General features: G+C 74.4%; 49 protein-coding genes, 2 pseudogenes and 2 riboswitches (2 of these 53 running past the window's edge). Of the genes and pseudogenes, 22 read left to right on the top strand and 29 right to left on the bottom strand.

The window, feature by feature from the left end; genetic code table 11:
• The 7 genes in view from ACLQ20_RS07235 to ACLQ20_RS07205 are tightly spaced (at most 46 nt apart) and all read right to left on the bottom strand, a layout consistent with a single transcriptional unit that may run on beyond the window.
• Positions 1–2,090: the 5' portion of an AAA family ATPase gene (locus tag ACLQ20_RS07235; protein ID WP_425854628.1), read on the bottom strand. Its footprint begins 214 nt before the window's first position; 2,090 of the gene's 2,304 nt are visible here — the first part of the coding sequence; the start codon lies at positions 2,088–2,090; its stop codon lies off the left edge, out of view.
• A 22-nt stretch (positions 2,091–2,112) separates the two neighbouring features.
• Positions 2,113–2,661: a hypothetical protein gene (locus tag ACLQ20_RS07230; protein WP_327029781.1), complete on the bottom strand. Its 549-nt coding sequence runs from the start codon at positions 2,659–2,661 to the stop codon at positions 2,113–2,115.
• A 46-nt stretch (positions 2,662–2,707) separates the two neighbouring features.
• Positions 2,708–3,445 carry a GTP-binding protein gene (locus tag ACLQ20_RS07225; RefSeq protein WP_132239958.1) on the bottom strand — a complete coding sequence of 246 codons (738 nt, stop codon included), beginning with the start codon at positions 3,443–3,445 and terminating at the stop codon, positions 2,708–2,710.
• Positions 3,423–3,896 (bottom strand): DUF742 domain-containing protein, encoded by a 474-nt coding sequence (locus tag ACLQ20_RS07220; RefSeq protein WP_151456015.1) that lies wholly within the window; start codon positions 3,894–3,896, stop codon positions 3,423–3,425. The genes ACLQ20_RS07225 and ACLQ20_RS07220 overlap by 23 nt, the downstream gene beginning before the upstream one ends.
• On the bottom strand, positions 3,893–4,363 hold the full coding sequence (locus tag ACLQ20_RS07215; RefSeq protein ID WP_151456016.1) for a roadblock/LC7 domain-containing protein: 471 nt from the start codon (positions 4,361–4,363) through the stop codon (positions 3,893–3,895). The genes ACLQ20_RS07220 and ACLQ20_RS07215 overlap by 4 nt, the downstream gene beginning before the upstream one ends.
• Positions 4,360–6,882 (bottom strand): nitrate- and nitrite sensing domain-containing protein, encoded by a 2,523-nt coding sequence (locus tag ACLQ20_RS07210; protein ID WP_425854626.1) that lies wholly within the window; start codon positions 6,880–6,882, stop codon positions 4,360–4,362. Before ACLQ20_RS07210 ends, ACLQ20_RS07215 begins: the two co-directional genes overlap by 4 nt.
• On the bottom strand, positions 6,869–8,053 hold the full coding sequence (locus tag ACLQ20_RS07205) for a hypothetical protein (RefSeq protein WP_425854624.1): 1,185 nt from the start codon (positions 8,051–8,053) through the stop codon (positions 6,869–6,871). Before ACLQ20_RS07205 ends, ACLQ20_RS07210 begins: the two co-directional genes overlap by 14 nt.
• Before the next feature lie 362 nt (positions 8,054–8,415).
• Between ACLQ20_RS07205 and ACLQ20_RS07200 the strand changes: the two genes are divergently transcribed.
• Positions 8,416–11,280 (top strand): alpha/beta fold hydrolase, encoded by a 2,865-nt coding sequence (locus ACLQ20_RS07200; RefSeq protein ID WP_151456019.1) that lies wholly within the window; start codon positions 8,416–8,418, stop codon positions 11,278–11,280.
• Positions 11,277–12,152, top strand: coding sequence for an ABC transporter permease (locus tag ACLQ20_RS07195; RefSeq protein ID WP_151456020.1), 876 nt, complete (start codon positions 11,277–11,279; stop codon positions 12,150–12,152). The genes ACLQ20_RS07200 and ACLQ20_RS07195 overlap by 4 nt, the downstream gene beginning before the upstream one ends.
• A 13-nt stretch (positions 12,153–12,165) precedes the next feature.
• Here ACLQ20_RS07195 and ACLQ20_RS07190 read toward each other — a convergent pair whose 3' ends face one another.
• Positions 12,166–12,723 carry a DUF4232 domain-containing protein gene (locus tag ACLQ20_RS07190; RefSeq protein ID WP_225852348.1) on the bottom strand — a complete coding sequence of 186 codons (558 nt, stop codon included), beginning with the start codon at positions 12,721–12,723 and terminating at the stop codon, positions 12,166–12,168.
• Positions 12,724–13,419: 696 nt separating this feature from the next.
• Between ACLQ20_RS07190 and ACLQ20_RS07185 the strand changes: the two genes are divergently transcribed.
• Positions 13,420–14,343 (top strand): hypothetical protein, encoded by a 924-nt coding sequence (locus ACLQ20_RS07185; RefSeq protein ID WP_425854622.1) that lies wholly within the window; start codon positions 13,420–13,422, stop codon positions 14,341–14,343.
• A gap of 21 nt (positions 14,344–14,364) precedes the next feature.
• Here the strand turns inward: ACLQ20_RS07185 and ACLQ20_RS07180 are convergent, their stop codons facing one another.
• Positions 14,365–15,114, bottom strand: coding sequence for a hypothetical protein (locus tag ACLQ20_RS07180; RefSeq protein WP_425854621.1), 750 nt, complete (start codon positions 15,112–15,114; stop codon positions 14,365–14,367).
• A 173-nt stretch (positions 15,115–15,287) separates the two neighbouring features.
• Here ACLQ20_RS07180 and ACLQ20_RS07175 point away from each other — a divergent pair, with 173 nt between their 5' ends.
• On the top strand, positions 15,288–15,716 hold the full coding sequence (locus ACLQ20_RS07175) for a DoxX family protein (RefSeq protein ID WP_151456024.1): 429 nt from the start codon (positions 15,288–15,290) through the stop codon (positions 15,714–15,716).
• Between the two features lie 120 nt (positions 15,717–15,836).
• Positions 15,837–15,972: riboswitch (SAM riboswitch) on the top strand.
• Positions 15,973–15,982: 10 nt separating this feature from the next.
• Entirely contained in the window at positions 15,983–17,269 is a 1,287-nt protein-coding gene (gene thrC / locus ACLQ20_RS07170) for a threonine synthase (RefSeq protein WP_151456025.1), read from the top strand.
• Between the two features lie 523 nt (positions 17,270–17,792).
• Here the strand turns inward: thrC and ACLQ20_RS07165 are convergent.
• Both ACLQ20_RS07165 and ACLQ20_RS07160 read right to left on the bottom strand, forming a co-directional pair.
• Positions 17,793–18,299 (bottom strand): hypothetical protein, encoded by a 507-nt coding sequence (locus ACLQ20_RS07165; protein ID WP_151457550.1) that lies wholly within the window; start codon positions 18,297–18,299, stop codon positions 17,793–17,795.
• A gap of 2 nt (positions 18,300–18,301) precedes the next feature.
• Complete coding sequence (locus ACLQ20_RS07160; RefSeq protein WP_225852532.1) at positions 18,302–18,850, bottom strand: matrixin family metalloprotease; 549 nt, start codon at positions 18,848–18,850, stop codon at positions 18,302–18,304.
• A gap of 215 nt (positions 18,851–19,065) precedes the next feature.
• Here ACLQ20_RS07160 and paaN point away from each other — a divergent pair, with 215 nt between their 5' ends.
• Positions 19,066–20,739, top strand: a complete 1,674-nt coding sequence (gene paaN / locus ACLQ20_RS07155; RefSeq protein WP_425854618.1) for a phenylacetic acid degradation protein PaaN — start codon at positions 19,066–19,068, stop codon at positions 20,737–20,739.
• An 83-nt stretch (positions 20,740–20,822) separates the two neighbouring features.
• On the opposite strand, the gene ACLQ20_RS07150 is transcribed toward paaN, so the two are convergent.
• Positions 20,823–21,356, bottom strand: a complete 534-nt coding sequence (locus tag ACLQ20_RS07150) for a GNAT family N-acetyltransferase (protein ID WP_425854617.1) — start codon at positions 21,354–21,356, stop codon at positions 20,823–20,825.
• A gap of 210 nt (positions 21,357–21,566) precedes the next feature.
• Between ACLQ20_RS07150 and ACLQ20_RS07145 the strand changes: the two genes are divergently transcribed.
• From ACLQ20_RS07145 to groL, 3 genes are all read left to right on the top strand, one after another.
• Positions 21,567–21,770, top strand: a complete 204-nt coding sequence (locus ACLQ20_RS07145) for a cold-shock protein (protein WP_121400069.1) — start codon at positions 21,567–21,569, stop codon at positions 21,768–21,770.
• A 214-nt stretch (positions 21,771–21,984) separates the two neighbouring features.
• Positions 21,985–23,094 carry a hypothetical protein gene (locus tag ACLQ20_RS07140; protein ID WP_425854615.1) on the top strand — a complete coding sequence of 370 codons (1,110 nt, stop codon included), beginning with the start codon at positions 21,985–21,987 and terminating at the stop codon, positions 23,092–23,094.
• Between the two features lie 274 nt (positions 23,095–23,368).
• Positions 23,369–24,991, top strand: coding sequence for a chaperonin GroEL (gene groL, locus ACLQ20_RS07135; protein WP_151456693.1), 1,623 nt, complete (start codon positions 23,369–23,371; stop codon positions 24,989–24,991).
• 59 nt (positions 24,992–25,050) lie between these two features.
• Here groL and ACLQ20_RS07130 read toward each other — a convergent pair whose 3' ends face one another.
• The 3 genes from ACLQ20_RS07130 to ACLQ20_RS07120 form a co-directional block, all read right to left on the bottom strand.
• Positions 25,051–25,248 carry a hypothetical protein gene (locus ACLQ20_RS07130; RefSeq protein WP_088998151.1) on the bottom strand — a complete coding sequence of 66 codons (198 nt, stop codon included), beginning with the start codon at positions 25,246–25,248 and terminating at the stop codon, positions 25,051–25,053.
• Positions 25,249–25,339: 91 nt separating this feature from the next.
• Positions 25,340–26,269, bottom strand: coding sequence for a GNAT family N-acetyltransferase (locus tag ACLQ20_RS07125; RefSeq protein WP_425854614.1), 930 nt, complete (start codon positions 26,267–26,269; stop codon positions 25,340–25,342).
• Positions 26,270–26,444: 175 nt separating this feature from the next.
• Positions 26,445–27,059 carry a helix-turn-helix domain-containing protein gene (locus tag ACLQ20_RS07120; RefSeq protein WP_425854612.1) on the bottom strand — a complete coding sequence of 205 codons (615 nt, stop codon included), beginning with the start codon at positions 27,057–27,059 and terminating at the stop codon, positions 26,445–26,447.
• Positions 27,060–27,122: 63 nt separating this feature from the next.
• Here ACLQ20_RS07120 and ACLQ20_RS07115 point away from each other — a divergent pair, with 63 nt between their 5' ends.
• Positions 27,123–27,713 carry a dienelactone hydrolase family protein gene (locus ACLQ20_RS07115; RefSeq protein WP_425854611.1) on the top strand — a complete coding sequence of 197 codons (591 nt, stop codon included), beginning with the start codon at positions 27,123–27,125 and terminating at the stop codon, positions 27,711–27,713.
• Positions 27,714–27,734: 21 nt separating this feature from the next.
• Here ACLQ20_RS07115 and ACLQ20_RS07110 read toward each other — a convergent pair whose 3' ends face one another.
• Complete coding sequence (locus ACLQ20_RS07110) at positions 27,735–30,212, bottom strand: S8 family serine peptidase (RefSeq protein WP_425854610.1); 2,478 nt, start codon at positions 30,210–30,212, stop codon at positions 27,735–27,737.
• 78 nt (positions 30,213–30,290) lie between these two features.
• Between ACLQ20_RS07110 and ACLQ20_RS07105 the strand changes: the two genes are divergently transcribed.
• The gene (locus tag ACLQ20_RS07105; RefSeq protein ID WP_425854841.1) at positions 30,291–32,108 is read left to right on the top strand and encodes a glycerol-3-phosphate dehydrogenase/oxidase; all 1,818 of its coding nucleotides are present in this window, start codon (positions 30,291–30,293) and stop codon (positions 32,106–32,108) included.
• 89 nt (positions 32,109–32,197) lie between these two features.
• Positions 32,198–32,728 carry a hypothetical protein gene (locus ACLQ20_RS07100; protein WP_151457561.1) on the top strand — a complete coding sequence of 177 codons (531 nt, stop codon included), beginning with the start codon at positions 32,198–32,200 and terminating at the stop codon, positions 32,726–32,728.
• A gap of 85 nt (positions 32,729–32,813) precedes the next feature.
• On the opposite strand, the gene ACLQ20_RS07095 is transcribed toward ACLQ20_RS07100, so the two are convergent.
• Positions 32,814–34,214, bottom strand: a complete 1,401-nt coding sequence (locus tag ACLQ20_RS07095; RefSeq protein WP_151457560.1) for an FAD-binding oxidoreductase — start codon at positions 34,212–34,214, stop codon at positions 32,814–32,816.
• Positions 34,215–34,282: 68 nt separating this feature from the next.
• Between ACLQ20_RS07095 and ACLQ20_RS07090 the strand changes: the two genes are divergently transcribed.
• Positions 34,283–34,576, top strand: coding sequence for a DUF4031 domain-containing protein (locus tag ACLQ20_RS07090; protein WP_151457562.1), 294 nt, complete (start codon positions 34,283–34,285; stop codon positions 34,574–34,576).
• On the opposite strand, the gene ACLQ20_RS07085 is transcribed toward ACLQ20_RS07090, so the two are convergent.
• A complete protein-coding gene (locus ACLQ20_RS07085; protein WP_151457559.1) occupies positions 34,573–35,208 on the bottom strand; it encodes an HD domain-containing protein in 636 nt (211 codons plus the stop codon). The genes ACLQ20_RS07090 and ACLQ20_RS07085 overlap by 4 nt on opposite strands.
• Positions 35,209–35,282: 74 nt before the next feature.
• On the opposite strand from ACLQ20_RS07085, the gene ACLQ20_RS07080 reads away from it, so the two are divergent.
• Entirely contained in the window at positions 35,283–36,539 is a 1,257-nt protein-coding gene (locus ACLQ20_RS07080; RefSeq protein WP_358122784.1) for an FUSC family protein, read from the top strand.
• Between the two features lie 24 nt (positions 36,540–36,563).
• Here ACLQ20_RS07080 and ACLQ20_RS07075 read toward each other — a convergent pair whose 3' ends face one another.
• Positions 36,564–37,955: a PLP-dependent aminotransferase family protein gene (locus tag ACLQ20_RS07075; RefSeq protein ID WP_327029767.1), complete on the bottom strand. Its 1,392-nt coding sequence runs from the start codon at positions 37,953–37,955 to the stop codon at positions 36,564–36,566.
• Between ACLQ20_RS07075 and ACLQ20_RS07070 the strand changes: the two genes are divergently transcribed.
• The gene (locus ACLQ20_RS07070) at positions 37,954–38,892 is read left to right on the top strand and encodes a DMT family transporter (protein ID WP_425854608.1); all 939 of its coding nucleotides are present in this window, start codon (positions 37,954–37,956) and stop codon (positions 38,890–38,892) included. The two genes, ACLQ20_RS07075 and ACLQ20_RS07070, sit on opposite strands and share 2 nt — an antisense overlap.
• 133 nt (positions 38,893–39,025) lie before the next feature.
• On the opposite strand, the gene ACLQ20_RS07065 is transcribed toward ACLQ20_RS07070, so the two are convergent.
• Positions 39,026–40,306, bottom strand: coding sequence for an aminotransferase class V-fold PLP-dependent enzyme (locus tag ACLQ20_RS07065; protein WP_358122769.1), 1,281 nt, complete (start codon positions 40,304–40,306; stop codon positions 39,026–39,028).
• A 46-nt stretch (positions 40,307–40,352) separates the two neighbouring features.
• A riboswitch (SAM riboswitch) is annotated at positions 40,353–40,472 on the bottom strand.
• A gap of 22 nt (positions 40,473–40,494) precedes the next feature.
• Between ACLQ20_RS07065 and ACLQ20_RS07060 the strand changes: the two genes are divergently transcribed.
• Entirely contained in the window at positions 40,495–41,985 is a 1,491-nt protein-coding gene (locus tag ACLQ20_RS07060) for a PrsW family intramembrane metalloprotease (RefSeq protein ID WP_358122771.1), read from the top strand.
• Between the two features lie 9 nt (positions 41,986–41,994).
• Here ACLQ20_RS07060 and ACLQ20_RS07055 read toward each other — a convergent pair whose 3' ends face one another.
• Both ACLQ20_RS07055 and ACLQ20_RS07050 read right to left on the bottom strand, forming a co-directional pair.
• Positions 41,995–42,162 carry a hypothetical protein gene (locus tag ACLQ20_RS07055; protein WP_165947924.1) on the bottom strand — a complete coding sequence of 56 codons (168 nt, stop codon included), beginning with the start codon at positions 42,160–42,162 and terminating at the stop codon, positions 41,995–41,997.
• A 100-nt stretch (positions 42,163–42,262) separates the two neighbouring features.
• Positions 42,263–42,601, bottom strand: a complete 339-nt coding sequence (locus ACLQ20_RS07050) for a GroES family chaperonin (RefSeq protein ID WP_151457098.1) — start codon at positions 42,599–42,601, stop codon at positions 42,263–42,265.
• 88 nt (positions 42,602–42,689) lie between these two features.
• Here ACLQ20_RS07050 and ACLQ20_RS07045 point away from each other — a divergent pair, with 88 nt between their 5' ends.
• Positions 42,690–44,057: an AI-2E family transporter gene (locus ACLQ20_RS07045; RefSeq protein ID WP_151457099.1), complete on the top strand. Its 1,368-nt coding sequence runs from the start codon at positions 42,690–42,692 to the stop codon at positions 44,055–44,057.
• A 3-nt stretch (positions 44,058–44,060) separates the two neighbouring features.
• Here ACLQ20_RS07045 and ACLQ20_RS07040 read toward each other — a convergent pair.
• Positions 44,061–44,756, bottom strand: a pseudogene (locus ACLQ20_RS07040) (ATP-dependent DNA helicase); the annotation flags it as partial.
• Positions 44,757–44,876: 120 nt separating this feature from the next.
• Positions 44,877–46,297, bottom strand: a pseudogene (locus ACLQ20_RS07035) (ATP-dependent DNA helicase); the annotation flags it as partial.
• A 69-nt stretch (positions 46,298–46,366) separates the two neighbouring features.
• On the opposite strand from ACLQ20_RS07035, the gene ACLQ20_RS07030 reads away from it, so the two are divergent.
• Positions 46,367–46,873 (top strand): DUF402 domain-containing protein, encoded by a 507-nt coding sequence (locus tag ACLQ20_RS07030; RefSeq protein WP_151457101.1) that lies wholly within the window; start codon positions 46,367–46,369, stop codon positions 46,871–46,873.
• Between the two features lie 25 nt (positions 46,874–46,898).
• On the opposite strand, the gene sigJ is transcribed toward ACLQ20_RS07030, so the two are convergent.
• Positions 46,899–47,855: an RNA polymerase sigma factor SigJ gene (gene sigJ, locus ACLQ20_RS07025; protein ID WP_327029763.1), complete on the bottom strand. Its 957-nt coding sequence runs from the start codon at positions 47,853–47,855 to the stop codon at positions 46,899–46,901.
• A gap of 317 nt (positions 47,856–48,172) precedes the next feature.
• On the opposite strand from sigJ, the gene ACLQ20_RS07020 reads away from it, so the two are divergent.
• The 3 genes from ACLQ20_RS07020 (at position 48,173) to ACLQ20_RS07010 (ending at position 50,884) form a co-directional block, all read left to right on the top strand.
• Positions 48,173–49,105 (top strand): PPK2 family polyphosphate kinase, encoded by a 933-nt coding sequence (locus ACLQ20_RS07020; protein WP_327029762.1) that lies wholly within the window; start codon positions 48,173–48,175, stop codon positions 49,103–49,105.
• A gap of 143 nt (positions 49,106–49,248) precedes the next feature.
• The gene (locus ACLQ20_RS07015; protein WP_088998168.1) at positions 49,249–49,875 is read left to right on the top strand and encodes a DUF47 domain-containing protein; all 627 of its coding nucleotides are present in this window, start codon (positions 49,249–49,251) and stop codon (positions 49,873–49,875) included.
• Positions 49,876–49,879: 4 nt separating this feature from the next.
• Complete coding sequence (locus ACLQ20_RS07010) at positions 49,880–50,884, top strand: inorganic phosphate transporter (protein WP_132239992.1); 1,005 nt, start codon at positions 49,880–49,882, stop codon at positions 50,882–50,884.
• Between the two features lie 43 nt (positions 50,885–50,927).
• Here ACLQ20_RS07010 and ACLQ20_RS07005 read toward each other — a convergent pair whose 3' ends face one another.
• Entirely contained in the window at positions 50,928–51,896 is a 969-nt protein-coding gene (locus ACLQ20_RS07005) for a Gfo/Idh/MocA family protein (protein ID WP_425854607.1), read from the bottom strand.
• A 70-nt stretch (positions 51,897–51,966) separates the two neighbouring features.
• Between ACLQ20_RS07005 and ACLQ20_RS07000 the strand changes: the two genes are divergently transcribed.
• Complete coding sequence (locus ACLQ20_RS07000) at positions 51,967–52,800, top strand: NUDIX hydrolase (RefSeq protein WP_151452958.1); 834 nt, start codon at positions 51,967–51,969, stop codon at positions 52,798–52,800.
• A gap of 91 nt (positions 52,801–52,891) precedes the next feature.
• On the opposite strand, the gene ACLQ20_RS06995 is transcribed toward ACLQ20_RS07000, so the two are convergent.
• From ACLQ20_RS06995 to pstA, 3 genes are all read right to left on the bottom strand, one after another.
• The gene (locus ACLQ20_RS06995) at positions 52,892–53,305 is read right to left on the bottom strand and encodes a VOC family protein (RefSeq protein ID WP_358122781.1); all 414 of its coding nucleotides are present in this window, start codon (positions 53,303–53,305) and stop codon (positions 52,892–52,894) included.
• 142 nt (positions 53,306–53,447) lie between these two features.
• On the bottom strand, positions 53,448–54,224 hold the full coding sequence (gene pstB, locus ACLQ20_RS06990) for a phosphate ABC transporter ATP-binding protein PstB (protein ID WP_132230738.1): 777 nt from the start codon (positions 54,222–54,224) through the stop codon (positions 53,448–53,450).
• A gap of 20 nt (positions 54,225–54,244) precedes the next feature.
• Positions 54,245–55,278, bottom strand: the 3' portion of a protein-coding gene (gene pstA / locus ACLQ20_RS06985) for a phosphate ABC transporter permease PstA (RefSeq protein ID WP_311411776.1). Its footprint extends 55 nt past the window's final position; 1,034 of the gene's 1,089 nt are visible here — the last part of the coding sequence; its start codon lies off the right edge, out of view; it ends in the stop codon at positions 54,245–54,247.

The following is a 55,278-nucleotide window of genomic DNA, read 5'->3' as shown; positions in this document are numbered from 1 at the left end:
TCCACCTCGGGTGCCAGCGGCACGTTCCGGGCCGAGGCGCGCAGGATCTCCGCCCGCGCCGGCCCGTCCGGCGGCGGCACGTAGACCAGCCGTTCCAGCCGTCCCGGGCGCAGCAGCGCCGGGTCCACCAGGTCGGGGCGGTTCGTCGCGCCGACCACCACCACGTTGCGCAGCGTCTCCACGCCGTCCAGCTCGGTCAGCAGCGCGGCCACCACCCGGTCGGTGGTGCCGCCGTCGCTGGCCTGGCCGCGTACGGGGGCGAGCGCGTCCACCTCGTCCAGGAAGATCAGGGTGGGCGCGGCCTCCCGGGCCCGGCGGAACAGCTCGCGGACCGCGCGCTCGCTCTCACCGACCCACTTCGACAGCAGCTCCGCGCCCTTCACCGAGAGCACGTTCGCCCGCCCCGAGCCGGCCAGCGCCGTGACCAGGTAGGTCTTGCCGCAGCCCGGTGGGCCGTAGAGGAGCACCCCGCGCGGCGGCTGCACGCCGAGCCGGGCGAAGGTGTCCGGGTAGGTCAGCGGCCAGAGCACCGACTCGGTCAGCGTCTCCTTGACCTCCGTCAGGCCGCCCACGTCGTCCAGCGTCACCGAGGCCAGCTCCAGGGTGGAGGCGGCCATGGTGGTGGGGCGGACCACCTCCAGCGCGGCGGTGAAGTCGGCCATCGCCACCGTCGGCGTCTCGGCCGACTTCTGGCGCAGCGCCGCGCGCACCCCGGCCTCGCGGAGCAGCGCGGCCAGGTCGGCGGCGACGAAGCCGGGGGTACGCCCGGCGACCTCGTCGAGCCGCACGTCGTCGGCGAGGGGGACCTGCCGGGTCAGCACCGTCGACTGCTCCCGGCGCAGGGCCGCGTCCGGCAGCGGCACGCTGATCCGCAGCGAGAGCAGGTCCGGGGCACGCAGCGCGGGGTCGACGGCCTCGGGCCGGCCGGTGGTGCAGACGACCGCCGCCCCCGCCCGTACGGTCTCGGCGACCACCTGCCGGAACACGGTCGCCACCGGCCCCGGCCCGTCCGCCGGGGCGAGCGCCTCCACGTCGGTGACCAGCAGCACCCCGGGGCCGTCCGCGCGCGCCTCGGCGGCGGCGGCGCGCAGCCGGTCGGCGGCGGCCTGGTTGGTCAGCGCGGCCACCTCGGGAGCCCAGAGCGGGCTGACCCGGGCCCCGACCCGGGCGGCCACGGCCCGCACGAGCGCCGCCTTGCCGGAGCCGGCCGGCCCGGCGATCAGCACGCCCAGCGAGACGGTCGTGCCCAGCCGGCCGAGCACCTCCCGGTGGTGGAAGCCGAGGTCGAGCAGCTCGGTCAGCTCCTCGGCCTGCGACCGCAGCCCGGGCAGCTCGTCCACCGCGGGCGGCGCCTCGTCGACGCTTCCGGCGGTGTGTCCCGTGGCGTCCACGGCGCCCGGGAGGCGTACGCCCCCCGTGGCAGCCGCCCGGCTCGGGGCGGTCCCGTTGGGCGTCGGGCCCGCGTCGAGGCGGCGCCCCTGCGGGGCGGGTCCGGTGCCGGCGGAGCCGTGGGTCGCCTGGCCGTGCTCCCAGCCGACGACGGTGTCCATGGTGACCAGCGAGCCGGTGTCGGGCTCGGCGGCGACCACGGCGAGCAGAGTGCTGGTCCAGGCGTACCCGACGCTATTGGAGAGGCTGCGCCGGGCGGCCTCCACCAGGCTGCGCACCGAGGCGTCGGGCAGCACGTCCTGCGGTAGCAGCGACACGTCGTCCCCGGTCGTCACCACCTTGCCGAGCAGGGCCAGCCGGAGCATCTCGGGCGAGACCACGGCGGCGATCTGCGCCGGACCGGCGAGCAGCACCCGACGGGCCGGCGTGACCGGCAGACGGCTCACCGTCACCTGGGCGCCGTCGCGGATGCCGAGGTTGCCCAGCATGAGGTCGTCGGCGTAGAGCAGCGAGGTGCTGGCGGTCGGCTCGGCAGGCGCGACGATGCCGGCGCTCACCCGCCGGCCCGCCAGCCGCACCGGGTCGCCGGGTCGCAGCGCCAGCGCGGTGAGCACCTCCGGGTGCAGCCGGACGACGCCCCGTCGGGCGTCGAGGGCCGCCGGCCGCAGGCTCGCGGTCAGGGTCAGGTCGGGTTCCGCCACCGCCCGACCCTAGCCGCCGTGGTCACGCCCTGCCCCCTCCCGGGGCGTTCCGTGCTCCGCGAGGAGCGTCACCGTCCCCCAGCAGGGAGGAGTCGCGGCGGATCAGCTCGGCCAGCCGTGCCGCCGGGTCGGGGGTCAGCCCCTCCTGGGCCGGCGTCCAGGCCGGCACCGTCTTGACCGACATCGGCCACGCCGGCGGCGGCGCGGGGGCCTCCGCGTCGACCGTCACGCCCGCGTCGGTCCAGGCGACCCGCAGCGGGTACGCCTGCCCGTCGTGCTCGACCCGGATGCTGACCGCGGTGCCGGGGTGGCCGGCCACCACGCGACGGACCGCCTCGGCGACCTCCACCACGGGGTCGCGGTGTTCCGCGCCCCGCCGCGCGTCGACCCAGCCGGGCCCGGCGTTGCGCCCCTCGCCCCGGACGTCGGCGCGCCCCGGCTCGGATCCGCCCCGCGCCTCCGGCGCCCCGTCGGCCTCCCCGCCCGCCGGCTCCGCCTCGGCGGCCCGCCGCCGCAACGCCTCCTCGCGGCGCGCCATCCGGGCCAGTGTCTCGTCCAGTCCACCTCTCATCACGAACCACCCCTTCTCGTGAAACGGGTCGAACCGCCGCAGCGGTTCAGGACCTTCCCTCCCGGGTGGCCCGCTCGAGTGCGCGGTCGAGGACGACCAGCAGGGCGTCCCGCACCGAGAGCCGGTCCCGGGCGTCGAACTGCACCAGGGGCACGTGGTCGCCGACGGCCAGCGCCCACCGGATCGCGTCGAGGTCGTGTGCCAGCCGCCCGTCGAAGGCGTTCACGCCGACCACGAAGGGCAGGCCGGCCCGCTCGAAGAAGTCGATCGCCGGGTAGCAGTCGTCGAGCCGGGCGCTGTCCACCACGACGAGCGCGCCCAGTGCCCCCCGGGCCAGGTCGTCCCACATGAAACCGAACCGGGCCTGCCCCGGCGTGCCGAACAGGTACAGCTTCAGGCTGCGGTCGATGGTGACGCAGCCGAAGTCCATCGCCACCGTGGTGGTGGTCTTCGCGGAGCGTACGCCGGGGTCGTCGACGCCGATCCCGGCGGTGGTCATCTCCGCCTCGGTGGTCAGCGGGGCGATCTCGGAGATCGCGCCGACCGTGGTGGTCTTGCCGACCCCGAAGCCGCCGGCGATGAGGATCTTGACCGGGATCGGCGGTGCGGCGGCCGGCGTGGGCCGGGGCACCGCGGCAACACCGGTGGCCGGCGTCCGGTGCGGCGGCGGAGCGGACGCGGCGGGTTGCGGTCCCGTCGGGGAGCCGTACCGGGTGGCGGCGCTGTTGGCGGCGATCCCGCCCAGCGGGGCGACCGGCCATTCAGGAGATCGCACGGAGTCCATCCATCACTCGCAGGATGATGTCGGGGTCGAGGGCGTCGGCGCCGTCGTGCACGTCGAGGTGGCCCGCGGCGCGGAGGTCGCCGACCAGCACCCGGGTCACGCCGAAGTGCAACCGGGTACGGGCGGAGATCTCGGCGACCGAGATCGGCTCGTCGCAGAGCGAGACGATCGCCTGCAACTCGGGTGCCAGCCAGGTCAGCGACGCCGGCCGGTCGGTCGCCGGTCGGGCGGTCACCTGCGTCTCCAGCCCGATCGCCGGGTCGGCGCCGGCCACCCGCCCGGCGGTGAGCACGAACGGGCGCGGGCCGGCGGGCCCGTCCTCGGTCGCCGGCGCGGCCGGGGTCGCCGGCAGGCCGGGCCGCGCGTCGTGCGGGGACGACGCGCGCAGGTAGGGCCGGATCCGGACCGTGGGTTCCGGGTCCGGCCCCTCGCCGGCGACCTCGGGGGTCACTGCTGGGCGGCGTTCTTCAGTTCGGCGATCAGTCTCGGGGTGAGGGCGCCACCGGCCCGCCCGGCGAAGAGCGTCATCTCGTAGGCGACGGTGCCGAGGTTCGCCGAGCGGTCGGCGACCACCCCGAGCACGGAGCCGCTGCTGATCGCGCTGATCAGCAGGTAGCCCTCGGCCATGTCCACGACCACCCGGTTCAGCCCGCCGAGGGCGTACCAGCTCGCGGCGCCGCCGGCGAGGCTCGTCATGCCGGAGACCACCGCGGCGAGCCGTTCCGCGTTGGAGCGGTCCTTGATCGCCGACATGGCCATCAGCAGCCCGTCCGACGAGACGGCGATCGCCTCCAGCACGCCGGCCGTACTGGAGGTGAAGGAGTCCAGCAACCAGTTGAAGGTGCGCGCCTCCGGGCTCAGGTCCCCGGCGCCCGGGTTCTGGTGGTCGACGTTGTCGTGCGTGAAGGGGCTGGTCACCGTGATGTTCCCTCTTCGTAGCGGCGGTCTTGGCTGACTTCGTGCAGAGCGCGGGCGACGCCCGCCTCGAACTCGGTGAGGAGGTCGCGGACCTCGTCCGGGTTCTCCGGGGGGCTGTCGGGCTGACGGGCCGGGGTGGCGGTCAGGTTCGCCCCGGGCACCCGCCGGGTCAGCCCGGCCGGCGCGGTGCCGTCCGGGGTGCCCCGGCCCAGTTCGGCCCGGCGTACGCCCGACTCGACGGCCTCGACGAGGGCGCGGGCGGCGGCCGGGTCCGCGTCGGTGACCGGCACCGGCCCGCTCACCGGCGGGGCGGCCGGCGGCCCGGCCGGGCGCAGGGTGGCGCCGGGCACCCGCTGCCGGATGCCCGGCGGGGCGGCTGCGGCCGGTGCCCGAGGCTCGGTGCCGGCCGGTGCGCGCAGCTCGACGCCGGCCGGCTCGCCACTGGAGCTGAACGCGTCCCAGGAGGCGCCGGACTCCAAGCTGCGGGTGGCGCGGCTCAGCAGCACCGCGTCGAACCCGGACGGCGCAGCCTCCGCCGCCGCGCCGACCCCGGACGGTGCCGTGCCGACCGCCGCGCGGGGCCGGGCGGCCTCCGGCTCGTCGGGCGAGCGCCGGTCGCGGGCGGGTACGGCGGCCCGGGCCACGGTCACGCCGGCCCGCTCGGCGCGGTGGACGACCAGCGACGTCTCCGGGACGTCCAGGTGCGCGGTCACCCCGCCACCGGCGGTCGGCGTCAGCCGCACCTGCCAGCCGTGCCGGCGGGCCAGGCGACCCACCACGAAGAGCCCCAGCACCTCGGTCGGCGCGAGGTCGAGCCGTTCCCGCCGGGTGAGCCGGGCGTTCTCCTCCGCCAGCCGCTCCGGGGCCATGCCGATGCCCCGGTCCACCACGGTCAGCAAGGCGCCGGAGCCGGTCGGCTCGCCGCCCACGGTGACCCGGGTGTGCGGCGGGGAGAAGACCGTCGCGTTCTCCATCAGCTCGGCCAGCGCCAGGACGAGGTCGCCGACGGTCCCGGGCGCCACCGACACGCCGGGCGGGACCTGCACGTCGACCCGGGTGTAGTCCTCGATCTCGCCGAGCGCCAGCCGGACCACGTCCGCGAGCGGCACCGGCGCCACGTGGGGGTCGGCGCCGGCCGAGCCGGAGAGCACCACCAGGCTGCCGGCGTTGCGGCGCAGCCGGCTGGAGATGTGGTCGAGCCGGTACAGGTGCTCCAGCCGGCCGGGGTCGGTCTCCTGCCGCTCCAGCCGGTCGATCAGCGCGATCTGCCGGCCCACGAGGTTCTGCGTACGGCGGCCGACGTGGCCGAACATCTGGGCCACGTTGCGCCGGCCGGCGACCTGCCGTTCCACGAGCCGGGCGGCGGTGCTCTGCACCCGGTCGAACGCGCGGGCCAGGTCGCCGATCTCGTCGCGGGCCCGTACGTCGACCGGGTCGAGGCGTACCGGCGCGGCGCCCTCGGTCTCGTCGTCGGCGACCCGGGTCAGCTCCGCCTCGGCGACCCGGGCCACCCGGTCGGCGGAGCGGGTGAGCCGGGTCAGCGGCCGGGCCACCGTCCGGGCGACGGCCGCACTGAGCAGCACCACCACGGCGAGGATCAGGGTGACGATCCCCGCCACCAGGTACGCCTCGGTCAGCGCCCGGCGTTGCTGCCCGGTCACCTCGGCGATGACGTCGGCGACGAGCTTCTTCTCGATGAACTGCCCGAAGGTGATCATCGAGCGGACCGACGGGAAGAGCGCGTCCAGCGGGATGTCCCTGGTCGCGCCGGCCGGGTCCAGCGCGCTCCTGGTGAGGAAGTCCGCGCTGGTCCGGGCGGCCACGGCCGCGTCGTTCAGGGTCACCAGCTTCAACTGCTCCGGCGTGATCAGGCTGCGGAACCCCTGGTTGTCCGCCCGCAGCCCCGCCATGCAGGCGACGTACGAGGCACTCACCCGGGGCGAGCCGGTGGCCTTGACGAGCACGATGAGGGTGGCGCAGGCGCCCATCGCCTCGTCGACGCGGAGCAACCCGTCCAGGGCCAGCACCTGCCGCCCGGCCGCCGTGTCGGTGTCCACCCCGAACGGCAGCCGCAGCGCGTCGATCAGTCCCGTGCTGACCGGCCCGTACGCGGCCATGATCTGGTCCGGGGTGGCGGTGCCGGCGAGCACCGCGACACGCACGTCGGTCAGCCCGCGTACGCCGTGCAGGGCCTCCGTCACCTCCGGCGGCAGCGGGCCTGCCGAGGTCGCCCGCAGGTCGGCGACCCGGTCGTCCACGCCGGCGGTCCGCTGCATCAGCTCGCTCCGGGTGACCCGGCCGAGCAGCAGCCCGACCGAGAGGACGCGTTCCTGTTGCAGGTCCTGCACGAGGCTGCCGATCCGGCTGGCGACGCGGACCCGGTCGGCGATGTCGCCGGCCCGTTGCGCGGCGGCAACGCGGTCGAGCACCGCCGGCACGGCCAGCGCCACCATGCTGAGCAGCGGGATGACCACGAGCAGCGCGAGCTTGCCCCGGATGCGGAGCCTAGCGAGCAGCATCGAAGGGCCCCCACTGCGCGCCGCCGGGTTCGCGGGCCGACCCCGCCGGCTGGAGCTGACGCGGTTCGGCACCCCGGCCGGCGGCCGGCTGCCACGGCGTGTCCTCCGGCGGGGCGTCGGCGCCGTACCGCTCGCGTCGGGCCTGTGCCGCGCGCCCCGGGGCCCGGCGGGCGGCGGCGAGCCACACCGCGCCCAGTGCCGCCCACAGCAGGACGGCCAGCGCCCCGGCCGCCACGGTCAGCCAGCGGTCCCGGTCCAGGTCGCGGGAGCGTCCGGCGAGGAGCGCGTCGAGTTCGTCCAGGATGACGGGCTGGAGCTGTTCGGCGGCGGCCTGCGCGTTCAGCCGTGCGCCGGCGATCCGCGCCTGGTCGGTCTTCGCGTCGCGACCGGTCGGCGCGGAGTGGGCCGCCAACGTCTCGACGGCCCGCTGGTAGGTGTCGAGCGGGTTCAGCACGCTCGGGCCGAGGTCGGCGCTCTCCGAGCTGTCCACGGCGGCCCGGAGGTCGGTGACCAGGTCACCGGCCGGGGTGAGGACGCCCACCCGGAGGGCGGCGATCTCGACGGCGGTGCGGTTCCGGTCGCTGGCGGGCCGGCGGTCGGCGAGCACGGCCAGGTCGGCCAGCCGGCCGGCCGCCACGACCGCCTCGGGCAGGTCCCGGCTCGCGTGCTGGAGGAAGAAGGAGTCGGGCCGGGGGTCGCGGACGAGCCCGGACGTCTCCCGGACCTTGCCGTGCAGGGCCAGCAGCAGGTCGGTGGCCTCGCCGTACGCGGTGAAGGCCGCCTCCGGGTCGGCGGGGCCGCGGGCGCCCAGCGCCTCGATCCTGGCCCGCAGGCCCGCCCAGCGTTCCTTGGTGCGCAACTCGTCGCCGGTCCGCGCGTCCACGGAGGCGGCGGCCTCGACCGCGCGGGTCAGCGCCTGGCTGGTGACGGGCCGGGCGGCGACGGCGGCGGACTGGGCCTCGACCAGGGCGTGGGTGACCGGGGCGAGGGCGCGCAGGTACTCCACGCCCAGCCGTTCCCGGCCGGCCAGGTCCCGGTCGTCGGCCGTGAGCCGCCAGGTCTGGACGAACAGCAGGGTCATCGGCGCGAGCAGGGCGACGAGGAGCAGCAGCGGCAGTACGCGGCCCACCGCGGTGGGCCGCCGGCGGGCCGGCGGTGCGGGGACGGTCATGTCTGTCTCCTCCGGCGGGAGCACGGGATCGGCGGGGGGTCGGGGGTCGACGGCGAAGTCCCGTGCACCGGACCGGAAAACTAACCGACCAGCGGGGACCGTTCCGGCCGCCGGACGGTCAGCTTTGCGTCACGAAGCCCGAAGTAACCGCAGGGTCACTCGTTAGGCACCGTCCGTGCCGGGCCGGAGAGTGACAAGGATGGATCGGAGTGGATTTCCGACGAACATCGGAATTCACATGATCCGAATTCATCTCCGTGAGACGGTCTGGACCGCGCCGGTGCGACGCCGATCGGATCAACCGGACGGACGTACGGAGGATCTCAGCCAACGCTCAGGATCCGGGCCGTACCGTGTGCCCAATGAGATCGCCGTTGTCGGCCGCGTGGATCCGGCGTGCCCTGCCCACCCGCCGGCGCGCCGTCGCCGCGACGGTGGTCGTCGTGCTGCTCGCCGCCGCCGTGACCTGGGCCGTCCTGCCGCAGGGGCCGGCCATCCGCACCGAGGCGGCGTTCGTGAACGTCTCCTCCGGGCCGACCGGGGACGAGCCCGTCGTCCTGGACACGACCTTCTACCTGCCCGAGGACGCATCGGCGGCGGACAAGGTGCCGGCGGTGCTGCTGGCGCACGGCTTCGGTGGCACGAAGGAGTCCGTCCGCGCCGACGCCGAGGAGTTCGCCGGACGCGGCTACGCGGTGCTCACCTGGACCGCGCGGGGCTTCGGCCGCAGCGGCGGGCAGATCCACCTGGACCACCCGGACTACGAGGTCCGGGACGCCGAACGGCTGCTGGACTGGCTCGCCGCCCGGCCCGAGATCCGTACCGACGCCGCCGGTGACCCGAAGGTGGGCGTCGTCGGCGGCTCGTACGGCGGCGCCCTGGCGCTCCTGCTCGCCGCGCAGGACCAGCGCGTCGACGCGATCGTGCCGATGATCACCTGGAACGACCTGTCCCGCTCCTTCCTGCCGGAGAGCAGCGGCAAGGAGCCCACCGAGGGCGTGTTCAAGTCCGGCTGGGCCGGGCTGTTCTTCGGCGGCGGCGGCAACGTCGGCTCCGGGCCGGCCGGGCTCTCCGGGACCAGCGCCGCGCAGCCCGAGGGGGCGCCCGCCTCCGCCGGCCCGCCCAGCCCGGGTCCGGGCGCCGGTCCGGGGACGGGTCCGGGGCGCGCGCCGGCCGGGGCCGGTGACCCGGCGTGCGGCCGGTTCGCCGCCGACATCTGCGCCGCGTACCTGCGCATCGCCACCACGGGTCGGGCCGACCAGGCCGCCGTGGACCTGCTGCGCCGCTCCAGCCCGGCCGGGGTGCTCAACCGGATCAAGGCGCCGACCCTGCTCGTGCAGGGCGAGGCGGACACCCTCTTCCCGCTCGGCGAGGCGAACGCGAACGCGAACGGCATCGCCGCCGCCGGCACGCCCGTGCGGGTGGCCTGGTTCACCGGCGGTCACGACGGCGGCGAGGGCCCGAAGACCGACTCGGACCGGGTGAAGTTCCTGACCGTGCAGTGGCTCGACCACTACGTCAAGGGCGAGGGCGAGGCCCCGGGCGACGACTTCACCTGGTCGCGGATCGCCGGCTTCGACGCCCTCGACCGGGGGCTGGTGGCGACCGGCTACCGCTACGCCGACTATCCCGGCGTCGCCGGCACGGCCCGCCGGAGCGTACCGGTGGCCGGCCCCGCCCAGCCCGTCGCCAACCCGCCGTCACGCAACCCGGCCGCCATCTCCTCGGTGCCCTTCGCCGGTGAGCTGTCGTCGCTGCTCGGCGGCGTGGCCGGCGACATTCCCGGCCAGCACGCCCGCTTCGAGTCGGAGCCGCTGACCGAGGCGGTGGACGTCGTCGGCGCCCCGACCGTCGACGTGCGGGCGGCGTCGGCCACGGGGGAGGCCGTGCTCTTCGTCAAGCTCTACGACGTCGACCCCAACGGCGCGGCAACCCTGCCCAACGGGCTGGTCGCCCCGGTCCGGCTCACCGGCCTGCCGCCGACCATCGACGCGGCACGCCCGGTCACCGTCACCCTGCCGGCGATCGTGCGCCGGATCGAGGCCGGGCACCGGCTGCGCGTGGTGGTGGCGACCTCCGACCAGGCGTACGCCACCCCGGTCGAGCCGGCCGTGCACACCGTCGCGGCCACCGGCGCGGTCAGCCTGCCGACCGTCGCCGGCGACCCCATCCCCACCTCCGCCACCGTGTGGCGCTGGGTGCTGGCCGGCCTGGTCGCCGCGATCGTCGTCGGGCTCGTCGTGGTCGTCGCCGTGGTCCGCCGCCGGCACCGCCGCCAGGACAGCTCCATCCACCCGGCGTACGCGGGCGTCCCGCTGGCCGTGCGGCAACTCCGCAAGGAGTACGCGGACGGCTTCGTCGCCGTCTCCAACGTGGACTTCGAGGTGCACCCCGGTCAGGTCGTCGGCCTGCTCGGCCCGAACGGCGCGGGCAAGACCACCACGCTGCGGGTGCTGATGGGGCTGACCCAGCCCACCGCCGGCGAGATCTACGTCTTCGGGCACCGGCTGGTGCCCGGGTCGCCGGTGCTGTCCCGGATCGGCGCGCTCGTCGAGGGGCCGGGCTTCCTGCCGCACCTGTCGGGGCTGGACAACCTGAAGGCGTACTGGCGGGCCACCGGCCGGCCCGCCGAGGACGCGCACTTCGAGGAGGCCCTGGAGATCGCCGGCCTGGGCGACTCCGTGCACCGCAAGACCAACAACTACAGCCACGGCATGCGGCAGCGTCTCGCCATCGCGCAGGCGATGCTGGGCCTGCCCGAGCTGCTGGTGCTCGACGAGCCGACCGACGGGCTCGACCCGCCGCAGATCGCGGAGATGCGCCGGGTGCTCCAGCGCTACGCCACCGACGGCCGGGCGGTGCTGGTCTCCAGCCACCTGCTGGCCGAGGTGGAGCAGACCTGCACGCACGCGGTGGTGGTGAACAAGGGCCGCATCGTCGCCTCGGGACCGGTCGAGGAGATCGTCGGCGAGTCGCCGAGCGTGCTCTTCGACGTGACCGACCCGGAGGCTGCCCGGGCGGTGCTGGACGGCCTGCCCGGGGTGCGGGTGCTCCCCGACGGCGAGGGGCAGCTCGTGGTGGACACCAACGGCACCGCCCGCAGCGAGGTGGTCGCCGAGTTGGTCCGGGCCGGCATCGGGGTGGACCGGGTGGTGCCGCGGCGCCGCCTGGAGGACGCGTTCCTCGCCCTGGTGGGCGACAACTCTCGGGGAAGCGGAGACCGATGATGGCGGGTACGTCACCCACGGTGGGAGCGGCGGCCGGCTACCGGCCCTCGGCGACCCTGCCGTTCGGCGCCGAGTTCCGGCGGCAGGCCTCCCGGCGGCGTACGCAGCTCGCGCTCGGGTTCATGGTGCTGCTGCCGTTGATCATTTTGATCGCGTTCCAGTTCGACACGGGCGGCGACGACGACAACGGGCGCGGGGAGTTCGGCAGCCTGGTCGAGTTCGCCACGTCGGGCGGGCTGAACTTCACGCTCTTCACCATCTTCGTCTCGGCGTCGTTCCTGATGGTCGTGGTGGTGGCGCTGTTCTGCGGGGACACGGTGGCCAGCGAGGCGAGCTGGGGCAGCCTGCGTTACCTGCTGGCGGTGCCGGTGCCCCGGGCCCGCCTGCTGACGGTGAAGCTGCTCGTCGCGCTCGTCTACTCGGCCCTGGCACTGCTGCTGCTCGCCGGCACCGCTCTGCTGATCGGCACCCTCCGCTACGGCTGGGAGCCGTTGCGCAGCACTGTGGCGGCCCAGCTCGAACCGGGCGAGGGGCTGCTGCGGCTGCTGGGCGTGCTCGGCTACCTGGCGGTCGTACTCCTGGTGGTGGCCGGCCTGGCGTTCCTGCTGTCCGTGGTGACGGACGCCGCGCTGGGCGCGGTCGGCGGCGCGGTGCTGCTCTGGATCCTCTCCAGCATCCTCGACCAGATCACTGCCCTGGGCGCGCTGCGCGCGTTCCTGCCGACGCACTACAGCACCGCCTGGCTGGGGCTGCTGTCGACGCCGGTGCAGACCGACGACGTGGTACGCGGGGCGATCTCGGCGATCAGCTACGCGACGCTGTTCTGGGGCCTGGCGTTCTGGCGCTTCACCCGCAAGGACGTCACCAGCTGAGACGCCGGGCGCCTCACGGCAGCGGCCGGGGGCTGCTCGGCGCCGACCTGCTCGGCACCGGTCTGCCCGGCCGGGCCGGCGTCGGTGCCGGGTCGGTCGCCTTCTTCCAGGCGCTGACGCCGATCCGGCCCGTGTTGCCGAGGTCGACGGGCCCGTCCAGGCCGACGACCTGCGCGGCCCCGCCCACTTCGGGCGCGACCTCCAGGCGCTCGCCATCGGTGGCTACGACCGTCGGATCGGTGACCAGATTGCGCCAGAGCACAGCGGCGCCGGCCCGCTCGCCGGGCTGCAGGGTCAGTGGCCGGGGCGGGTCGTCGAAGCCCGAGGTGATCTCCCTGGCCCCGTGGACCACCCGGACCGGGATGGTGTCGCCGTCGCCGTCGAACAGGCGCAGCACGGGGTAGCCGTTGAGCCGGTAGGGCTTCGTGCCGCAGTTGACCAGTTCCAGACCGAGCGCACGCAGACCCATCGCGGCGCTGCTGCCCGGCGAACTGATCCGGACGCCGGCGGCCGGGCACTCGGTCGTGGGAGTGGCCCAGAACGCCGTCGCCGACGCGGTCGCCGTCGGCATCGTGCCGGGCATCGTGGTCGGCGCTGATCCGGCTGGCGGCAGGCCGGCCGGCGGCAGGTCAGCCGACGGCGGGTCGATCGCCGGCGCACAGGCACCGAGCAGGACGAGGCCGCCGATCGCGAGCCCGACCGCCCGTGCCGGACCTGCAATGCCGTCGCGAGGACGCGGTGCGAGTCCGCCCGCGGGTCGGCCCCCGAGTCGGACCGTAGGGCGGCGTGCGGGTCGGGGTGCGGGGAGGGCCATCGCCCGATCATCGCACCGGCCGGTGCGCCGCCGATCCTCTGACACCCGCCCGTGGGGATCCGGTGGCGCTGTCGAGCTGCCTCACCTGCGGGGCCGGCGGGCCGGGGCACCCGGGCGGTGCCTGTCGAGCTGAATCGCCTACGACATCACCCGGCCCGCGCCACCCGGGGCGAAGCTCCTGACTCGACACCGCCCGGGCGCATTCTGTGATTGCATGGCGCCTGTGAGTGAGAATCGGGTATGGCCACTCCGCCCGCCGGGCCGCCACCCGAGCCGCCGACCGAGCCCTCGTCCACGTCTCTGCCCGGGCCACCGGCTGAGCCGCCGTCCGCTTCCCCGCCCGTGCCACCACCGGAGCAGCCGTCCGAGCCGTCGTCCAGGTCGAAAGCCTGGGCCGTGCTGGCCGATGAACGCCTGCCCGGGTTTCGCGGGCTCCCGCCGAAGCAGCGCGCGGTGTACGCGACCGTCGCCGCCGTCGTCGTCGTGGTCGGCGCGCTGTTCGCCTACCAGGCCAACTTCCTCCTGGACCGGTCGACGGCCACCGAGCGGGCCCGCTCGGACAAGCAGGCTCAGGAAGCGGTCGACCGTGAGCAGCCCGCGTTCGTGTCCACCGTCACGCCCCTGGACTACGACCGGGACCTCCCCGAGGCCTTCCGCGTGCTGCTCGACCGGCCGCTGACCGAGGGCGAGCAGGCCACCCTCACCGCCCTGAACGGTGATGCGTCGCGGGTGTGGGAGTTCATGAAGCCGCTCGGCGGCCGGGTCGTCGAGATTGCGTCCTACGTGGCGCCCTTCGAGGACGGCAACGAGAATCGCGGCGGTGCCCAGACGTTCGACCTGAACCTGAACAGCGATCGCGTCGCCGGACTCACGATCAACAACATGGTCGCCGTCAAGGACTCGTGCCACGCACCCACGGCGCAGACCGTCGTCACCATCCCCCCGGGGGGTGCCGAGTCCCGGCAGGGCCTGCTGTGGGACCTGACCGGCGGGCCGACGGACAAACCGCACGGCCCGTACGTCCTGGACGAGGGCGAGCCGCAGGAAGGCCAGCTGTACTTCCGCCGCAACGTCGTCGAGCTGGGCAACGGCCAGTCGAACATGGCGTTCCGGGTCCAGCCGGAGGTGACGACCCACACCTGCCAGTGGCACATCGTCGCCTCGTACACCGACACGACCGGTTCCCACGAGCAACGCATCCCGAGCGGTGCCGGCACGTTCACCACCGAGGCCGTTCCGTCGCAGCCCGTGCAGTACTTCGAGCGCGTCCCGACCTCAGGGTGGGGCTGCCTCGGCGAGGTGAGTCAGCAGGGCTGCACGGCCACCGGAATGATCCGGCTACCGAGGCCGCCGACCCACCGACCGGTCCCCGACTGAGGCGGCCCGGTCGCGGGGACGTCAGCGGGAACGGGGCCTGCGCTTGCGGGTGGGGGAGTCGGGGGAGTCCGGCGCGGTGCCCGAGTCGGCGGTGTCCCCGTCGCCGGACGCGGCGGTCACCCGGGCGTCGGTGTGGCTCAGCTCGGCCAGCGCCGCGCCCCTGAGCTGGTAGACGGCGGTGCGCCGGATGCTCAGCTCCGCCATCGGGCCGCCCGCCGGTCGGGTCAGGTAGACCACCGTCGCCCTGCCGTCGCGCACGCTGACGCTCTCCACCGGCGTACGGTCGCCGAGGTCGACCTGGGCCTGGTAGTCCGGCTCGCCCCTGACGTTGCGCCAGGCGGCGAGGGTGAAGAAGCGGCCGGTGCCGCCGCCGTCGAGCACGACCACGCCGATCGCGTCGCCCGCGCCGTCGCCGTCGAGGTCGCCGATGCCGCACGGCCGCTGCAACTCCACCGTCGTGCCGTCCCGGTCGGCCCACCGGCCGTTGGAGAGGCGGAGCGGGGCGGCGTACCCGCGGTAGCGGACCTTCCGGCTGCCGATGCGGGTGTCGCGCAGTTCCAGGCAGGTGAGCTGGTCGCCGGTGCGGCGCGGGGTGGGGGTCGCCCGGGTGGTCGCCGGGGTGGCGTCGACGTCGTCCCGCTTCGCGGCGGTGCCGGCGGTCCGGTCGGCGGACCGGTTCCGCTTCTTGCGGTTGCCGGTGGAGCAGGCGGTGGTGAACGCCAGCAGGCAGGCCATGGAGAGCGCCACCATCGGGACGAGCTTGCGACGCATCGCGCGTTCCTTTCCGTCGATGTGCCCGAACCGTAGCGGGCCCGCGCCAACGCCCTCGTGAACGGTTCGCCGCCGCCGATGGGAGCGTTCCCACAGAGGGGGAACCAATCGACATCGTCAAATGTCCGGCGGCATTCTGGTGTCGTCCCCTCATTCTGACCGGAGGTGCCCTGATGCTCGCTGACCGGATCGGCGGCCCGGCCCTGTCCCTGTTCCGTGCCGTCGTCGGCCTGCTCTTCCTGTGCCATGGCCTGGCCTCGCTGCTCGGGGTCCTCGGTGGCAGCCGGGGCACCGGCGAGGCGGTTCCGCTCGGCGAGTGGCCGGGGTGGTGGGCCGCGCTGATCCAGGCGGTCTGCGGCGGGCTGGTGCTCGTCGGGCTGTTGACTCGCGCGGCGGCCCTGCTGGCGTCCGGCTCGATGGCCTACGCGTACTTCGTGGTGCACCAGCCCGACGCGCTGCTCCCGCTGCGCAACGGCGGTGAGCTGGCCGTTCTGTTCTGCTGGTCGTTCCTGCTGATCGCCGTGTTCGGCCCCGGCGCGTGGGCGGTCGACACCGCGTTGCGGGCCCGACGCCCCGCAGATTCCCGCTCGGTGACCGCCTGAATCCGTACCGTCGAGGAAGGCCCCCCGGTCGCCCGACGACGGCTGCGGGATCGCTCACAGCGTGGGATCTCGCGTCGATCCGGGCGGCGTCGGTGCTTAGACTCGACGGCACAACTGCATACCTCATCCAGAGGGGCTGAGGGATACGGCCCGACGACGCCCCGGCAACCACCCCGCGCGCTCATCGCAGAGCGACCGGCGGGGCAGGTGCCAATTCCGTCCCCGCCGCAGGGTGCGATGCGGGGAAAGATGAGAGGACCCGCGACATGACGTCGACGTTCGCCCCCTCCGGCATCGACACCACCGCCAGCCCCGCCCGCGCCCTGGTCTGCCGCGCCTGTTCGGCGCGCTACCCGCTCGCCGCCCAGCACGCCTGCTACGAGTGTTTCGGCCCGCTGGAGGTCGACTACGACGTCGCCGCGCTCGCGACGGTCACCCGGGAGCAGATCGAGGCGGGCCCGCAGAACATCTGGCGGTACGCGGCGCTGCTGCCCGCCGGCCAGGACCCGGCCACCCGGGTCACCCTCGACCCCGGCTTCACCCCGTTGGTGGCCGCCCCGCACCTCGCCGCCGAGCTGGGCATCACCGCCCCGCTCTGGGTCAAGGACGACAGCGCCAACCCGACCCACTCGTTCAAGGACCGGGTCGTCTCGGTGGCGCTGACCGCCGCCCACGCGCTCGGCTTCAGCCGCTACGCCTGCGCCTCCACCGGAAACCTGGCCAACTCGGTCGCCGCGCACGCGGCCCGGGCCGGCGCGCCGTCGGTGGTCTTCATCCCCGGCGACCTGGAGCAGGGCAAGGTCATCACCACCGCCGTCTACGGCGGCGAGCTGGTCGCCATCGACGGCTCGTACGACGACGTGAACCGGCTCTGCGGCGAGTTGGTGGAGACGGACGAGTTCGAGGACACCGCGTTCGTCAACGTCAACGTGCGCCCCTACTACGCCGAGGGCTCGAAGACGCTCGGCTACGAGGTCGCCGAGCAGCTCGGCTGGCGGATCCCCGCGCAGGTGGTGATCCCGATGGCCTCCGGCGAGCTGCTCACCAAGATCGACAAGGCGTTCGCCGAGCTGGTCGAGATCGGCCTGGTCGAGGCGCCGGCCGGCGGCTGGAAGGTGTTCGGCGCGCAGTCGGCCGGCTGCAACCCCATCGCCACCGCCCTGCACGCCGACACCGACACCATCACGCCCGTCAAGCCGACCGGCATCGCCAAGTCCCTCAACATCGGCGACCCGGCCGCCGGCATCTACGCGCTGGAGGCGGTGCGGCGCACCGGGGGCTGGATGGAGTACGTCGACGACGACGAGATCCGCGCCGGCATCCGGCTGTTGGCCCGGACCACCGGCGTCTTCGCCGAGACGGCCGGCGGGGTGACCGTGGCCGTGCTGCGCAAGCTGGTCGAGTCCGGCCGCCTCGACCCGACCGCCGAGACCGTCGTCTTCAACACCGGCGAGGGCCTCAAGACCCTCGACGCGGTGGCCGGCGAGGTCGGCCCCACCCACCGCATCAAGCCCTCGCTCCGCGCCGCCCGCGACGCCGGCCTCCTCGGCTGACCCCGCCCCGCACCCCTGGTCCTCCCCCGCCCCTCCGCGTCGATCATGAGGTTGGCGGCGAAGTTGATCGCGAACAGTGCCGCCAGCCCCGGGCCTCAGAGGGCCGGGAGCTGGCGTGTCGAGGGGGTCGCGGGCAGGAGAGTGGGGGATTCGGCGGGTAACTGGGATTTCGCTGTGAGTGCGGAAAACGCGCCGACAAGGACTTGACGGCAGGAACCGGACGGCGCAAGATGCTCCGTGCGGGAGGGCGTTTCGCCGGAGACTTTCAGTTCTTGCGACCCAACGCCGGAGGCGTTGTGCGAGCGTCCCTCCCGACCAACTTCCGATCGGGCCAGCGGTTGATCCGCTGGCCCGATCGTCGTCGTGCAGCACACCCACGTCAAGCGGGCTGAACGAGCGCGTCGATCCCCACCGCCGACCTGACCGCGACCACCGGGTCGCGGTGGGGTCGGGGGAGGTTGGTCCGGCCCGGGCTGGCTGCCGATCGGATCGGGGCCGGGCGCCCCTGCGGTGTCCGCCCGAGCTAGGACACCGTGGTGTCCTGGTTCGCCACCGCCTGGGTCCAGACGTGCACGCTCGCGCCGGTGACCGGTGCCAGGGTCGGGGTCAGCACCAGGACGTGTTCGTCGGACCCGTTCCGGCTGGTGAGGGGCAGGACGTACGCGGAGCCGACGGCGAGTTGCTGGACGCCCTCGACCGTCCAGGTGTCCTTCCCGCGGGTTCCGCCGAGTTGGTCGACGAGAATGGTGTCCTCGACGTCGCCCTTGAGCTTGTCGGAAACAGCGACCTTGAAGATGGTGTGGGGGGCGCCGCGCTCACCCTGGCGTACCTCCGCGACGCCAGTGACGGTCCCGACCACGACCGCATCGGCGTAGCCGGCGACCTTGGCGCGGTTGGTGGTGTCGAACGCGAAGCTCACCGAAACCGGGTGGGTCTGAGCCGGGCGAAGCTGTTGGTAGGTGAACCAGCCGCCGACGGCCAGGACAAGGGCGACCAGCCCGACGAACGGGGCCTTCAGCCGGTGGTTCATCTTCAGTACCCCCATTTGCTGTGATAGGTGCTGATGTCCCACGATTGCAAATTGTTGTTCATGTTCGGGTTGTAGTCGGTCGAGTAGGGGTCCATGACCGCAACTTCAGGACCGTGGTCGAGACCGATGGCGTGCCCGAATTCGTGGGTCATCGCGGCGTGATCACGTGAGGTGCTGTAACTGTCGAGATAGTGGGTGTTCATGACGATGTCGTCCGCGCCGGCTACGCAGGAGTAGTAGGCGACCGTGCCGTTCCCGCCGTCATTGCTGTCGCTGACGTCGACGTCGGAGTAACTCCAGGCGTCGTCCGCTCTGACGTCGATGGGATTGAGCGCGTTCCACTGGTTGACCGCGTGATTGAGCGAGTCGTTGTACTTGGTGAAGTCATCGTAGACGAGTTCCCCGCCGTCGACCGCGTTGCAGGCGCTTCCGGCGATTCCCACGTCAGCCGCGGCAGGGGTTGCGAACAGGGCCGACGCGGCGAGCATCCCGGACACCATCAGCGTCGACCAGGCCGGCCGGCGACGGAAGGCAGACTCTCGTTGCTCCACAGAACCTCCTCGAATATAAATAGAAGGTTGTCACTGTAACCGACCCGGGGCATCCGATGTGGACCCGAATTCCCCGGACCCCGGTTCGCCCGAGGGGGGTGCGGGCGTGCGGCGACGCCGCCGCTGCCTCGGCGGCTGGACGGACTGGCAGCTCACGATCCGAGTTGTGACACGGCCCTACTGATCTGAGGGGTTCCTGTTGCATGATGGCGGGCATGACGGAGACCCCGCACCCCCTGTACGACAGGCACGCCGACACCCTCAACCGGGCGCTGACCGCGATCACGGAGCGCGGGTACTGGTCCGCCTACCCCGAGTCGCCCAGCCCCCGGGTCTACGGCGAGACCGCCGCCGCCGACGGCAAGGCCGCCTTCGAGGCGTACCTCGGCGGTGACTTCCCCCTCGACCAGCCGGGCACGGCCGACCGGGTCGCCACCGAGAGCAGCCCGTTCGGCGTCGAGCTGAACGTCCGTTACCCGCACGCCGGCGCCGACGAGCTGGTCGCCGCCGCCACCACGGCCCTGCCCGGCTGGCGCGACGCCGGCCCGCAGGCCCGGGTGGGGGTCTGCCTGGAGATCCTCGACCGGCTGCACAAGCACATCTTCGAGCTGGCCAACGCGGTGCAGTTCACCAGCGGCCAGGCCTTCGTGATGGCCTTCCAGGCGGGCGGCGCGCACGCGCTGGACCGCGCGCTGGAGGCGGTCGCCTACGCGTACGCGGAGATGACCCGGCACCCGGGGACGGCGGGCTGGGAGAAGGCGGCCGGCAAGGGCGACCCGCTGCGGATGACCAAGACCTTCCACGTGGTGCCGCGTGGCGTGGCGCTGGTGATCGGCTGCAACACCTTCCCGACCTGGAACTCGTACCCGGGGCTGTTCGCCTCGCTGGTCACCGGCAACCCGGTCGTCGTCAAGCCGCACCCGCGCGCGGTGCTGCCGCTGGCGATCACGGTGAAGTACGCCCGGGAGGTGCTCGCCGAGGCCGGCTTCGACCCGAACCTGGTGCTGCTCGCCCCCGAGGCTCCCGGGGAGAAGCTCGCCTCCACGCTGGCCCTGCACCCGGCCGTGAAGATCATCGACTTCACCGGTTCCACCGAGTACGGCGACTGGCTGGAGGCCAACGCGCGGCAGGCGGCGGTCTACACCGAGAAGGCCGGGCTGAACACGGTGGTGATCGACTCCACCGACGACTTCGCCGGGATGTGCCGCAACCTCGGCTTCACCCTGAGTCTCTACAGCGGCCAGATGTGCACCACGTCGCAGAACATCCTGATCCCCGGCAACGGCATCGAGACCGACCAGGGGCACAAGAGCTTCGACGAGGTGGCGGGCGGGATCGCCGCGGCGGTCGCCAAGATCACCGCCGACCCGGCGCGCGGGGTGGAGATGACCGGCGCGATCGTCAACGACGGGGTGCTGGAGCGCCTCGACGAGGTCACCAAGGTCGGCGAGGCGGTGCTGGAGTCGCGTACGGTCGAGCACCCGGCCTTCCCCGGCGCGGTGGTCCGCACCCCGACGGTGGTCAGGCTGGCGGCCGACGACACCGCGACCTACTCGAAGGAGTGGTTCGGGCCGATCTCGTTCGCCATCGCCACGGACTCCACCGCGCACAGCCTGGAGATCCTGCGCGCCACGGTCGGCGAGAAGGGCGCTCTCACCGCGGCGGTCTACTCCACCGACGAGGCGGTCCTCGACGCGGCCGAGACCGCGGCGATCGAGGTCGGGGTGCACCTGTCCTGCAACCTGACCGGCGGGGTCTTCGTGAACCAGTCGGCGGCCTTCTCCGACTTCCACGGCAGCGGCGCCAACGCGGCGGCCAACTCGGCGCTCACCGACGGCGCCTACGTGGCCAACCGGTTCCGCATCGTGCAGTCCCGCCGGCACGCCTGAGGTGCCCGGCTGCCCGGGTCGGCCCCGCACCGGCCGCTCCGGGCAGCCGATCCGGTTCTGGCGGAACGGGTCACCGGCGCGGGTCAGGCCGGGCGGCGCATCTGGAGCTCGGTGAGCGCCGGGACCGTGGGGTGCGGGACGCGTACGCCGGTGTCGACGAAGCCCAGCCGCCGGTACGCGCGGTAGGCCCGGTCGTTGCCGACCACGACCTCCAGCATCAGTTCGGGGCGCCCGCAGGCGCGGGACCAGGCCGCGACCGCGTCGACGAGGTCGCCGAGGAGGCCCGTGCCCCGCCAGGGCGGGGTGACGTAGACGGCGTACACCACGGTCAGCCCCGGCTCCCCGGGGGCCACCGTGCCGCCGGCGTGCCCGACGAGCCGGCCGCCCGGGTCCGCGACGAACTGGGCGGTGCCCGCCCCGACGGAGACGGACGCGATCCTGGCCGCGTAGTCGGCGTGCGACCGGGCCGCCGCGTCGGCGAGGGTCTCCAGGAAGGCCAGCGGGGCGTCGGCGAGCATCTCCAGCCGCAGCGCCCGCATCCGAGCCGCGTCCGGGGGGCGGACCCGCCGGATCTGCGCCCGCCGCGTCGGCCCCGGACCGTCGGGCGTGCTCGTCATGCCGAATGCCTATCACAACGATGACGGCCGATGGCGTTCGATCGGCGTATGTCCGATTTGTGGTCGTGCGGTGTCGTCACGCTTCGTGTAGCGTGCGATTTCGGTCACCGTTTCAGCGGCCCTCGTCGATCGCCGAGCCGGTGGTCCTCCGGTGCCGGCCCGCCCGGCCTCCGGGGTCGTGGAACGCCGCGCAGAGTGAGGAAGTGCACCGTGGCAGAGGGCACCGTGAAGTGGTTCAACTCCGAAAAGGGCTACGGCTTCATCGCCGTCGACGGTGGGCAGGACGTCTTCGTCCACTTCTCGGCGATCGAGATGGACGGCTACAAGGCGTTGGACGACGGCCAGCGGGTCGAGTTCGAGATCGCCCAGGGCCAGAAGGGCCCCCAGGCCGAGCGCGTGCGCGTCATCGCCTGACGGGCGTCCCTCCCGCGCCCCCGCGCCGACCGACCTCCCGACCACCGGTCGTGGGGCGCCGGCCGGGGGCGGCCTGGTGGTCCGGGCGGTCGTCGGCCGGTCCGCTGCACGGGGCCGGGCAGTCTGCCGGTCCGCTGCACGGGGGCGGGCTTCGGCGCGGTTGCGTCGGCAGGGAAGGATCGTGAGCCGTTCCAGCCATCGCTGAGGAGGGTTCATGTCCGACCAGCCACCCCAGGCCGCACCGCCCCCGGGAGAGCCCGAACCCTCCGCGACGCCACCCGTCGGCCCGGGCGGTGCTGCGCCGACGGGCCCGCAACAGCCGCAGGACTGGGTCTTCCCGCCCACCGGCGGGTACCCGGCCGGCTCCGGCCCGTACGGCGGGCAGCCGTGGTACCCGGGCGCCCCGGTCGCCTATCCCGGGCATCCGGGCGCCTATCCCGGGCAGCCGGTCCACGGGTGGTACCCGCCGGGGCACGGCCTCGACCCCGCCGACCTGCTCGTCACCCCGCCCGGCGCGGGCGTCAACGGCTGGTTCGGCCGGTGCGTCGGCGCGGTGCGCCGGGGCTGGCGGCTGCTGCTGCCGATCCTGCTGCTCACCCAGGCGCTGCCGGCCCTGGTGGTGTCGATGCTCTCGTTGGTCGTCGACCCGAGCGCCAAGTGGGAGGAGTCGATGGCCGACGACCCCGCCGCGCTGCCCGACACCTTCCTGACCGACACGGGCGTCCTGCTGTTCGTGGTGCTCGGCAGCGCCCTCGTCTTCGGTTTCGTGCAGAGCCTGGGCTGGGCGGCCGGCACCTGGGTGGTCACCCGGCAGGCGGCCGGTCAGCCGGTGAGCGTGGGCGCGGCCCTCTCCTACGGGGCGCGTCGGGCGCTGGGCCTCTGGGGCTGGACCCTGCTGATGAGCGTGATCATCGGGCTCGGGGTCTGTTTCTGCGTGATCCCCGGCATCTACTTCGCCTTCGCGCTGAGCATGGCCGGCCCGGTCTACCTGTTCGAGCGGCAGCACCCGATCGGCCGTTCCTTCCGCATGTTCCACGACCGGCTCGGTCTGCTGCTCGGCCGGGTGGCGCTGGTCGCGGCGGCGGTGATCGTCGGCAGCGGGGCCGCCGGCATGGTGGAGGGCATCGGCACGCTGCCGTTCGGCACCACCCCGCTGGAGTCGCCCGGCACGGCGGTCGGCGTGCTCGTGGTGACGCTGGTGGGCGCGGTGCTGGCCCTGCCGACCCACCTCGCCCAGCTGGTCGGCCTGGTCGTCACGTACGCCGAGCAGCGCGCCCACGAGGGGCCGGTGGACAGCGCCCGGCTGACCGGTGAACTCGGCTGACCGGGGCGATCGTGCTTGCACTCGGCAGGGGAGAGTGCTAAACAAGTCATTGGCACTCGCATACCGTGAGTGCCAATGGTCGGGGCGGTAGGGCCACGGTCGTAGCGGCGTCCAGACGCGGCTGCGGCACATGGCCGGTCGTCGCGGGCTATCCGGCCCGGCCGAGGAGACGTCGTCGTCGCCAGGTGGCGACGTCCCAAGGTGCGTACACCAGGCGGCCCATCCGGGACACACACTCCGGGTGGCCCGTGAGTGTCCAGGAGGACAACGCCGTATGGCCAAGATGATCGCGTTCGACGAAGAGGCGCGCCGCGGCCTCGAGCGGGGCATGAACCAGCTCGCCGACGCCGTGAAGGTGACCCTCGGCCCCAAGGGCCGCAACGTCGTCCTCGAGAAGAAGTGGGGTGCCCCCACCATCACCAACGATGGTGTGAGCATCGCCAAGGAGATCGAGCTCGAGGACCCCTACGAGAAGATCGGCGCCGAGCTGGTCAAGGAGGTCGCGAAGAAGACCGACGACGTCGCCGGTGACGGCACGACGACGGCGACCGTCCTGGCCCAGGCCCTGGTCCGCGAGGGCCTGCGCAACGTGGCCGCCGGTGCCAACCCGATGGCCCTGAAGCGGGGCATCGAGGCCGCCGTGGCCAGCGTCTCGGAGGAGCTGCTCAAGCTCGCCAAGGACGTCGAGACCAAGGAGCAGATCGCCTCCACCGCCTCCATCTCCGCCGGTGACACCAGCGTCGGCGAGATCATCGCCGAGGCGATGGACAAGGTGGGCAAGGAAGGCGTCATCACCGTCGAGGAGAGCAACACCTTCGGGCTGGAGCTGGAGCTCACCGAGGGTATGCGCTTCGACAAGGGCTACATCTCGGCCTACTTCATGACCGACCCGGAGCGCATGGAGGCCGTCTTCGACGACCCCTACCTCCTGATCGTCAACAGCAAGATCTCGTCGGTCAAGGACCTGCTCCCGATCCTCGAGAAGGTCATGCAGTCGGGCAAGCCGCTGCTGATCATCTCCGAGGACATCGAGGGCGAGGCCCTGGCGACCCTGGTCGTCAACAAGGTCCGGGGCACCTTCAAGTCCGTCGCCGTCAAGGCGCCGGGCTTCGGTGACCGCCGCAAGGCCATGCTGGCCGACATCGCCATCCTCACCGGTGGCCAGGTCATCAGCGAGGAGGTCGGCCTCAAGCTGGACGCCGTCGGCCTCGACATGCTGGGCCGCGCCCGCAAGGTCGTGGTGACCAAGGACGAGACCACCATCGTCGACGGTGCCGGCGACGCCGAGCAGATCCAGGGCCGGGTCAACCAGATCCGGGCCGAGATCGACAAGAGCGACTCCGACTACGACCGCGAGAAGCTGCAGGAGCGGCTGGCCAAGCTGGCCGGCGGCGTCGCGGTGATCAAGGTCGGCGCGGCCACCGAGGTCGAGCTCAAGGAGCGCAAGCACCGCATCGAGGACGCCGTCCGCAACGCGAAGGCCGCCGTCGAGGAGGGCATCGTCCCGGGTGGTGGCGTCGCGCTGGTGCAGGCCGGCAAGACCGCCTTCGACAAGCTGGACCTGGTCGGCGACGAGGCGACCGGTGCGAACATCGTCAAGGTCGCGCTGGACGCCCCGCTGCGGCAGATCGCCGTCAACGCCGGCCTCGAGGGCGGCGTCGTGGTGGAGAAGGTCCGTAACCTGAACCCGGGTCACGGCCTCAACGCCGCCAACGGCGAGTACGTCGACCTGCTGGCCGCGGGCATCATCGACCCGGCCAAGGTGACGCGTTCGGCGCTGCAGAACGCCTCGTCGATCGCGGCGCTCTTCCTCACCACCGAGGCCGTCGTGGCGGACAAGCCGGAGAAGACCCCGGCCGCCCCGGCTGGTCCGGGTGGCGGGGACATGGACTTCTGAGTCCAGCTCCGACAACGCCGTGAGGGGCGGGCCGCGTCAGCGGTCCGCCCCTTGCGCTGTCACGTCGGCAGTGGCCGTTGGTTGCGTCTCTTCTGCGCCCGGTCGTACGGCTGCGGGATCTGCACCGGCTCGTCGACCAGCGTCACCGGCTCGTCGGCCGGCTCGTCGACGCCGGCCATCTCCGCCTGCTGCTCGGCGTCGCCGTAGTCGAGCCGGTCGAACGGCAACGGGCCGGGGCGTTCGTCGTCCGTGGTCATGGCTGCCTCCTCTACCGGAAACGGTAGGGCGCGACGATCACCAATGCGGGCGAATGGCGTTATGAGGGTCTATATCCCGTTCGCCCCGTTGTCAGTCGCCGAGCGTCCTGCGGTACAGGAAGAAGACGCGCTCGATCCGGGCACCCGCGCTGCCCGAGTAGAACGGGACCGGCCCGACCCAGCCGATCTGCGCAGCCGTCACGCCCGCCGCCCGCTGCTCGCGCAGGCAGCGGCGCAGCAGCACCCCGCCGATCCCCGAACCCTCGGCCGCCGGGGCGGTGCCCATCGGGCCGAACCAGCTCGGCCGCGACGACCCGTACGCGGCGAAGCCGAGCACCACGCCGTCGCGCTCGGCCAGGTGGCAGCCCGCCCCCTCCCGGCCCACCGAGCCGGCCAGTTCGGCGTCCCAGGCCCCGCCGAAGGTGGCGCGGGCGAACTCCGCCAGCGCCGGCAGGTCACCCGCCTCGGCGCGCCGGACCGTGACGCCCTGCCCGGCCAGCCGCGCCTCCGCCGGCTGCGTCGGGCGCAGCGCGGGCGAGCCGTCGTACGACAGGTCGGCGGTCATGTTCCACGCCGTCCGGTCCTGCCGGTAGCCGAGCGCCAGCGCGGCGCAGACCGCCGGGGTGTAGCGCACGTCGATCCCGGGCCAGGCGTAGGACGGCGGATTCCCGGCGAGCAGGACCTCCACCGCGCCGAGCTCGGCGAGCCGCGCCTCGGCGGTCGCCAGCAGGGCCCTTGCGACACCGTGTCGCCGCTCCTCCGGTGCCACCGCGACCAGGTCGACGTGACCACGGGCGTCGCCGTCGCCGGCGGCGAGGGAGCCGATGAGCACACCGACGAGGCGCCCCTGCCGGTGCGCGCCCCACGCGAACACCGGGCGGTGGGCGGCGGCCCGCGCCCAGAGGGTGTCCACGACGGCCGGCGCCTCGGCCGCGTCCTCCGGCAGGTCCAGTGCCCGCCCGCAGAGCTCCACCACGGCGGGCCGCCGGTCGGGTCCCAGCTCGACGATCTTCAGGTCCATGGACGCCGACCCTAGGTCACCGGAGCGCTTCTGTTAAGCAGAGCCCCTGCTGGCGCCTGGGAAGAGCCCCCGTTGGCGCCGCCCGGCCGGCGGACCACGCCGGCGACCAGTCCACGTGCGGCGAGGGCTCGTCCACGTCGGTCCGCCGTGGCGTGCCGCGACCGACTCGATCGCCTCAGCCGGCCGGCCCGGGTTTCGGCTCGGGCTCGGGCTTCGGGTCGGGCTCGCGCTCGGGAAGGGTCGGCGCGTCGGTGGGGTAGAGGCCGGCGACGAACCCGTACACCTGGTCGCCGGACCGGGGGATCTGGGCGAAGCGGCGGGCCAGCGCCTGCACCTCGGCCCAGAACGCGCGTACCTCCTCGATCGGGATGCGGGCGTGCACGAGGGTGCAGCGCAGGTCGTCGGCGGCGTGGGCGGCGGCCGATTCGGCGACGGCCTCCGCGAGCCCGTTGACGGCGGTCGCGACCTGTCTGTCCTCGGGACGGGTGAGCGCGCCGATGTAGAGCGTGCGGGCGACCCGGCCGTAGTACCGCTCGTCGATCGCCCGCACCCGCCGGGTCCGCACCACCTTGAGCAGGCCGGCGTCGACGAGCGCGGTCACGTGGTAGGCGACGCTGCTCTTCGGCCGGTCGACCGCCCGGGCCAGCTCGGTCACCGTGGCGGCCCGCTCCAGGAGCAGCTCCAGGAGGGTGGCGCGCAGGGGATCGGCCAGCGCGCGAAGCTGCGCGGGCGCGGTGACCACGAGCAGCTCGTCGAGGTCGTAGTCCGGGATCCGCTCATTGCTCGACATTTCTCGACCGTTCTAGAATCATGGATCATTCGATCGTTGTCGTCTGTTGACAGGAGTGTAGAGATGGCCGACGTGGTCCTGTTCCACCATCTGCACGGGCTCACCGAGGGGCTGCGCGAGTTCGCCGAACAGTTGCGGGCGGGCGGGCACACCGTGCACACCCCCGACCTGTTCGACGGTGAACGCCCGGCGACCCTCGACGAGGGCTTCGCGCTCACGAAACGCATCGGGCGTGAGGTGCTGCGCGAGCGCGCCGACCGGGCCGTGGCCGAGCTGCCCGACGGGCTGGTCCACGCGGGCTTCTCCTGGGGCGCCGCCACCGCCCAGCGGCTCGCCCAGACCCGGCCCGGCGCCCGTGGCGCGCTGCTCTACGAATCCTGCCTGCCCGTCACCGGCGAATGGGCCGTCGGCCCCTGGCCCGCCGGGGTTCCGGTGCAGATCCACGGTATGGACGCCGACCCGTTCTTCGCCCTGGAGGGCGACATCGAAGCCGCCCGCGAGCTGGTCGGCATCGTCGGCCCCGACCTCGGCGAGCTGTTCGTCTACCCGGGCGACCAGCACCTGTTCGCCGACAGCACGCTGCCGTCGTACGACGCGGAGGCCACGGCACTGGTGCTGCGGCGCTCGCGGGAGTTCCTCGACCGGCTGGGGTGAACCGGCGCTCCGCGCCGACCCTCACCCCCGCGCGGCTTGGACGGCGGCGTACGCGTCGACCAGGCCGGCACCGGTGATGTTCCGGTCGCCCCCGCAGGTCTGCGTCCGGGCGGCGTACGTGGCCACGGCCGGGGTCGCGGTGTCCCGCAGGATCTGCCGGGTGCGGGGCAGGTCGCCGACCAGCGCCGGGTTGGCCGACCACATCAGCGCCACCACGCCGGCCACCTGCGGCGTCGCCATCGAGGTGCCGCTCAGGACGGCGTACCCGCCGCCCGGCATCGCCGACAGCACCTCGTCGCCGGGCGCGACCAGGTCCGGCTTGGCCGCCCCCGGCACCGGTCCCCGCGACGAGAAGAGGGTGACCTTGCGCTGCCGGTCGACCGCGCCGACGGTCAGCACGTCCGCGTACGGGGCGGGCGGGTCGTCGATCGAGCCGCAGTACGGCCCGGTGTTGCCGGCCGCTGCCACCACCATGACGCCGGCGGCGTCCAGGGCGGCGGTGGCCGGCCCGAGCACGCCCGGGTCGCAGCCTTCGAGCGCCGGGCAGCCCCACGAGTTGGTGAGGATGTCCGGCGCGCGTGCCGGGCGCCCGTCGCTGAACGGGTCCCCGCCCACCGGGAAGGGCGCCAGCATGAACTGGAGGCAGTCGAGGTAGTACGCGGGATTGCCGAGATTGCGGTCCAGGTTGACGCAGCCGGCCCACCGGGCGCCCGGGGCGACCCCGATGCCGCCCCGGCCCACCGCGCTGCCCGTCGTGTGGGTGCCGTGCCCGCCCTGGTCGGTCGGCGCCCGGGTGCCGTTCCACGGGTCGTGCCAGGAGTCGTCGCCGCCCCGGAAGCCGCCCGCCAGCGCGGGATGCCCGCCGTCCACGCCCGAGTCCGAGCTGCCCACCACGATCCCGGAGCCGTCCACCCCGAGCTGGGACCAGACCCGGTCCGCACCGAGCATCCGGACGTTCCACTCGGGGCCGGCGGGCGCGGGCGCGGTGCCGCGACTGCGGCCGGCCGGCGCGGGCAGCGGTCGCACCCGTTGGCTGACCAGCACCCGGGCGACCTCAGGACGGCGCGACAGCCAGGCCCGTACCGCCGGCCCGCCGTCCACCTCGACGGCGTTGACGAGGTAGTAGGGGGTGTGGTCGAGCCGCAGCCGGCGCAGGTCCCGGCGCAGGTCGGCCTGGGTCCGCTCGGCGGTCGCGACCAGCCGCCGGTGGACCTCGGCGACCCGGGCGTCCCGGCCGGCCCGACCGGTCGTCGCCGGGACGCCGGCGAGATCGGCCTGCTCGCGGAGCACCACGAACAGCCGCTCGCCGTGCAGGCCAGGCTGCCCCGCGCCGACGGCCACCGCGCCGACCGCCAGCAGCAGCGCGGCGGCGGTCACCCCGGCCACCCGCCGGCTCGGCCGCCGGCCCCGGCCCAGCAGCACGCCGTACGTCACGGCGAGGACGACCGCGACGGCGAGCCCGGCGCCGGCGGCGGCGGCCACCCAGAACGGCACGTCGCGGGTGCTGGCCAGGAGGAGGGTGATCTCCTCGGGATCGGTGAAGGCCAGCGGGCCGAGCACGCCGAGCCCGACCAGCCAACGGGCCGCGGGCCGCAGGGCGCCCGTCCCCGGTCGCCCGGTCGGGGCAGGGCGGCGGGCCGCCGCGTGCAGGGCCGCCAGCGCGAAGCCGGCCGGCGGCAGGATCAGCAGCAGAGGAAGCTGGGCCCCGGACTGGCCGACCCCGGCGGCGAGCAGCAGCAGCGCGACCCCGGCGACCAGCCCGCCGACCAGCACCAACCGGGTCGGCCGGGGCGGTTCGCCGACGGTGAAGCGGGACCAGAAGGCGTCGTCCAGCAGCGCCCCGGCCAGCACGCCGAGCGCGGCAGCGGCGACCCCGGCGAGCACCGTCTCCAGCAGCCCACCGAGGGCGCCCAGCCAGGCCCAGGGCAGCAGCAGCGCCAGCCCGCCGGCCACCCCGAGCAGCGTGGCGGCCGACGTGGGCGCCCGGCGCGGGGCGGCCGACGCGGGTGCCCAGGGCGGGGCGGCCGACGCGGGCACCCGGGGGGTCGCGACCGCCGCGCGGCGGGCCAGCGCCCGCAGGACGAGGGCGGCCAGGCCGGCCGTGGCGGCCAGCGCGGCGAGGTACGCCTCGTGGTGCACCGGCGGCATCGCCCGGAGCAGCCCCAGCGCGCCGAGCGCGAGCGCCGCCGCCAGCCAGGTCCGGCCGGTGGTGCGGACCGCCGCCGAGCGGGGCAGCAGGGCCAGCGTCAGCGCGGGCGCCCCGACCAGCAGCACGGTGAACAGCACCGTCGCCGGCCAGAGCCAGACCACGCGGTCCAGCCCGGAGGCCAGCAGGACCTGGTCGGCCAGCCAGCCGCCGAGCTGGCCGACGACGACGAGCCCGACCGTCCAGCAGCCGGTCACCGCCGCCGCCACCACCGCCCAGGGGCTCGGCGGGCCCGGCGTGGCCAACGGCCTTGGAGCGGGTTGACCAGCGGGGAACGGGGGGCCGACCTCCATCCCCAGACAGTACGGCGCGGACGGGCTGTCCCGCCGGGTGGCGGCGGCGGTTACCGTGGACGGGTGCGTGACCCCAACGTGTCCCGAACGAAGGCCGGCCAGCTCTCCCCCGAGCGCCGGGCCGCCGACCTGCGCCGCCTGCGCACCGAACGCTTCGACGTGCTGGTCATCGGCGGTGGTGCGACCGGGGCGGGTGCCGCCCTGGACGCCGCCTCGCGAGGGCTGAAGGTGGCCCTGGTGGAGGCGCGCGACTACGCCGCCGGCACCTCCAGCCGCTCCAGCAAGCTCATCCACGGGGGCCTGCGCTACCTGGAGCAGTTGGAGTTCCACCTGGTGCACGAGGCGCTCACCGAGCGCGGGCTGCTCGCCACCCGGCTGGCCCCGCACCTGGTCCGGCCGGTGCCCATCCTGGTCCCGCTGCCCGACGGGCGGGGCGTACGCGGCCTGCCGGCCCGGGTGTTCCGCCGCTCCTACTACGGCGCCGGCGTGGCGGCGTACGACGCCTTCGCCGGGGTCTTCGGCGGCGGGCGCGGCATGCCGCTGCACCGGCACCTGACCCGCGAGGGCGCCCGCCGCGTCTTCCCCAGCCTGCGCGCCGACGCGGTGGCCGGCGCGATCCGCTACTACGACGGGCAGGTCGACGACGCGCGGCTGGTGGTGACCCTGGCCCGCACGGCGGCCAGCCTCGGCGCGACCGTGGTGAACAGCACCCGGGCGGTCGGGCTCATCCGGCAGGCCCGCGAGGTGACCGGCGTCCGGGTCCGCGACCTGGAGGCACCCGCCGGCTCCCCGGACGCCGAGTTCGAGGTACGCGCCCGCACCGTCATCGCCGCCACCGGGGTGTGGAGCGACGACATGTCGCGGATGCTGAACGACGTCGGGCTGCGCCCCGGCATCCGCGTCCGGGCCTCCAAGGGCGTGCACCTGGTGGTGCCCCGCTCGGCGATCACCGGCGAGGCCGGGCTGATCCTGCGTACGACCACCAGCGTGCTCTTCGTCATCCCGTGGGGCGGGCACTGGATCATCGGCACCACCGACACCGACTGGCGGCTGGACCGGTCCCACCCGGCGGCCTCCGCCCGGGACATCGAATACCTGCTGGACCAGGTCAACACGGTGCTCGACCGGCCGCTCACGACGGCCGACATCGAGGGCGTCTACGCCGGGCTGCGGCCGCTGCTGGCCGGCGAGGCGGACTCCACCTCCAAGCTGTCCCGCGAGCACGCCGTCTTCGAGCCGATGCTCGGGCTGCTGCTGGTCGCGGGCGGCAAGTACACGACGTACCGGGTGATGGCCTCCGACGTGGTCGACCGGGCCGCCCACCGGCTCGGCGCCGTACGCCCCTCCCGCACCGCCGACCTGCCGCTGCTCGGCGCCGACGGCTACCCGGCGACGTGGCGGGACCGGGCGGACCTCGCCCGCCGGCACGGGATGCCGGTCGGGGTGGTCGAGCACCTGCTGGAGCGCTACGGCACCCTCACCCGCGACCTGCTCGCGCTGATCGACGCGGACCCGCTGCTGGCCTCCCCGCTGGCCGGCGCACCGGAGTACCTGGCCGCCGAGGTGACGTACGCGGCCCGGGCCGAGGGGGCGCTGCACCTGGAGGACGTGCTCACCCGGCGGACCCGGATCTCCTTCGAGACGGCGCACCGGGGCCTGGAGTCGGCGGGCCACGCGGCCGAGCTGATGGGCGCGGTGCTCGGCTGGGACGAGGCCACCCGGGCCCGCGAGGTGGAGCACTACCGTGCCCGGGTCGAGGCGGAACGCGAGTCCCAGCTGATGCCCGACGACGCCACCGCCGACGCCGCCCGGCTCGGTGCGCCCGACGTACGGGGCTTCGCGGCGGACCGCGGCGTGGACGACGACCAGGCCGAACTGCCGTCCTCGTCCCGCTGACCGGCCCGGCCCCGGTCACCCCTACATTCGCCCGCCCCACCCCGGAGAGCGGTTACGGCCCTCACCCACGGTGGGATAGGTTCCGGCCCGTGCCCTCCGCTTCCTGGTTGCGTCCGGTCCGCGTGTCCGTGGCCGCCCTGTTGGCCGCCGCCCTCGCCGGCTGCTCGCTGCCCGGAAGTGCCGACGACGTGCCCGCGCCGGGTCCGGCGGGCACCGGGCTGTCGCAGCCGGGGCCCGGCGGTGCGGCGACCGCCGGAAAGGGCGAGGTCAGCCTCCTCCAGCGGGTCGGCACGGACGGCCCGCTGCGCACGCTCAAGGTGGAACCGGACGGCAGGTGGGAGTGTGTCGACTGCGCCGGCGACGGCGTGACGTCGACCGGGGTGCTCGGCCCGGAACACGTCGCCCGGCTCCAGAAGCTGCTAGCCGACCCGGGCCTGGCGAAGGAGACCGACCAGGTCCGGCGCTACCAGGTCACCTGCATCGACGCGTTGACCTCCAGCCTGCTCACCTCGACCGGCCTGGTCACGTCGCAGGACTGCCCGGGCGAGGAGCACCCGCCCATCGCCAACGAGATCCTGCTGCTGCTCACCCAGGCCACCCCGGCCGAGATGACCGCCTGACGGCCGCGCTCCCGGCGGAGGCTCCGGGACCGGCGCCACCGGCGTCCGGACCTCGGGCCGGCGGAAGGCCGTCGCGCCGCGCCCGTCAGAGGACCTTGCCGGGGTTGAGCAGGCCGGCCGGGTCCAGGGCGGCCTTGATCGCCTGGTGCACCCGCAGGCTCACCGGGCCGATCTCGCGGGCCAGCCAGTCGCGCTTGAGCAGGCCCACGCCGTGCTCGCCGGTGCAGGTGCCGCCCAGTTCGAGGCCGAGGCGCATGATCTCGTCGAACGCGCGCCGGCCGCGTTCGAGGCTCGCCGGGTCGGCCCGGTCCACCACGATGTTCGGGTGCATGTTGCCGTCGCCGGCGTGGCCGACCACGCCGATCGGCACGTCGCACTCCACCGCGATCCGGGCCACCCCGTCGAGCAGCGCCGCCAACGCGCCCCGGGGGACCGCCACGTCGTCGATGACCAGGCCGCCGTTGCCGCCCGGGTAGGTCTCCGCCGCGAACTTCTCCATCGCCGGGTGCGCGAGCCGGCGCGCCTGCAACAGGGCCGCCGCCTCCACGGCGTCGGTGGCCGCGTAGACCTCGTCGGCGCCGGCCGCCTCGCAGACCGCGGCCAGGCCCGCCAGATCGTCGGCCGCGCGGGAGCCGGTGTCGGCGGCGGCCAGCAGCAGCGCCTGGGCGTCCGTCCGCAGGCCCATCGGGCGGTACGCCTCGATCGCCCGCAGGTGCGTCCGGTCGAGCAGCTCCAGCAGGCTGGGGGAGAGCCCCCGGGCGGCGATCTCGGCGACGGCCGCGCCGGCGGCGGCGGTGGACGGGAAGACCGCCACCATGGTCAGCGACTGTGCCGGTGCGGGCCGCAGCGCCACGGTCACCTCGGTGATTACCCCGAGGGTGCCCTCGGAGCCGACGAAGAGCCGGGTGAGGTCGTACCCGGCCACCCCCTTGGCGGTACGCCGGCCGGTGCGCAGCACCTCGCCGGAGGCGAGTACCACCTCCAGGCCCAGCACGTACTCGGTGGTGACGCCGTACTTGACGCAGCACATGCCACCCGCGTTGGTGGCGACGTTCCCGCCGATCGTGGACGACTCCCACGAGCCCGGGTCGGGCGGATACCACAGCCCCTGCTTCGCCACGGCGGCGGCGAGCGTCGCGTTGACCACGCCGGGCTGCACCACGGCGATCCGGCTCACCGGGTCGATCTCCAGCACGGCGTCCATCGCGACCATGCTGACCACCATCGCGCCGTCGACGGCGTTGGCGGCGCCGGCCAGCCCCGTGCGCGCCCCCTGCGGCACCACCGGTACGCCGTGCCGCGCGGCCGCCCGCAGCGCGGCGGCCACCTGTGCGGTGGTGCGGGGACGGACCACGACCAGGGGCGTACCGGCGGCGCAGAGGTCGGCCTCGTCCCGCTCGTGCATCCGCAACAGGTCCGGGTCGGTGAGGACGGCGTCGTCGCCGAGCGCCGCCCGCAGGTCGTCGAGGAGGGGGGATCCGGCCATGTCGCCGAGGCTACGGTCGGTCCCGCGCGATCACCAACCGGTCCCCGGTGCGGGGTACCTTGGCCGACATGCTCTACCTGGACCGGCCCGCCTGGCCGTGGCGGGGGCGGCTCTGGTCCCACCTGATCAGCGACGTCTCCCCCGCCGAGCTGCACGCCTTCGCCGAGATGCTGGGCGTGCCCCGCCGGGGGTTCGACCGGGACCACTACGACATCCCGGCCGACCGGTTCGCGATGGCAGTCTGGCTGGGCGCCCGGGTGGTGCCGAGCCGGGAGCTGGTGCGCCTGCTCCGGCAGGCCGGGCTGCGCCGCCCCAAGCACCTGGCCCGCCCGCGTGGGGTGGAGGTGGGTGCGGGGGGCTAGCGGAGCGTGGACATCTCGCGGGTCAGGTTGGCGCGGGCCCGGGGCTCCCAGCGCCGTGCCAGCGGCGGCAGCCGGAACAGCGCCGGCAGGGCGAGCAGCCCGGCGAGCACCCGGGCGCGGCCGGCCCGGAAGTCGGGCTCGGGCACGTGCGCGTACTCCCGTCGGATGGCCGCGGCGTAGCGGTCGTACGCCTCGGGCGGCGCCGCCAGGACGGCGAGGTCGGCGTCGCAGAGCAGCGCACCGTCGGCGTCGCCCGGCTCCACGGCATGCCCGGCGGTGAGCAGCACCAGCCGGCGCACCTCGGCCACGGCGTCGGCCGGCAGGCCCGCCCGGGTGAGCAGCGTCCCGGCGAGCGCCGCGCTGTCGCGCTCGTTGGCGTCGCCCCCGGCGCGCGGGTCGTAGACGGCGTCGTGGCACCAGGCCGCGAGGCGCACCAGGTCCGGCCGCCCGGCGGCCGGCGCGTGGGCGTCGACCACGTCGAGGACGGCCGCCAGGTGGTCGGCGTCGTGGTAGTGCCGGTGCGGCTCCCGCCAGCGGGCCAGCAGGTCCTCGCCGACCCGGCTCAGCTCCGCCGCGTCGGTCATCCCGGCGCCCCGGGCCGCGGCCCGCCACCGGTCGAGAAGATCGGCCACCCGGCCCAGTCTGCCCTACCGCCGTCGCCGCCGAGGATTCACCCGGCGCGCCACGGGTAGTCCCCGCCATGGCCGTGGCCCGGGACCGTCGATCCTCACTGGTGCGACGCGCCATATTGCGCGACCGGGGGAAGGAGCTCGACACGGCCCGGGTCGCCCGAGCCGTGGAGACCCTGCGGCACCGCAGCAAGGTCACCCTGCACGACCGCCTGCACCGGTTGCGGATGGCGATGGGCCTCGCCGTGCAGGCGGGCCTCGCCGCCGGACTGTCCTGGCTGGCGGCGCACGAGCTGCTCGGCAACCCGCAACCGGTCTTCGCGCCGATCTCCGCGGTCGGCACCCTCGCCGCCTCGGTCGGCCAGCGGTTCCGTCGTACGGTGGAGCTGATCGTCGGGGTGGCGATCGGGGTGGCCGTCGGCGACTTCCTCATCTACCTGCTCGGCACCGGTCCGTGGCAGCTCGGCCTGGTGGTCACCCTGGCCATCGTGCTGACCATCTTCGCGGGCGCCAGCGTGGCCATCGTCATCCAGGCGGCGGCCACGGCGGTGCTGATCGTCACGCTCAGCCCGTCGACCGAGAACCTGGAGATCCCCCGGTTCATCGACGCGTTCGTCGGCGGCGGCATCGCCCTGCTGGTCACCGCGGTCCTGCTGCCGCTCAATCCGCTGCGGGTCATCAACCGGGCCGCCCGGCCGGCCCTGGACCTGCTCGCCGCCCAGCTCGACATGGCCGCGGACGCCCTGCGGGACCGGGACCGGGACAAGGCCCAGCGGGCCCTGGACCGGCTCCGCAACAACCAGGAGGAGCTGGCCGCCTTCACCGAGGCCATCGAGGGGGCGAAGGAGACCGCCATGCTCTCGCCGGCCCGGTGGCACCGGCGGGACGAGCTCACCCACTACGCCGAGGCCGCCGACCCGATCGACCGGGCGATGCGCAACGCCGGCACGCTGACCCGGCGCGCGGTGACCCTGATCGAGGACGAGGAGCCCATCCCGGAGACGATGCCCGACGCGGTGGCCCATCTCGCCGAGTCGGTCCGCCTGCTCAAGCACGAGTTCGCCGTCGGCGAGGAGCCGGAGCAGGCACGGGAGCGGGCGCTGCGCGCGGTCAGCGAGGCCGGCCGGGCGTACGCCGACGGGGTCGGCTTCTCCGGCAGCGTGGTGATCGCGCAGGTGCGGACCACCGCCAGCGACCTGATGGTGGCCTCCGGCATCAGCCAGGAGGAGGCGAACCGCGGGGTCCGGCAGTCCTTCGGCGACCAGGACCGGTCGGACGGCGAGGGGGAGCGGGACGACGCCCCGAAGCCGCCCGCCGCCCCGCCGCTCGGCTGACCCCGGGGACCCTTGTCGACCCGGTCAGGCCCGCAGGGCGCGGGCCAGGCGGTGGACGGCCTCGTCCATGAGGTCGGGCGGGGCGGCGGCGTAGGTGAGGCGGAGGTGGGGGGCCGGGGGTTCGGCGGCGTACCAGGGGCGGCCGGGGAGGACGACGACGCCTTCGGCGGCCGCGGCGGCAGCCAGCGCGACGTCGTCGGTGCCCTCCGGCAGGCGTACCCAGAGGTGCATGCCGCCGCGCGGGACCGGCTGCCGGGCCAGCTCCGGCAGGTGCCGGCGGAGCGCGGTCAGCAGCGCCTCGCGGCGGGTCCGCAGGGCGGTGCGCAGGGCGCGGCGGTGGCGCGTCCAGGCCGGGGTGGTGACGAACTCGATCGTGGCCTGTTGCAGTGGCCCGGCGACGAAGAAGTCGTCGAGCAGCCGGGCCGCCCGCAGCCGGGCGCCGGCCGGGCCGCGGGCGCCGATCGCGGCGACGCGCAGCCCGGGAGCGGTCGACTTGGTCAGCGAGCGCAGGTAGACGACGTGCCCGTCGGGGTCGTCGGCGGCCAGCGGCGGCGGGGCCTGGCCGTCGATGGTGAGGTCGCGGGCGTAGTCGTCCTCGATGAGGAACGCCCCGGCGTCGCGTACGGCCTCGGCGACCCGGGCCCGGCGGTCCTCCGCGAGCGTCGCGCCGTGCGGGTTGGCGTACAGCGGCTGGCAGTAGAACAGCCGGGCGCCGGTGCGGGCGAACGCGGCGGCGAGCTGGTCGGGGCGTACTCCGTCGGCGTCGGCGGGCACGGGCACCACCCGGAGGCCGGCCGCCCGGGCGGCGGCCAGCGCGCCCAGGTAGGTCGGTGACTCGACGAGCAGGGTGTCGCCGGGCGCGGCGAGCGCCCGCAGCGCGGACGACAGGGCGGCCTGTCCGCCCGGGCAGACCACCATGTCCTCGGCGCGCAGCCCGACCCCGGCCTCGCGGGCGAACCAGGCGCGCAGGTCTTCGCGCCCCTCGGCCGGCCCGCGCTGCCAGGACGCGGGCTGCCGGGCGGCGCGGGTGAGCGCGGCCCCGAGCGCGGCGGCGGGTTGCAGCTCGCCGTCCAGGTAGCCCCCGGACAGCGGGATCGCTCCTGCGGGCGGTAACGCCAGTAGCGCCTGCATCTCGTCCTCGCCCGGCCGGCGGGGGCCGAGCGCCACGGTCTGCCACGAGAGGTCGGGGGCGCGCCACTCGCGTGGCGGGGCGGCCACGAAGGTGCCCCTGCCGGGTCGCGTCTCGACCATTCCCTGGGCCACGAGCTGGCGGATGGCCTCGGCGACGGTGACCGGGGAGGCCTGGTGCCGGGCGGTCAGCTCGCGCACCGAGGGCAGCCGCGTGCCGGGATCCGCGGCAGCCGCAAGCCCGCGCAGGTCTTGGGCGACGCGGTCGGCTGCGTTACCGTCATTCATGAACGGGAACAGTAGCGCTACTGCCAGAACCACGGTAACGGCGGACCGGACGGTCGGCCTCGCCCTCGGCGCGCTGGGCGTGCTCGCCTTCAGCATGTCGCTGCCCGCGACCCGCGTCGCCGTGCAACAGCTCGACCCGTGGTTCGTCGCCTTCGGCCGGGCCGTCGGCGCGGCGCTGCTGGCATGGGCGTACCTGCGATCCACCGGCGCCCCGCGGCCCACGCGCGGTCAGTGGCGGCGGCTGGCGGTCGTCGCCCTCGGCGTCGTCGTCGGTTTCCCGCTGTTCACCTCGCTGGCGCTCATCACCCAGACCTCCGCGCACGGCGCGGTCGTCATCACCGTGCTGCCCGCCATGACCGCCGTGTTCGCGGTGCTGCGGGCCGGCGAGCGACCGCCGCCGCTGTTCTGGGCCGCCAGCGCCGGCGGTCTGCTGGCGGTGCTCACCTTCCTCGGCGCCAGCGGCGCGGTACGCGGGGCCCTCGCCCCGCCCGACCTGTTCCTGCTCGCGGCGGTCGTGCTCTGCGGCCTGGGGTACGCCGAGGGCGGCGCGCTCGCCCGCGAGCTGGGCGGCGCCCGGACGATCTGCTGGGCGTTGCTGCTCTCGCTGCCCGTCACCGTTCCCGTCATGGTCGTCGCCGCCGTGGCCGCCCCGCCGCGCGCCGACCCCGTCGCCTGGTCGGCGTTCGGCTACCTCACCGTGGTCTCCATGTTCCTGGGCTTCTTCGCCTGGTACGCGGGCCTGGCCCGGGGCGGCATCGCGCAGGTCGGGCAGATCCAGCTCGCCCAGCCGGTGCTCACCCTGGCCTGGTCGGCGCTGCTGCTCGGCGAGGCCGTCACCCCTGCCTCGATCGCGGCGGCGGTGGCCGTGCTGGCGTGTGTGGTGCTGATCCAGCGCATCCGCGACCGCACGCCGGCACCCGCGGTGGGGAAGGCCTGACGGGGGACGCGCCCCGCCCCGGGCGATGCGGGGCTCGTACCGCCCCGACCTGACCTGCCCCGGTCGCCGACGGCTCCCCGGCGACCGCTCAGCTCAGCCTGCGGGAGTGGGCCGGCGGGTGCTCCCGGGTCGGTCAGGCCAGCGCGGCGAGGGCGGCGAGCAGCCGGTCCACGTGCCCGGTGGTGCTGCCCAGGCCGATGCTGGCGCGCAGGGCGGTCGGCGGCAGATCCCGCCGGCCGCTGCGGGCGGCCGCCTCGTCCAGCAGCCGCCGGGCCAGCGGGTGGGCGCAGAAGAGGCCGTCGCGCACCCCGATGTCGTACGCCGCCGCGAGTTCCGCCGCCACCTGCGTCGAGTCCCGGCCGGCCACCACGAACGACACGATCCCTACCCGGGGCGCCGCCGGCCCGAACATGCGCAGCTCCAGCACGTGCGGCAGGGCCGCGAGGCCCTCGCGCAGCCGGGTCAGCAGAGCCTGCTCGGCGTCGTGCAGGGCGGCCCGGTCCGCGTCGGCGAGCGCGGTGCAGACCGCCGCCAGGGCGACCGCGCCGAGCAGGTTCGGGGTGCCCGCCTCGTGCCGGGCCGGGCCGGTCGCCCACCGTACGTCGTGGGTGGCCGCCCCGACGTGGCTGGTGGCGCCCCCGCCGGCCAGGTACGGCGGCGCGGCGTCCAGCCAGTCCGCGCGCCCGACGAGCACCCCCGCGCCGAACGGGGCGTACAGCTTGTGGCCGGAGAGCGCGAGGTAGTCGACGTCGAGGGCGGCGACGTCCACCGGCGCGTGCGGGGCGAGCTGCGCGGCGTCCACCGCGATCCGGGCGCCGTGCCGCCGGGCCACCCGGGCCAGCTCGGCCACCGGCCAGCGTTCCCCGGTCACGTTGCTCGCGGCGGTCACCGCCACCAGCACGGGCGGGCCCTGCTGCGCGCTGCGGGGGCCCGACGGGTCCGGCCTGCGCAGCTCGCCGAGCGCCGCGTCCAGCGCGCGGAGGGCCCCGGCGGGATCCGGGGGCACCGGCAGCCGCACCGAGCCACGCGGCCAGGGCAGCAGGTTGGCGTGGTGCTCCCCGCCGAAGGTGACCACCGTCGTGCCGGCGGGCAGCGCCCGGGCCAGCAGGTTCAGCGCGTCGGTGGTGTTGCGGGTGAAGACCACGTGGTCGCCGGCGCGGGCGCCGAGGAAGTCGCCGACCGCCTGCCGGGCGCGCTCGTAGGCGAGGGTGCAGCGCCGCGACAGCGCCCCGGCGCCGCGGTGCACGCTGGCGTACCAGGGCAGCAGCTCGGCCACCGCGTCGGCCGCGGCCCGCGCGCAGGGCGCGGTGGCCGCGTAGTCGAGGTTCACCTGGCCGGGTACGCCGAGCACGTCGAGCGGGTCGGCGACGGCGGGCGGCTGCGGCGCGGGCGGGGGTACGAGGGTGACGGTCATGGCCGACCTCCGGGTCCAGGGACCCCGGGTGGGCGCACACGGGCGGGGTCCGCGCTTGCCCGGCACGCGATCGGGCCGGGCCCGGTCATCACCCGGGGCACCCCACCGCGAACTCGACGAGGGTTGCCGGCCAGCAAGCCGGGGCTTGACGCTGGCGCTCGTGACCTGCCCGCAGCATAGCCGGGTGAATGCGGCCGGACCAGGCGGCCGGGGATGGCTACGCTGACCGCATGGCCGACACCCCGCCCGGCGCATCTCTGCCGCCGTCGCCGACCGCGCCCGCCGTTCCGCCGCCCGGTGTGGCGGGGCCCGGGATGCCGCTGCGTCGGTTGGGGTGGCGTCGGGCCCTGGTGCTGGCCGGTGCCGTCCTGTTCATCGCGGCGTGCGCGCTGTTCATGCTCTTCACGCTGGGCGAGAACCTGGGCGTCGAGGCGCTGCTGATCGGCGTGGCCGCCGCGATCCTCCCGGTTCCGGTGCTGGTGGCCTGTTTCCTCTGGCTGGACCGCTACGAGCCGGAGCCCCTGAAGTACCTGATCTTCTGCTTCGCCTGGGGCGCGTTCGTCTCCACCGCGGCGTCGCTGACCGTCAACGAGTTCTCCGCCGGGCTGTTCGAGGACTGGGGGCTGCCGACCGCGCTGACCGCGGTGCTGGTCGCGCCGTTCATCGAAGAGCTGACCAAGGCCATCGGGCCGATCCTGCTGCTGATCTTCCGCCGGCGGGAGATCTCCGGGATCACCGACGCGCTGGTCTACTGCGGGCTTTCCGCGATCGGGTTCGCCATGGTGGAGAACATCCTCTACCTGGGCGGCCACGGCTACGCCAGCGGCGCGGAGCGGTACGGGCCGGCGACCGGCACCCAGCAGGTCATCGCCATCTTCATCGTCCGGATCCTGCTCTTCGGCTTCGCCCACCCGCTCTTCACCTCCATGACGGGGGTGGGGCTGGGCATCGCCGCGCGCACCGCCAGCCGGTGGGTCCGGGTGCTCGCCCCGCTCGCCGGCCTGCTGCTGGCGATGATGCTGCACGGGCTGTGGAACCTGCTGCCGACGCTCACCCAGGCCACCGGCCAGGCGTTGATCATGCTGTACGGCTTCATCGGCGTGATGGTGCCGGTCTTCTTCGCCATGGTCGGGCTCGCCCTGTGGCTCCGGGCCTGGGAGGGGCGGCTCACCGAGCGGATGCTGCCGGACTACGTGCGGGCGGGCTGGCTCACCCCACCGGAGGTGGCGGCGCTGAGCAGCCTGGGGCGGCGGCACGCGGCCCGGGTGTGGGCCAAGCGGGTGGCCGGCGACGGCGGGCTGAGGGCGATGCGCGGCTACCAGTTCGCGGCGACCCGGCTGGCGCTGCTGCGCGACGGCGCGCTGCGCGGCCTGGACCGGCGTCCGGCGGACCGGGAGCGGACCGCGCGGGAGGAACGGGAGCTGCTGGAGGCGATCGGCGCGTACCGGTCGTTCTTCGTGGGCCGGGACCCGCAGGTGCCGGCGGGCATCTGGGACGGGCACCGCTACCACCTGCGGTTCCCGGACGGCACGCAGCGGTCGGTCGAGGCGCCGGACGAGCCCGTCGTGCCGATCCCGGTGGTGCTCGTCCCGCCGCCCCCGCCACCGCCGGCCGGCTTCGGCCCGCCCGGCTGGTACGGCCAGCAGCCGCCGGCGCCGTGGCACCCCGGCGGCCCCTGAGCCCGGTCGTCAGGTCATCAGGCTGGTGAGGAAGTCACCGAGACCCTGCGCCATCGCCATCAGTCCCGCCCCGATCGCCTTGAACATCTCCGCCGCGCCCTCCGGCCGGAAGGCCATGAAGTAGATCAGGAACGCGACGCTCCCCCAGAGCAGAATCTTCTTCACTAGTACCGGCATCGCGTCCCTCCCCAGGGCCGGTGATGCGGCTGGCTTCCCGGCGGGGGGCGACGCAAACGGCACCGGCGCCCTCATCCGGGCGGGCGGGCCGGGGGTGGGCTCAGAGGTAGAGGCCGGTGGAGTCGTTCTCGACCCGCTCGGCGGCCACGGCGTGCACGTCGCGTTCGCGCAGCAGCACGTACCCGCGGCCGTGCAGTTCGACCTCGGAGCGGTCGTCGGGGTCGAAGAGGACCCGGTCGCCCGAGACGATGGCGCGCACGTTCGGCCCCACGCCCACGGCCGTGGCCCAGGCCAGCCGCTTGCCCACGGCGGCGGTCGCCGGAATCACGATGCCGGCGGTCGAGCGTCGCTCACCCTCGCTCCCCTCCATCCGCACCAGCACACGGTCGTGCAGCAGGCGGATCGGCAGCTTGGAGTCGAGATTCTCGTCGGCGGTCACGCCGCAGACGCTACCGTGTCCCGGTCGGCGGGCCGTGGGCGGTTACGCGCCGGGGGCCGGGGGCAATGTGTGGCGGACCTGCCCTACGGTGGCGTCGTCGGACGTATCCTGTCCGCCCACCGGCGTGGGCGGGCCGGTCTCATGCCAGGAGGTGCGCTTGAGCCGCTTCGAGCAGATCCGCGGACGGCTCCGTCGCGCGTACGAGTCGGGCCGGGAGGCGGCGCGGGCACGCCGTACGGATCCGGTCGACGGCCCCGAGTCGGCCGGCGTGGCCTCGCCGACGTCCCCCGGCCCGGTGGCGGCGCCCTCCGCGACCGTGGTCGGCGCCCCGCCGCCCGGGGCGATGCACAACTCCACCTCCAGCCGGGACGACGCGGACGTGCCGCACGCGTTGCGGATCGCCGCCGCGTGGTCCTGGCGGCTGATCGTGATCGGCGTCGTGGCCTGGGCGCTGCTGAAGGTCGTCGGCACCGTCCGGATCGTGGTCATCCCGCTGGCCGTCGCGCTGCTGCTCTCGGCGCTGCTCGCGCCGGCGGTCGGCTGGCTGCTGCGGGCCCGCCTTCCCCGGTCCATGGCGACGGCGGTGGTGCTGGTGGGCGGCCTGGCCGCGGTGATCGGGACGCTGACCCTGGTGGTGAACGAGTTCATCCAGGGCGTGCCGGAGCTGAGCAAGAAGTCCTCCGAGGGCGTCCGGCAGATCCAGGACTGGCTGAAGACCGGCCCGCTGCACCTCTCCGACGGCCAACTCGACAACTACATCGAGGAGGGCCAGAAGTGGATCAACAACAACACCGAGAAGTTCACCAGCGGCGCCCTCTCCACGGCCGCCACGCTGGCTGAGGTGCTGACCGGCACGCTGCTGGTGCTCTTCGCCACGTTCTTCTTCCTGCGCGACGGCAACAAGATCTGGCGCTTCCTGGTCCGGCTCCTGCCGGTGGCCGCCCGCTGGAAGGTCGACGACGCCGGGCGGGCGTCCTGGGCGACGCTGGTCGCCTACGTCCGGGCGACCGTGCTGGTCGCGTTCATCGACGCGGTCGGCATCGGCGTCTTCCTGGTCATCTTCGACATCCCGTTCGCCTTCCCGCTCGCCGCGCTGGTCTTCCTCGGCGCGTTCATCCCGATCGTCGGTGCGACCCTGTCGGGCGTCGTCGCGGTCCTGGTCGCGCTGGTCGACAGCGGCCCGGTGACCGCACTGATCATCCTGGGCGCCGTGATCGGGGTGCAGCAGGTGGAGGGGCACCTCCTCCAGCCGCTGATCATGGGCCGGGCGGTGGCCATCCACCCGCTCGCGGTCATCATCGGCATCGCGGCCGGCGTGGTCCTCGCCGGGATCACCGGCGCGCTGGTCTCGGTGCCGCTGATCGCCGTGCTCAACACGGCCGTCCGCCGGCTCGCCGCCCGCACCGTTCCGGACACCCCGCCCGACGCCGTCGTCGTCGCCTCCCAGGCGCCCTGACGGTCAGACCTTGGCGAGGCGGTCGAGGGCGCCCCGGGCGACCTCCGGCCGGGTGGTGTACCAGAACGGCGGCAGCGACCGGCGCAGGAACGGCCCGTAGCCCCGGGCCGTCTCCAGGCGCGAGTCGAGGACCGCCACCACGCCCTTGTCGCCCGTCGACCGGATCAGCCGCCCCACCCCCTGGGCCAGCCGGATCGCGGCGATCGGCACGCTGACCGCCGCGAAACCCGACCCCCCGCCGGCGTCCACCGCCGCGGCCCGCGCCGCCGCCAGCGGCTCGTCCGGCCGGGGGAAGGGCAGCCGGTCGATGACCACCAGCTGGCAGGCGTCGCCCGGCACGTCGACGCCCTGCCAGAGCGACATCACCCCGAACAGGCAGCTGGACTTCTCCTCCCGGAACCGGCGTACCAGCAGCGGCAGCGCCTCCTCGCCCTGAAGAAGGACCGGCAGGTCGGTCCGCGCGCGCAGCAGCTCCGCCGCCTGCTGCGCGGCCCGCCGGGAGGAGAAGAGGCCGAGGGTACGCCCGCCGAGCGCGGTGACCAGCTCGAGCAGTTCCTCGCCGGCCGCGTCGGGCAGCCCGGAGACGCTGGGCCGGGGCAGGTGCGCGGCGACGTACAGGATGCCCTGCCGGGGGTAGTCGAACGGCGAGCCGACGTCGAGGGAACGCCAGCCCGGCCCCGAGGTGGCCGGCGCCCCCGCCGTGCCGGTCGCCGCACCGCCCCCGGTCGCTCCGCTGCCCTCCGCCGGCCCGGTGCCGCCGGTGCGCCCGGCCGACCGGGCGGCCATGGCGGCGGCGGCCGGTGACGGCGGGTCGGCCGGGGGTGCCTCCAGGCCCAGCGCCCGGGCCACCGTGTCGAACCGGCCGCCCAGCGTCAGCGTCGCCGAGGTGGCGACGACCGTGCGCTCCTCGTACAAGTGGGTGGCGAGCGTGCCGGCGACCGAGAGCGGCGCGACCACCAGCGCCCGGCGACCGGTGTTGTCGTTCTTCTCCACCCAGGCCACGTCGTGGTCGGCCTCCTCCAGCAGCCGCTGCGCGGTGGCGGAGAGCTCGTCGAGCACGGCCTTGGCCTGCTGCTTGCGCACCGGGTCCGGGTCGTCGGACTTGACGTCGCCGATCGCGTCGAGGGCCGCCCGGGTGGCCGCGTCGAGCAGGGTGCACGCCTCGCGCAGCGGGGACGGCAGCCCTGAGGTGATCCGCCCGGCCGGCGCCTCGGCCAGCCCGACGGCCAGGGCGTCGCCGGCCGCGGTCAGCGACTCGGCGACGTCCGGCCGCAGCAGCGGGCGGGCCCGCTTCGCGGAGCGGTCGATCAGCTCCGGCACCAGCTCGGCCTGCGCGGCGGAGGAGACCCGGTCGGCCAGCTCGTGCGCCTCGTCGACGATGAGCAGCTTGTGCGGCGGCACGATGTGCCGGCCGGCGAGCATGTCCACCGCGAGCAGGCTGTGGTTGGTGACCACGATGTCGGCCTCCCGGGCGCGGGCCCGGGACGCCTCGGCGAAGCACTCCGCGCCGAACGGGCAGCGGGACGCGCCGACGCACTCCCGGGCCGGCATGGAGACCAGCCGCCAGGCCTGGTCGTCGACGCCCGGGTCCAGCTCGTCCCGGTCGCCGGTGTCGGTCTTCTCCGCCCAGTCGCGCAGCCGCTGCACCTGCTTGCCGAGCCGACCCGCCTCGCCGAGCCACTTCGTGCCGCCGCCGGGGCGCGCCGCCGGGGCGTCGAAGAGGGTGTCCTCCGGTTCGTCCTCTGTGGAGTTGTCTAGCCGGGCCAGGCAGAGGTAGTGGTGCCGCCCCTTCAGCACCGCGAAGGTGGGCCGCCGGCCGAGCACCGGCTCCACGGCGTCGGCGAGCCGGGGCAGGTCGTGGTCGACCAGCTGGGACTGCAACGCCAGGGTGGCCGTGGAGACCACCACCGGCCCGTCCACGGTCAGCGCGGGCGTCAGGTAGGCCAGCGACTTGCCGGTGCCCGTGCCGGCCTGCACCAGCAGGTGCTCCCGCGCCTGCACGCACTCCTCGATGGCGGTCGCCATCTGCTGCTGGCCGGGACGCGCCGCCCCGCCCGGCACCGCGCCGACCGCGGCGGCGAGCAGCTCCACCCCGCTCGGCCGGGTGCCCCGTCGCCGGCCTCCGGTGCGGGGCGAGGGGGCGGCGGAACCGGTGGCGAGGCGCGGAGTCACCGTGCGACGGTACCCGCCGTCCCCGACACCGGCCGCGCCGATCCGGGCGTGGCGTCGTCACGGTACGGTCTCCCACCGACCGCGTCCGGTTACTTCCGTGCGGCGACGGATGGGCGGTATCGGTTAGGGTGCGACTCATGCCGAGCGACGTGGTCCGCGTGATCTACCGCAAGTACGACGGCAGCGCCCACCGCGACTACCCGGCCCGCCGGCTGGCCGAGGACGAGCTCGGCGTCTGGCTCGGCGTGACCGAGGGCACGAAGTCCGTCTACCACGGTCGCCCGTCGGTGGAGCAGATCCCGTTCGTCCTCCTGGTGCCGCACCACGCCTGGTGGACCGGCATGTTCAACCCGCCGCCACGGACCAGCGAGGTCTACTGCGACATCGCCAGCCCGGCCCGCTGGGAGAACGACGACACCGTCCACCTCATCGACCTCGACCTCGACGTGGTGCGCCGCCGGACCACCGGCCTGGTGGAGCTGCGCGACGAGGACGAGTTCGCCGAGCACCGGGCCCGCTTCGGCTACCCGGACGACGTGGTGGCGCAGGCCGAGGCGGCGGCCCGGTGGCTGCTCGGGGCACTGGGCGACGGCACCGAGCCGTTCGCCACGTCGTACCGGAAGTGGCTGGCCCTGGTGGTCTGACCCGCCGGCACCGGCCCCCGGGCCGTCACCAGCGCGGCGGCCAGCCGTCCTCCTCCGCCAGCGGCGGCAGGTCGCCCAGCTTCTCCGGATTCAGCTGGTGGAAGACCCCGGTCACCCGGCCCTCGTCCACCGTGAGGGCGGCCACCACCCGCAGCGGTCGCCCGTCCGAGTGCCGGGTCTCCAGGTGCAGGCCCTCGACGCCGTCGACGAGCACCCGACGGGAGCGCAGCGTCCCGCCGTAGCGCCCGGCACGCCCGAACAGGCCCAGGAGGAAGCGGGCCACCGCGTCGGCCCCGAGCACCGGCCGCCGGGCCGCCGGGAAGTGGCCGCCGCTGTCGCCGACGGCGACCACGTCCGGGGCGAGCACCCGTACCAGCGCGGCAAGGTCGCCCGACTCGACGGCGGTCACGAAGGCGGCGAGCACGTGACGCTGCTCGACCGCGTCGGCGGTGTGCCGGGGCGCGTCGGGCGCGTGCACCGCCCGGCGGGCCCGGGAGGCGAGCTGGCGGGCGGCGGCGTCAGTCGTACCGAGCACCTCGGCGATCTGGGCGAACGGCACGGCGAAGACGTCGTGCAGCACGAAGGCCACCCGCTGCTCCGGTGCGAGGCGTTCCAGCACCACCAGCAGGGCGGTGCCGACCTGATCGGCGCGGACCGCCCGCTCCGCGGGGTCGGGCGCGAAGCCGTCGGGGCGCGGGCCCTGGTCGAGCGGCGTCACCACCGGCTCCGGCAGCCACTGGCCGGGGTACGCCTCCCGCCGTACCCGCGCCGAGCGGAGCACGTCCAGGCAGATCCGGGCGCAGGTGGTGGTCAGCCAGGCGCCGAGGTGCCGGATCTCGGCGCGGGCCGCCGGGTCGGCGAGCGCGGCGGCGTACCGCAGCCAGGTCTCCTGCACGGCGTCCTCGGCCTCGCTGCGGCTGCCCAGCATCCGGTGCGCCACCCCCAGCAGCCGCCCCCGCTCGGCCTCGAACTCCGCCACCATCTCCCGCACGCTGCCCCCGCTCCACTGCCGGGGCGCGTACCGCCCCGCCCGCCCGCGATTCTCCCGCCCCGCCCCCCACACCCCCAAGACCGCCGTCGATCATGCAGTCGTGGTGCCCCGCGTAACGGACCAAGCAGGCGATTCCGCCCGCCACAAGTGCATGATCGGCGGCTCATGGTGCGGGCCGGGGTCGGGGTTGGCGGGCGGGTGGGGCGGATGTGGGTGATGATCCGGTGATGCGAGGGGTCGAGGGGAGCGGCGTGCGCCGCGATGCCGTGGGCCGGGCCGACGTCGTCGTGGGGCCGGTCGGAGGGACGATGCGGGAGCTGCTCCGGGTGGCGCCCGGCGGGGCGGTCGATCTCGGGGCGGTCGATCCCCGGTCGACGCCCGGGCTGCCGGGGCGGGAGGTGACCGGCCCGCAGCGCAAGGAGTGGGCCCGTGGCCAGCTCACGCTGATCGGCGCGGAACTGGGCAGCCAGCAGGAGATGCTCTTCGCCGAGGCCAAGGCCCGGCAGTCGGCGGCTCGACCCGCCGGCGCGGCCGCCGGTGCGGGCGGGTCCGACGCGGCGGCCGGTGGGGCGGGTGGGCGCCGGGTGCTGCTGGTGCTCCAGGCGATGGACAGCGGGGGCAAGGACGGCACCGTCAAGCGGGTGGCCGGCGCGATGAACCCGCTGGGCCTGCACCTCCGCTCGTTCGGCCCGCCCACTCCCGAGGAGTTGCGGCACGACTTCCTGTGGCGGATCCGGCGGGCGCTGCCGCCGCCCGGGTACGTCGGGGTCTTCAACCGCTCGCACTACGAGGACGTGCTCGTGGCGCGGGTCGAGTCGCTGGTGCCCGAGTCGATCTGGCAGGCCCGGTACGACGAGATCAACGCGTTCGAGCGGGAGCAGGCCGAGGCCGGGGTGGCCCTGGTGAAGGTGTTCCTGCACATCTCGTACGCCGAGCAGGGCCGGCGGCTGCTGGAGCGGCTGGACGAGCCGCGCAAGCACTGGAAGTACGACCCCTCGGACGTCGACGCCCGCGCCCGCTGGGACGACTACCAGGCCGCGTACGCCGAGGCCCTGGGCCGGTGCGGCACGGACGCCGCGCCCTGGTACGTGGTGCCGGCGGACCGCAAGTGGTACCGCGACTGGGCCGTCGCGCACCTGCTCCGCGAGACGTTCGACACCCTCGATCTCGGGTATCCGCCTGCCGGTTTCGACGTCCGGCGCGAACGGGAGCGGCTGCTGGGATCGGAGAGAACGGCGTAGGTGAACAGCAGGTGAACGACCGGTGAATGTGGCCTGACCTGGGGGAGGCCGCGCGATTCCCGGTTCCGTCGTTTTCTAGCATTCCCAGGCGGGCACCCTCCGGGCGACCGCCACCCTTCCACCGACACGACGAGGTCCGTGCTGTGAAGTTTTCCTTCCGCCCGAACGAGGGCGCCTTCTACGAGCTCTTCACCAGGGCCGCGCAGAACCTGGTGAAGGGCACCGAGTTGCTCAACGAGCTGGCCCTGCCCGGGGTGGAGGTGCAGTCGGTCAGCGAGCGGCTCACCGAGGTGGAGCACGACAGCGACCAGATCACCCACGAGCTGTACAAGAAGATCAACTCAACCTTCATCACGCCGTTCGACCGGGAGGACATCTACCGGCTCGGGTCGCTGCTCGACGACGTGATGGACCACCTCGAAGCGGTCGGCAACCTGCTCTACCTCTACGGCCTGACCAAGCTCCCCTCGCTGCCCCGCGAGATGCACGAGATGGTCAACGTCCTGGACGCGCAGGCGAAGCTGACCGCCGACGCGATGCCGCGCCTGAAGTCGATGAAGGATCTCGAGGACTACTGGATCGAGTGCAACCGGCTGGAGAACGACGGCGACCAGGTGTACCGGATGCTGCTGGTCCGCCTCTTCTCCGGCGAGTACGACGCGCTGACCGTGCTGAAGATGAAGGAGGTCGCCGACGAGCTGGAGGCCGCCTGCGACGCCTTCGAGCACGTGGCCAACACCGTCGAGACCATCGCGGTCAAGGAGTCCTGATCCTGTGAGTCCCGAACTCATCGCCGTGCTGGCGGTGATCGCGGTGGCGTTGGCGTTCGACTACACCAACGGCTTCCACGACGCCGCCAACGCGATCGCGACCAGCATCTCCACCCGGGCGCTCACACCCCGGGTGGCCCTGGCCATGGCGGCGGTCGGCAACTTCATCGGCGCCCACTTCGGCGCCGAGGTCGCCAAGACCGTCGGCAGCGGGCTGGTGAAACTGCCCACCGGCACGGCGAGCCTCGGCATCGTCTTCGCCGGCGTGATCGGCGCGATCGTGTGGAACCTGGTCACCTGGTACTTCGGCCTGCCGTCGTCCTCGTCGCACGCGCTGATCGGCGGCCTGGTCGGCTCGACCGTCGCCGCGTCCGGCACGGTGCTCTGGACCGGCATCGGGGAGAGCGTGATCATCCCGATGGTCCTCTCGCCGATGGTCGGCTTCGTGCTCGGCTACATCGTCATGATCGCCGTGCAGTGGATCTTCCGGAAGGGGCATCCGGGCCGGCTCAACCGCGGCTTCCGCTGGGCGCAGACCGCGTCCGCCGCCGCCATGTCGGTCGGCCACGGCATGCAGGACGCCGCCAAGACCATCGGCATCGTGGTGCTCGCCCTCTACGTCGGCGGCTACCAGGACGACCCCAGCTTCATTCCGGAGTGGGCGTTCTGGACGTCGGCCGCCGTGCTGGCCGCCGGCACGTACGCCGGTGGTTGGCGGATCATCCGGACCCTGGGCCGGAAGATCATCGACCTCCGGCCGCCGGAGGGCTTCGCCGCCGAGACCGTCGCCAGCGGGGTGCTCTACTTCAACGCGCTGGTCCTCGGCGCGCCGATCTCGACGACCCACACGATCACCTCGGCGATCATGGGCGTCGGCGCCACCAAGCGGCTCTCCGCCGTCCGGTGGGGCGTGGCCGGCAACATCGTCGGGGCGTGGATCCTCACCTTCCCGGCCGCCGGCTCGATCGGCGCCCTGATGTACTTCCTGGTCCGCCCGCTCTTCAGCTGACGTACGCGAAGGGGCCCCTCGTCGACGAGGGGCCCCTTCCCCGTCAGGAGTAGTCGACGCCGATCTGGGCCCGGATGGTGTCGAGGAGCGCCATCACCTCCAGCGTGGCGGCGTGGGGGACCAGAGGGCTCTCCAGGAGGCCCTCGGCGAGGCAGCGCTGGACCTCGGCTGCCTCGTACTGGTAGCCGCCGCCGACCAGCTCACCGGTGATCGTCTCCGGCTCGGCGCCAGCCCGGTGCAGGGTCACCGAACCGGGGCGGAAGAACAGCTCGGGCAGCTCGATCCGGCCGGCGGTGCCGGTGACGGCGGCGGTCACCGGGGTCGCCCCGACCAGGCCGCAGGTCAGCGCGGCCACCGCCCCCGAGTCGTAGCCGAGGACGATCCCGGTGTTCTCGTCGACCCTCTCGGGGCTGAGCTTCGCCCAGGAGCGGACGTGGTCGGGCACGCCGAGCAGCAGGTGGGCCAGGCTGACCGGGTAGACGCCGAGGTCGAGCAGGGCGCCGCCGCCGAGCGTACGGGCCCGCAGCCGGTGCTCCGGCGGGAACGGCCCCGCCAACCCGAAGTCGGCCCGCACGTTGGTCACCGTGCCGATCGCCCCGTCCGCGACCAGCTCGCAGACCCGGCGGATCAGTGGATTCGTCCGCATCCACATGGCCTCCATGAGGAAGACCCCGGCCGCGCGGGCGGTGTCGACCAGCTCCACGCTGGTCGCCAGGTCGAGGGTGAACGGCTTCTCCAGCAGCACCGCGCGGCCGGCCGCGAGGCAGGTCAGGGCCGCCTGGTGGTGCGCGGCGTGCGGGGTGGCGACGTAGACGACGTCCAGCTCGTCGTCCGCGGCGAGTTCCGCCCAGGAGGCGTACGCGCGCGGCACGCCGTGCCGGGCCGCGAACCGTCGCGCGCTCTCGGCGGTACGTGAGCCGACCGCCACCAGTTCGGCGCCCGGCACCAGCCGGAGGTCCTCGGCGAAGCGGGCGGCGATCTGGCCGGTGGACAGGATGCCCCAACGAGTCATGGCGGCCACGCTAGCGAAGATCACCGGACGTCGGCGTGGTCATCCACCCGTCGGGAACTAGGCTCGGCGCATGACGATCGACGCCGACGGCTTCCCCGCACCCCCGGCGCTCGTGGCGCACGCCCGCCGGTTCCACGCCGAGGGCGGCACCCCGGCCCCGCCCCGGGTCGCGGCGACCGTCCTGCTGCTCCGGCCCGCCGGCGACGACTTCGAGGTCTACCTGATCCGGCGGGTCGCCGCGATGGCCTTCGGTGGGATGTACGCCTTCCCCGGCGGCGGGGTCGACCCCTCGGATTCGCAGGCGCACCTGGACTGGGCCGGTCCGACGCCCGCCGGCTGGGGCGAGCGGCTGGGGCTGACCCCGGAGGCCGCCCAGGCGGTCGTCTGCGCCGCCGCCCGGGAGGTCTTCGAGGAGGCCGGGGTCCTGCTCGCGGGCCCCGACACGCAGACCGTGGTCGGCGACGTGAGCGGCGACGACTGGGAGGCCGACCGGGTGGCGCTGGAGCAGCGCCGGGGCGGCTTCGCGGACCTGCTCGCCCGGCGCGGGCTCACCCTCCGGTCGGACCTGCTGCTGCCGTGGAGCCGGTGGATCACGCCGGAGTTCGAGCCGCGCCGCTTCGACACGTACTTCTTCGTGGCACTGCTGCCGGAGGGGCAGCGGACCCGGGACGTCTCCGGGGAGGCCGACCACACCCTGTGGGCCCGCCCGGCGGACGCCCTGGCCCGGGCGGAGGCCGGCGAGCTGACCATGCTCCCGCCCACCCTGGTGAACCTGGCCCAGGTGGCGGCCGGCGGCGACCTGGCCGGCGTGGCCCGCGCGGCGGCGACCCGGGACGCGTCGACCCCGGTCACCCCGCGCCTCGACGTGCCCGACGACGGCGAGCCCCGCTTCGTGCTGGCCTGACCCGTTACGGATCTTGGCAGGAAGCGGCCCCGGGAAGGGCCGGTTCCTGCCAGGATCTCTCAGCGGACCAGGGCCGGGGAGGGCGGCGGCGCTAGGCCACGAAGATGCAGAACGGGTGACCGGACGGGTCCGCGAAGACGTACAGCGGCTCGTCGGGGTCGTCGGTCCGGTCGATCAGGAGTTTCGCGCCCAGGGCCTCCGCCCGCGCACGCTGCCTCTCCAGCTCGGACGCGTCCGGGACCGTGAAGTCGAGGTGCAACTGCATCGGCACGTCGTGCCGGGGCCAGGTGGTCCGAGGCAGGCGGTCGACGAGTTGGAAGGCGAGCTGGGCCGCCCCGTCGGAGTCTCTGAGCACGAGCCAGTCCCGGTCGTCGGCCGTCCCGTCCGTCGGCGGTTCGTCACCGGGCCGGTACCGCAGCCCGAGCAGTTGCCGGTAGAACTCGGCGAGCTCCCGTGGGTTCGTGCTGTCGAGCACGGTGTGCAGCAACCGGGGATATCCAGACATGCCCGTCCTCCGCAGCGACCGGTGGGCGTTTCCGACCCGACCCTAGAGCAGATCCTCCGGTGCCGCCGGGTGTGCCGGCGCGGGCGCGGAGAGGGAAGGACCCCTTCCCCGCAGCGAGAGAAGGGGTCCACCGCCCCACGGCTCAGCCGAAGCGGCCGGTGATGTAGTCCTCGGTCTTCTTCACGCCGGGGTTGCTGAAGATCTTCTGCGTGTTGTCGTACTCGATGAGGCGGCCCGGGTCGCCGGTCTTCTCGATGGAGAAGAAGGCGGTCCGGTCCGAGACACGGGCGGCCTGCTGCATGTTGTGCGTGACGATGATGATGGTGAACTTGTCCTTGAGCTGGAACATCAGGTCCTCGATGGCCAGCGTGGAGATCGGGTCGAGCGCCGAGCAGGGCTCGTCCATCAGCACCACCTGCGGCTCGACGGCGATGGTCCGGGCGATGCAGAGCCGCTGCTGCTGGCCGCCGGAGAGGCCGGCGCCGGGCTTGCCCAGCCGGTCCTTGACCTCGTCCCAGAGGTTGGCCGAGCGGAGCGCCTTCTCCGCCGCCTCCTCCAGGATCGACTTCCTACGGACCCCGTTGAGCCGCAGCCCGGCCACCACGTTCTCGAAGATGCTCATGGTGGGGAACGGGTTCGGCCGCTGGAAGACCATGCCGATCATGCGCCGGACGGCGGTGACGTCCACGTCCCGGTCGTAGATGTCCTGGTCGTCGATGGTGAGGCTGCCCTCGACCCGGGCGCCGGGCAGCACCTCGTGCATCCGGTTGATCGACCGCAGGAAGGTGGACTTGCCGCAGCCGGACGGGCCGATCAGGGCGGTCACCGTCTTCGGCTCGACCGTCAGGTTGATGTTCTCGATCGCCTTGAAGGCGCCGTAGTAGGCGGTGACGCCCGAGGCTTCGATGCGCTTGGCCATGGTGGTGGTACCTCCGGGGTTCATCGGCCGAGCCGGTTGCGACGGGCCAGCAGCTTCGCCGCGACGGTCAGGATCAGCACGAGGGCGACCAGGGTGAGTGCCGCGGTCCACGCCCGTGCCGGCGCGTACCGGGACGCGTCACCGGCCTGCTGGTAGACGAAGAGCGCCAGCGACGACTGGTTGTTCTCGAACGGGTTGAAGTTGATCGCCGCGCCGCCGCCGGCGACCAGCAGCACCGGGGCGGTCTCGCCGGCCGCGCGCGCGATGGCGAGCATGACGCCGGTGACGATGCCCGGCAGGGCGGTCGGCAGTACGACCCGCAGGATGGTCTTCCACTTCGGCACGCCGAGGGCGTACGCCCCCTCGCGCAGCGGCGCCGGGACGAGACGCAGCATCTCCTCGGTGGAGCGGACCACGGTGGGCAGCATCAGCACGCTCAGCGCGAGCGCGGCGGCGAAGCCGGAGAAGCTGGGCCGCCCGTCGTTGAACCACGGCGAGACGATCAGCACCCAGAACGCCAGCACGAACAGGCCGGCGACGATCGACGGGATGCCCGTCATCACGTCCACGAAGAACCGGATCGCGGCGGCGAACCGGCCCCGGCCGTACTCGACGATGTAGATCGCGCAGAGGATGCCGAGCGGGACGGTGATCAGGGCGGCGATGCCGACCTGCTGGAGCGTGCCGACGATCGCGTGGTAGGCGCCGCCGTTCGGGTCCCGCGCGCCGATGTTGTTCATCGAGGTGAGGAAGAAGTCGCCGTCCAGGCGCTCGGCGCCCTTGCTGACCAGCGTCCAGACCACCGAGGCCAGCGGCAGGACGGCCAGCACGAACGCGGAGTGGATCAGCGCGCTCCAGGTGCGGTTGCGGGCCGACCGCCGCCCCTCGACCCGGTTCGCGGCGGCGAACAGGCCGGCCAGGTAGAGCAGCGCGGCGACCACCACGACCAGCACCGGGCCGCCGGTGCCGGTGCCGTACACGAAGGCGGCGGCGACCAGCAGGGCGGCCGCGGCGATGGCCGGCGCGGCGTACCTCGGCAGGCGCCGGGCCTTGA

Source organism: Micromonospora sp. DT46 (assembly GCF_049841735.1).
GTDB lineage: Bacteria > Actinomycetota > Actinomycetes > Mycobacteriales > Micromonosporaceae > Micromonospora > Micromonospora reichwaldensis.
Note: the sequence above shows the minus strand (reverse complement) of the source record. Positions and strands in the feature narration are given on the sequence as shown.

Bases quoted from the DNA above. Each gene is read 5' to 3' on its own strand.
- ACLQ20_RS07230 (WP_327029781.1), bottom strand. From the start codon at position 2,661: ATGAGAGGTGGACTGGACGAGACACTGGCCCGGATGGCGCGCCGCGAG.
- ACLQ20_RS07225 (WP_132239958.1), bottom strand. From the start codon at position 3,445: ATGGACTCCGTGCGATCTCCTGAATGGCCGGTCGCCCCGCTGGGCGGG.
- ACLQ20_RS07210 (WP_425854626.1), bottom strand. From the start codon at position 6,882: ATGCTGCTCGCTAGGCTCCGCATCCGGGGCAAGCTCGCGCTGCTCGTG.
- ACLQ20_RS07205 (WP_425854624.1), bottom strand. From the start codon at position 8,053: ATGACCGTCCCCGCACCGCCGGCCCGCCGGCGGCCCACCGCGGTGGGC.
- ACLQ20_RS07200 (WP_151456019.1), top strand. From the start codon at position 8,416: ATGAGATCGCCGTTGTCGGCCGCGTGGATCCGGCGTGCCCTGCCCACC.
- ACLQ20_RS07195 (WP_151456020.1), top strand. From the start codon at position 11,277: ATGATGGCGGGTACGTCACCCACGGTGGGAGCGGCGGCCGGCTACCGG.
- ACLQ20_RS07190 (WP_225852348.1), bottom strand. From the start codon at position 12,723: ATGCCGACGGCGACCGCGTCGGCGACGGCGTTCTGGGCCACTCCCACG.
- ACLQ20_RS07180 (WP_425854621.1), bottom strand. From the start codon at position 15,114: ATGCGTCGCAAGCTCGTCCCGATGGTGGCGCTCTCCATGGCCTGCCTG.
- ACLQ20_RS07175 (WP_151456024.1), top strand. From the start codon at position 15,288: ATGCTCGCTGACCGGATCGGCGGCCCGGCCCTGTCCCTGTTCCGTGCC.
- thrC (WP_151456025.1), top strand. From the start codon at position 15,983: ATGACGTCGACGTTCGCCCCCTCCGGCATCGACACCACCGCCAGCCCC.
- ACLQ20_RS07165 (WP_151457550.1), bottom strand. From the start codon at position 18,299: ATGAACCACCGGCTGAAGGCCCCGTTCGTCGGGCTGGTCGCCCTTGTC.
- paaN (WP_425854618.1), top strand. From the start codon at position 19,066: ATGACGGAGACCCCGCACCCCCTGTACGACAGGCACGCCGACACCCTC.
- ACLQ20_RS07150 (WP_425854617.1), bottom strand. From the start codon at position 21,356: ATGACGAGCACGCCCGACGGTCCGGGGCCGACGCGGCGGGCGCAGATC.
- ACLQ20_RS07140 (WP_425854615.1), top strand. From the start codon at position 21,985: ATGTCCGACCAGCCACCCCAGGCCGCACCGCCCCCGGGAGAGCCCGAA.
- groL (WP_151456693.1), top strand. From the start codon at position 23,369: ATGGCCAAGATGATCGCGTTCGACGAAGAGGCGCGCCGCGGCCTCGAG.
- ACLQ20_RS07130 (WP_088998151.1), bottom strand. From the start codon at position 25,248: ATGACCACGGACGACGAACGCCCCGGCCCGTTGCCGTTCGACCGGCTC.
- ACLQ20_RS07125 (WP_425854614.1), bottom strand. From the start codon at position 26,269: ATGGACCTGAAGATCGTCGAGCTGGGACCCGACCGGCGGCCCGCCGTG.
- ACLQ20_RS07120 (WP_425854612.1), bottom strand. From the start codon at position 27,059: ATGTCGAGCAATGAGCGGATCCCGGACTACGACCTCGACGAGCTGCTC.
- ACLQ20_RS07115 (WP_425854611.1), top strand. From the start codon at position 27,123: ATGGCCGACGTGGTCCTGTTCCACCATCTGCACGGGCTCACCGAGGGG.
- ACLQ20_RS07110 (WP_425854610.1), bottom strand. From the start codon at position 30,212: ATGGAGGTCGGCCCCCCGTTCCCCGCTGGTCAACCCGCTCCAAGGCCG.
- ACLQ20_RS07095 (WP_151457560.1), bottom strand. From the start codon at position 34,214: ATGGCCGGATCCCCCCTCCTCGACGACCTGCGGGCGGCGCTCGGCGAC.
- ACLQ20_RS07090 (WP_151457562.1), top strand. From the start codon at position 34,283: ATGCTCTACCTGGACCGGCCCGCCTGGCCGTGGCGGGGGCGGCTCTGG.
- ACLQ20_RS07070 (WP_425854608.1), top strand. From the start codon at position 37,954: ATGAACGGGAACAGTAGCGCTACTGCCAGAACCACGGTAACGGCGGAC.
- ACLQ20_RS07075 (WP_327029767.1), bottom strand. From the start codon at position 37,955: ATGAATGACGGTAACGCAGCCGACCGCGTCGCCCAAGACCTGCGCGGG.
- ACLQ20_RS07065 (WP_358122769.1), bottom strand. From the start codon at position 40,306: ATGACCGTCACCCTCGTACCCCCGCCCGCGCCGCAGCCGCCCGCCGTC.
- ACLQ20_RS07060 (WP_358122771.1), top strand. From the start codon at position 40,495: ATGCGGCCGGACCAGGCGGCCGGGGATGGCTACGCTGACCGCATGGCC.
- ACLQ20_RS07055 (WP_165947924.1), bottom strand. From the start codon at position 42,162: ATGCCGGTACTAGTGAAGAAGATTCTGCTCTGGGGGAGCGTCGCGTTC.
- ACLQ20_RS07030 (WP_151457101.1), top strand. From the start codon at position 46,367: ATGCCGAGCGACGTGGTCCGCGTGATCTACCGCAAGTACGACGGCAGC.
- sigJ (WP_327029763.1), bottom strand. From the start codon at position 47,855: ATGGTGGCGGAGTTCGAGGCCGAGCGGGGGCGGCTGCTGGGGGTGGCG.
- ACLQ20_RS07020 (WP_327029762.1), top strand. From the start codon at position 48,173: ATGCGGGAGCTGCTCCGGGTGGCGCCCGGCGGGGCGGTCGATCTCGGG.
- ACLQ20_RS07005 (WP_425854607.1), bottom strand. From the start codon at position 51,896: ATGACTCGTTGGGGCATCCTGTCCACCGGCCAGATCGCCGCCCGCTTC.
- ACLQ20_RS07000 (WP_151452958.1), top strand. From the start codon at position 51,967: ATGACGATCGACGCCGACGGCTTCCCCGCACCCCCGGCGCTCGTGGCG.
- ACLQ20_RS06995 (WP_358122781.1), bottom strand. From the start codon at position 53,305: ATGTCTGGATATCCCCGGTTGCTGCACACCGTGCTCGACAGCACGAAC.
- pstB (WP_132230738.1), bottom strand. From the start codon at position 54,224: ATGGCCAAGCGCATCGAAGCCTCGGGCGTCACCGCCTACTACGGCGCC.